At 60.7% G+C, this 45,220-nt stretch carries 58 protein-coding genes; 22 read left to right on the forward strand and 36 right to left on the reverse strand.

The genetic code is table 11. The features are described from left to right. Nucleotides 1–186: 186 nt before the first annotated feature. The 3 genes from BM031_RS22555 (at nucleotide 187) to BM031_RS22565 (ending at nucleotide 2,386) form a co-directional block, all read left to right on the forward strand. The gene (locus BM031_RS22555; RefSeq protein WP_091876800.1) at nucleotides 187–1,329 is read left to right on the forward strand and encodes an ImmA/IrrE family metallo-endopeptidase; all 1,143 of its coding nucleotides are present in this window, start codon (nucleotides 187–189) and stop codon (nucleotides 1,327–1,329) included. Continuing rightward, a complete protein-coding gene (locus tag BM031_RS22560) occupies nucleotides 1,313–1,825 on the forward strand; it encodes a DUF4411 family protein (protein ID WP_091876802.1) in 513 nt (170 codons plus the stop codon). Before BM031_RS22555 ends, BM031_RS22560 begins: the two co-directional genes overlap by 17 nt. Before the next feature lie 219 nt (nucleotides 1,826–2,044). Beyond that, on the forward strand, nucleotides 2,045–2,386 hold the full coding sequence (locus BM031_RS22565; RefSeq protein ID WP_091876804.1) for a hypothetical protein: 342 nt from the start codon (nucleotides 2,045–2,047) through the stop codon (nucleotides 2,384–2,386). A 2-nt stretch (nucleotides 2,387–2,388) separates the two neighbouring features. Here the strand turns inward: BM031_RS22565 and BM031_RS22570 are convergent, their stop codons facing one another. The 34 genes from BM031_RS22570 to BM031_RS22735 all read right to left on the reverse strand — a co-directional run bounded on the left by BM031_RS22570 (nucleotide 2,389) and on the right by BM031_RS22735 (nucleotide 33,976). Beyond that, nucleotides 2,389–2,640: a hypothetical protein gene (locus BM031_RS22570; RefSeq protein WP_091876806.1), complete on the reverse strand. Its 252-nt coding sequence runs from the start codon at nucleotides 2,638–2,640 to the stop codon at nucleotides 2,389–2,391. Between the two features lie 65 nt (nucleotides 2,641–2,705). Next, the gene (locus BM031_RS22575; RefSeq protein WP_177207865.1) at nucleotides 2,706–4,091 is read right to left on the reverse strand and encodes an ISL3 family transposase; all 1,386 of its coding nucleotides are present in this window, start codon (nucleotides 4,089–4,091) and stop codon (nucleotides 2,706–2,708) included. A gap of 402 nt (nucleotides 4,092–4,493) precedes the next feature. Further along, entirely contained in the window at nucleotides 4,494–5,081 is a 588-nt protein-coding gene (locus BM031_RS22580; protein WP_091876812.1) for a DUF551 domain-containing protein, read from the reverse strand. Nucleotides 5,082–5,559: 478 nt separating this feature from the next. After that, entirely contained in the window at nucleotides 5,560–5,931 is a 372-nt protein-coding gene (locus tag BM031_RS22590; protein ID WP_177207866.1) for a DUF1353 domain-containing protein, read from the reverse strand. After that, complete coding sequence (locus BM031_RS26275) at nucleotides 5,928–6,053, reverse strand: hypothetical protein (protein WP_267873336.1); 126 nt, start codon at nucleotides 6,051–6,053, stop codon at nucleotides 5,928–5,930. The genes BM031_RS22590 and BM031_RS26275 overlap by 4 nt, the downstream gene beginning before the upstream one ends. After that, entirely contained in the window at nucleotides 6,050–6,517 is a 468-nt protein-coding gene (locus tag BM031_RS22595) for a glycoside hydrolase family 73 protein (RefSeq protein WP_091876818.1), read from the reverse strand. Before BM031_RS22595 ends, BM031_RS26275 begins: the two co-directional genes overlap by 4 nt. Further along, a complete protein-coding gene (locus BM031_RS22600; protein ID WP_091876820.1) occupies nucleotides 6,517–6,897 on the reverse strand; it encodes a hypothetical protein in 381 nt (126 codons plus the stop codon). Before BM031_RS22600 ends, BM031_RS22595 begins: the two co-directional genes overlap by 1 nt. Nucleotides 6,898–7,037: 140 nt before the next feature. Further along, nucleotides 7,038–7,532: a hypothetical protein gene (locus BM031_RS22605; RefSeq protein WP_091876822.1), complete on the reverse strand. Its 495-nt coding sequence runs from the start codon at nucleotides 7,530–7,532 to the stop codon at nucleotides 7,038–7,040. Continuing rightward, complete coding sequence (locus BM031_RS22610; protein WP_091876824.1) at nucleotides 7,532–8,533, reverse strand: hypothetical protein; 1,002 nt, start codon at nucleotides 8,531–8,533, stop codon at nucleotides 7,532–7,534. Before BM031_RS22610 ends, BM031_RS22605 begins: the two co-directional genes overlap by 1 nt. A 14-nt stretch (nucleotides 8,534–8,547) precedes the next feature. Then, nucleotides 8,548–9,585: a hypothetical protein gene (locus tag BM031_RS22615; protein ID WP_091876827.1), complete on the reverse strand. Its 1,038-nt coding sequence runs from the start codon at nucleotides 9,583–9,585 to the stop codon at nucleotides 8,548–8,550. Continuing rightward, nucleotides 9,582–14,843 (reverse strand): DUF4214 domain-containing protein, encoded by a 5,262-nt coding sequence (locus BM031_RS22620; RefSeq protein WP_091876828.1) that lies wholly within the window; start codon nucleotides 14,841–14,843, stop codon nucleotides 9,582–9,584. Before BM031_RS22620 ends, BM031_RS22615 begins: the two co-directional genes overlap by 4 nt. A gap of 18 nt (nucleotides 14,844–14,861) precedes the next feature. Beyond that, on the reverse strand, nucleotides 14,862–15,230 hold the full coding sequence (locus BM031_RS26155) for a DUF1799 domain-containing protein (protein WP_091876829.1): 369 nt from the start codon (nucleotides 15,228–15,230) through the stop codon (nucleotides 14,862–14,864). Beyond that, nucleotides 15,227–15,565, reverse strand: coding sequence for a hypothetical protein (locus tag BM031_RS22630; protein WP_091876831.1), 339 nt, complete (start codon nucleotides 15,563–15,565; stop codon nucleotides 15,227–15,229). The genes BM031_RS26155 and BM031_RS22630 overlap by 4 nt, the downstream gene beginning before the upstream one ends. Nucleotides 15,566–15,605: 40 nt before the next feature. Next, nucleotides 15,606–16,568 (reverse strand): phage tail tube protein, encoded by a 963-nt coding sequence (locus tag BM031_RS22635; protein WP_091876833.1) that lies wholly within the window; start codon nucleotides 16,566–16,568, stop codon nucleotides 15,606–15,608. 2 nt (nucleotides 16,569–16,570) lie between these two features. Beyond that, nucleotides 16,571–16,771, reverse strand: a complete 201-nt coding sequence (locus BM031_RS22640) for a hypothetical protein (RefSeq protein ID WP_091876835.1) — start codon at nucleotides 16,769–16,771, stop codon at nucleotides 16,571–16,573. A gap of 2 nt (nucleotides 16,772–16,773) precedes the next feature. Next, nucleotides 16,774–17,217, reverse strand: a complete 444-nt coding sequence (locus BM031_RS22645) for a hypothetical protein (protein ID WP_091876836.1) — start codon at nucleotides 17,215–17,217, stop codon at nucleotides 16,774–16,776. Next, a complete protein-coding gene (locus BM031_RS22650; protein WP_091876838.1) occupies nucleotides 17,214–17,510 on the reverse strand; it encodes a head-tail joining protein in 297 nt (98 codons plus the stop codon). The genes BM031_RS22645 and BM031_RS22650 overlap by 4 nt, the downstream gene beginning before the upstream one ends. Before the next feature lie 13 nt (nucleotides 17,511–17,523). Continuing rightward, a complete protein-coding gene (locus tag BM031_RS22655; protein ID WP_091876840.1) occupies nucleotides 17,524–17,856 on the reverse strand; it encodes a DUF2190 family protein in 333 nt (110 codons plus the stop codon). A 43-nt stretch (nucleotides 17,857–17,899) separates the two neighbouring features. Then, a complete protein-coding gene (locus BM031_RS22660) occupies nucleotides 17,900–19,930 on the reverse strand; it encodes a prohead protease/major capsid protein fusion protein (RefSeq protein WP_229409153.1) in 2,031 nt (676 codons plus the stop codon). A gap of 127 nt (nucleotides 19,931–20,057) precedes the next feature. Next, nucleotides 20,058–20,237 (reverse strand): hypothetical protein, encoded by a 180-nt coding sequence (locus BM031_RS22665; protein WP_091876842.1) that lies wholly within the window; start codon nucleotides 20,235–20,237, stop codon nucleotides 20,058–20,060. Next, on the reverse strand, nucleotides 20,237–21,121 hold the full coding sequence (locus BM031_RS22670; protein WP_091876844.1) for a hypothetical protein: 885 nt from the start codon (nucleotides 21,119–21,121) through the stop codon (nucleotides 20,237–20,239). The genes BM031_RS22665 and BM031_RS22670 overlap by 1 nt, the downstream gene beginning before the upstream one ends. Nucleotide 21,122: 1 nt before the next feature. Continuing rightward, a complete protein-coding gene (locus tag BM031_RS22675; protein WP_091876846.1) occupies nucleotides 21,123–22,604 on the reverse strand; it encodes a putative Ig domain-containing protein in 1,482 nt (493 codons plus the stop codon). Further along, nucleotides 22,605–23,612 (reverse strand): hypothetical protein, encoded by a 1,008-nt coding sequence (locus BM031_RS22680; RefSeq protein ID WP_091876848.1) that lies wholly within the window; start codon nucleotides 23,610–23,612, stop codon nucleotides 22,605–22,607. A 105-nt stretch (nucleotides 23,613–23,717) separates the two neighbouring features. Beyond that, nucleotides 23,718–24,212 carry a hypothetical protein gene (locus tag BM031_RS22685; RefSeq protein WP_091876849.1) on the reverse strand — a complete coding sequence of 165 codons (495 nt, stop codon included), beginning with the start codon at nucleotides 24,210–24,212 and terminating at the stop codon, nucleotides 23,718–23,720. Between the two features lie 14 nt (nucleotides 24,213–24,226). After that, nucleotides 24,227–25,693 carry a phage portal protein gene (locus BM031_RS22690; RefSeq protein ID WP_091876851.1) on the reverse strand — a complete coding sequence of 489 codons (1,467 nt, stop codon included), beginning with the start codon at nucleotides 25,691–25,693 and terminating at the stop codon, nucleotides 24,227–24,229. Continuing rightward, complete coding sequence (locus BM031_RS22695; RefSeq protein WP_091876853.1) at nucleotides 25,693–25,905, reverse strand: phage head-tail joining protein; 213 nt, start codon at nucleotides 25,903–25,905, stop codon at nucleotides 25,693–25,695. Before BM031_RS22695 ends, BM031_RS22690 begins: the two co-directional genes overlap by 1 nt. Before the next feature lie 50 nt (nucleotides 25,906–25,955). Beyond that, a complete protein-coding gene (locus BM031_RS22700) occupies nucleotides 25,956–26,249 on the reverse strand; it encodes a Mor transcription activator family protein (RefSeq protein ID WP_229409154.1) in 294 nt (97 codons plus the stop codon). Next, nucleotides 26,246–28,237: a phage terminase large subunit family protein gene (locus tag BM031_RS22705; protein ID WP_091876857.1), complete on the reverse strand. Its 1,992-nt coding sequence runs from the start codon at nucleotides 28,235–28,237 to the stop codon at nucleotides 26,246–26,248. The genes BM031_RS22700 and BM031_RS22705 overlap by 4 nt, the downstream gene beginning before the upstream one ends. Then, nucleotides 28,234–28,800 (reverse strand): type 1 periplasmic-binding domain-containing protein, encoded by a 567-nt coding sequence (locus BM031_RS22710; RefSeq protein ID WP_091876859.1) that lies wholly within the window; start codon nucleotides 28,798–28,800, stop codon nucleotides 28,234–28,236. The genes BM031_RS22705 and BM031_RS22710 overlap by 4 nt, the downstream gene beginning before the upstream one ends. A 126-nt stretch (nucleotides 28,801–28,926) precedes the next feature. Continuing rightward, on the reverse strand, nucleotides 28,927–29,484 hold the full coding sequence (locus tag BM031_RS22715) for an HD domain-containing protein (RefSeq protein WP_229409155.1): 558 nt from the start codon (nucleotides 29,482–29,484) through the stop codon (nucleotides 28,927–28,929). A gap of 56 nt (nucleotides 29,485–29,540) precedes the next feature. Further along, complete coding sequence (locus BM031_RS22720; RefSeq protein ID WP_091876863.1) at nucleotides 29,541–30,290, reverse strand: hypothetical protein; 750 nt, start codon at nucleotides 30,288–30,290, stop codon at nucleotides 29,541–29,543. A 297-nt stretch (nucleotides 30,291–30,587) separates the two neighbouring features. Beyond that, complete coding sequence (locus BM031_RS22725) at nucleotides 30,588–33,335, reverse strand: DUF5906 domain-containing protein (RefSeq protein WP_091876865.1); 2,748 nt, start codon at nucleotides 33,333–33,335, stop codon at nucleotides 30,588–30,590. Next, nucleotides 33,322–33,462 (reverse strand): hypothetical protein, encoded by a 141-nt coding sequence (locus BM031_RS25700; RefSeq protein WP_177207867.1) that lies wholly within the window; start codon nucleotides 33,460–33,462, stop codon nucleotides 33,322–33,324. The genes BM031_RS22725 and BM031_RS25700 overlap by 14 nt, the downstream gene beginning before the upstream one ends. A gap of 25 nt (nucleotides 33,463–33,487) precedes the next feature. Then, on the reverse strand, nucleotides 33,488–33,976 hold the full coding sequence (locus BM031_RS22735; RefSeq protein ID WP_307187520.1) for a YmfL family putative regulatory protein: 489 nt from the start codon (nucleotides 33,974–33,976) through the stop codon (nucleotides 33,488–33,490). A gap of 522 nt (nucleotides 33,977–34,498) precedes the next feature. On the opposite strand from BM031_RS22735, the gene BM031_RS22740 reads away from it, so the two are divergent. From BM031_RS22740 to BM031_RS22835, 19 genes are all read left to right on the forward strand, one after another. After that, nucleotides 34,499–35,251: an XRE family transcriptional regulator gene (locus tag BM031_RS22740; protein ID WP_091876872.1), complete on the forward strand. Its 753-nt coding sequence runs from the start codon at nucleotides 34,499–34,501 to the stop codon at nucleotides 35,249–35,251. Then, nucleotides 35,251–35,541, forward strand: a complete 291-nt coding sequence (locus tag BM031_RS22745) for a hypothetical protein (RefSeq protein WP_091876874.1) — start codon at nucleotides 35,251–35,253, stop codon at nucleotides 35,539–35,541. The genes BM031_RS22740 and BM031_RS22745 overlap by 1 nt, the downstream gene beginning before the upstream one ends. Nucleotides 35,542–36,031: 490 nt before the next feature. Next, nucleotides 36,032–36,184, forward strand: a complete 153-nt coding sequence (locus BM031_RS25705) for a hypothetical protein (RefSeq protein ID WP_177207869.1) — start codon at nucleotides 36,032–36,034, stop codon at nucleotides 36,182–36,184. Next, nucleotides 36,184–36,393, forward strand: coding sequence for a hypothetical protein (locus BM031_RS22755; protein ID WP_091876877.1), 210 nt, complete (start codon nucleotides 36,184–36,186; stop codon nucleotides 36,391–36,393). The genes BM031_RS25705 and BM031_RS22755 overlap by 1 nt, the downstream gene beginning before the upstream one ends. Before the next feature lie 95 nt (nucleotides 36,394–36,488). After that, nucleotides 36,489–36,680 (forward strand): hypothetical protein, encoded by a 192-nt coding sequence (locus BM031_RS22760; protein ID WP_091876879.1) that lies wholly within the window; start codon nucleotides 36,489–36,491, stop codon nucleotides 36,678–36,680. After that, nucleotides 36,680–37,003: a hypothetical protein gene (locus BM031_RS22765; RefSeq protein ID WP_091876881.1), complete on the forward strand. Its 324-nt coding sequence runs from the start codon at nucleotides 36,680–36,682 to the stop codon at nucleotides 37,001–37,003. The genes BM031_RS22760 and BM031_RS22765 overlap by 1 nt, the downstream gene beginning before the upstream one ends. A gap of 20 nt (nucleotides 37,004–37,023) precedes the next feature. Beyond that, nucleotides 37,024–37,857: a ParB/RepB/Spo0J family partition protein gene (locus BM031_RS22770; protein ID WP_177207870.1), complete on the forward strand. Its 834-nt coding sequence runs from the start codon at nucleotides 37,024–37,026 to the stop codon at nucleotides 37,855–37,857. A gap of 21 nt (nucleotides 37,858–37,878) precedes the next feature. Next, nucleotides 37,879–38,076 carry a hypothetical protein gene (locus tag BM031_RS22775; RefSeq protein ID WP_091876885.1) on the forward strand — a complete coding sequence of 66 codons (198 nt, stop codon included), beginning with the start codon at nucleotides 37,879–37,881 and terminating at the stop codon, nucleotides 38,074–38,076. Further along, the gene (locus BM031_RS22780) at nucleotides 38,073–38,423 is read left to right on the forward strand and encodes a YfdP family phage-associated protein (RefSeq protein ID WP_091876887.1); all 351 of its coding nucleotides are present in this window, start codon (nucleotides 38,073–38,075) and stop codon (nucleotides 38,421–38,423) included. Before BM031_RS22775 ends, BM031_RS22780 begins: the two co-directional genes overlap by 4 nt. Continuing rightward, nucleotides 38,420–39,295, forward strand: coding sequence for a DUF2303 family protein (locus tag BM031_RS22785; protein ID WP_091876889.1), 876 nt, complete (start codon nucleotides 38,420–38,422; stop codon nucleotides 39,293–39,295). Before BM031_RS22780 ends, BM031_RS22785 begins: the two co-directional genes overlap by 4 nt. A gap of 14 nt (nucleotides 39,296–39,309) precedes the next feature. After that, complete coding sequence (locus BM031_RS22790; RefSeq protein ID WP_091876891.1) at nucleotides 39,310–39,717, forward strand: hypothetical protein; 408 nt, start codon at nucleotides 39,310–39,312, stop codon at nucleotides 39,715–39,717. Between the two features lie 7 nt (nucleotides 39,718–39,724). Beyond that, complete coding sequence (locus BM031_RS22795; protein ID WP_177207871.1) at nucleotides 39,725–39,955, forward strand: DUF551 domain-containing protein; 231 nt, start codon at nucleotides 39,725–39,727, stop codon at nucleotides 39,953–39,955. Further along, complete coding sequence (locus BM031_RS22800) at nucleotides 39,952–40,140, forward strand: hypothetical protein (protein WP_091876895.1); 189 nt, start codon at nucleotides 39,952–39,954, stop codon at nucleotides 40,138–40,140. Before BM031_RS22795 ends, BM031_RS22800 begins: the two co-directional genes overlap by 4 nt. Further along, nucleotides 40,140–40,991, forward strand: a complete 852-nt coding sequence (locus tag BM031_RS22805; RefSeq protein WP_091876897.1) for a DNA adenine methylase — start codon at nucleotides 40,140–40,142, stop codon at nucleotides 40,989–40,991. Before BM031_RS22800 ends, BM031_RS22805 begins: the two co-directional genes overlap by 1 nt. Beyond that, nucleotides 40,988–41,221, forward strand: a complete 234-nt coding sequence (locus BM031_RS22810; RefSeq protein ID WP_091876900.1) for a hypothetical protein — start codon at nucleotides 40,988–40,990, stop codon at nucleotides 41,219–41,221. Before BM031_RS22805 ends, BM031_RS22810 begins: the two co-directional genes overlap by 4 nt. After that, the gene (locus BM031_RS22815; RefSeq protein ID WP_091876902.1) at nucleotides 41,218–41,505 is read left to right on the forward strand and encodes a hypothetical protein; all 288 of its coding nucleotides are present in this window, start codon (nucleotides 41,218–41,220) and stop codon (nucleotides 41,503–41,505) included. The genes BM031_RS22810 and BM031_RS22815 overlap by 4 nt, the downstream gene beginning before the upstream one ends. A gap of 130 nt (nucleotides 41,506–41,635) precedes the next feature. Continuing rightward, nucleotides 41,636–41,935, forward strand: a complete 300-nt coding sequence (locus BM031_RS22820; protein ID WP_091876905.1) for a hypothetical protein — start codon at nucleotides 41,636–41,638, stop codon at nucleotides 41,933–41,935. After that, on the forward strand, nucleotides 41,935–42,279 hold the full coding sequence (locus BM031_RS25710) for a hypothetical protein (RefSeq protein WP_177207872.1): 345 nt from the start codon (nucleotides 41,935–41,937) through the stop codon (nucleotides 42,277–42,279). Before BM031_RS22820 ends, BM031_RS25710 begins: the two co-directional genes overlap by 1 nt. A 215-nt stretch (nucleotides 42,280–42,494) precedes the next feature. After that, entirely contained in the window at nucleotides 42,495–42,719 is a 225-nt protein-coding gene (locus BM031_RS22835) for a helix-turn-helix transcriptional regulator (protein WP_091876909.1), read from the forward strand. A 7-nt stretch (nucleotides 42,720–42,726) separates the two neighbouring features. On the opposite strand, the gene BM031_RS25310 is transcribed toward BM031_RS22835, so the two are convergent. Beyond that, nucleotides 42,727–43,647 (reverse strand): hypothetical protein, encoded by a 921-nt coding sequence (locus BM031_RS25310; protein WP_143084684.1) that lies wholly within the window; start codon nucleotides 43,645–43,647, stop codon nucleotides 42,727–42,729. Beyond that, entirely contained in the window at nucleotides 43,644–44,957 is a 1,314-nt protein-coding gene (locus BM031_RS22840) for a tyrosine-type recombinase/integrase (protein WP_091876911.1), read from the reverse strand. Before BM031_RS22840 ends, BM031_RS25310 begins: the two co-directional genes overlap by 4 nt. Between the last annotated feature and the right edge of the window lie 263 nt (nucleotides 44,958–45,220).

A 45,220-nucleotide genomic window follows, 5' to 3' on the forward strand; every position in this document is an offset into this window, starting at 1 on the left:
ACCGATATCGGCAAAAGCAAGATTACCCCTATGATGCATCAGTGCCTTCCACTATGACGAAATCAGCATAAGCGTCAAAGCTACGCCAGAACCTACGCCAAGCGACACGTAAATTTTTCGCGATTAAGCTACAAAATTGCTGTCTGTTAAGCCTTCACTGTTGTCATTGTGGTAAATTTCGGTGTCATGGAAACTATTGAACTCTCCCCCGCCGTGCTCAGCTGGGCTGCTTCGCAGGCCGGAGAGGGACTGCATGAACTTGCGGTACGTGTTTCCAAGAAATCCGTCGACAAAATCACCGCAGGGAAATTGACTTACGCTCAGGTCCTTAAGTACGCCAAGCTTGCAGGCGTGCCTCTTGGTTTCTTGTTCCTGCCAGAACCTCCCGAGCAGAGGAAGCCTCCACTGGCGGACTTTCGGACCTTGCCCGATGCCCATCCTCTCAGTAAAGATTTTTTCGATACCTTCGATGATATTGAGTTTAAACATTCCTGGATACGTGAACGTTTGAAAGCAGAGGGTGCGGAACCTCTTGAATTCGTAGGCAAGTACGGAATCAATCGCCCGGCGCCAGAGGCACTCGCTACTGAAATCCGGACTCATCTGGATTTTAACGAAGCCGTCCTGCGGGACGTAAAAAATCCTGATCAGCTATTCTCTTTTTTGGTAGATCAATGTGAAAAGAACGGCTTATTCGTATTCAAAAACGGCGTCGTTGGAAATAATACCAGTCGCCCTCTGTCGATAGCGGAATTTCGTGGCTTTGCGATCGCGGATCCAGTTTGCCCAATTATTTTCATCAATGGTGCCGACGCAGCCGCCGCATGGGTATTCACCCTTGCGCATGAGTTGGCCCATATTTGGATCGGCGACTCCGGGATTTCGGACGCCGCCCCCACTACACACAATAAAACTGAGCGCTATTGCAATGCCGTTGCCGGGGAGTTCCTCGTTCCCAAAAAGCGCTTTCTCGCTGTTTGGGAAGAGCTGCCCGCCGAGTCTTCTGATGTACGGCTTGAGGTCGCTCGAAGGACATTTAAGGTAAGCAAGACCGTAGTCGCACGACGCGCCTATGACTTCGGCCTTATCAGCCATGAGGAGTACTTTGAAGTATATAACCTTGCGCGTAAAGCAGCGAAAGATAAGAAGAGCACTGGCGGAGATTTCTATAGATCTTTAGCAGTGAGGAACAGCAAGGCACTCTCGATGCAAATTTCTGGCCTAGCGGCTTCCGGCACTCTCAACTTAAGTGAGGCCGGGCGTCTGCTAAATACAACCCCAAATAATGTTTTGAAATTGCACGAGAAGCAGAATGCGATACCTATTTGACTCCGATGTACTGATCTCTTCAGCGCGGCTTCATTACCACCCAAACTACTGTGAGGCATTTTGGGAGTGGATTACGGCTGGCCATAAGGCTGGTCTGTTTTTTAGTATTGATAAAGTGAAAAATGAGTTGCTTGATGGCGACGGAGATCCATTGCACGCTTGGGCTGAATCCCCGGCTCTTAGTGGATTCTTTCAGAGTAGCCTTCCATCGTTGCCCGTATGGGCAAAACTAAGCCAAGAAGCGCACGATCCAGCGCGGAAGTTTATGATGGCAGCGAAGACAAAGTTTCTCAATGCAGATAAAGCTGATGCATGGTTGATCGCGCACGCGGCGCACAACAAGGACTTCACAATCATTACGAATGAAGCGTCAGCGCCCAATTCGATACGAGATATAAAACTTCCAGATGCGTCTGCATGGGTTAACGTACCGACCACTAAAATTCATCCAGTCCTGCATAAGTTTGCGAAGTCCAATTTCGCGTTCAAACCCTGAACCTTGCCGTTGAGGGCGGATCCGATATCGTAAGCTTGGGAAGCCGTATAAGGAATCGCTCAACCATGCGGGTGCAGCCACTGTTCTTGCTCCACAAAACGACGAGATAGGTGCGCCTAACAGCCACTATCCATCCGGGACCAATCGGATTTGTGGAGCAGTTCAAGCGCCGCTTCACCCATGGGATAATGCGCAGGCCCCCGCATCTGGAGCGCTCCCGTGTTCATCGAAAGACTGCAGCACCCCGTCATCGAGTACGACCTAACCGCTGACAAGCCGCCCACCCTGGTGCACTACTTTAGCGACCGGGCCGAGCCGCTCAAGACGGCGTTGCCGCTGCTGGTAGCGGGCGGCGATGAAGAGCACGTGCTGGTCGTGGCTTCGCCACTGGCTGAGATCGTAGACGGGGCCATCTGGCTGCACCGGTCCGACGAGTTTGCCGATATGGTCGTGGTCGACCAGCGGCAGCGCGCGATGTTCGCCGCGGTGCGGGCGGCGCTGCTGGAGGCTGTGGCGAAGATCGAAGGCATCCAGTATGCGAACCTGGACGACGAGGAATAGGACTAGCCCTCGGTTACCGCCGACCATTCCTGAATGTACGCCGGCCCGGCATCGCCTTGCGGTCGCTCCTCGCCCTTGAACAGCATCTTGGTGCCGTGCATGGTGGTCAGGCGCGCGTCGTACAGCACCGGCAGCAGTGGTTCGCCAGTCTGCGAATTAGAGGCGGTGACGCTCGCCACAATGGTGCCGCCCAGTCCGTAAACGCGCACCTCGCCCTCGACGTGCGTGGACCGGGCAACGTCCTGATTCGACAACCGCTTGCCGGCCTTGCGAAGGGGTTTAACTGGCTATCCGGAATAATCTGTGGAATCAGTTTCCGTCAAACTTCGAACGATTTGTGGGAACGGCTATTGCAGAGGTTGCAGACCACTAACATCTCCGGGTACTTCAGCGGCAGTGACTTGTCCTTTGGCAGGAAGTGCTCCAGAGAGAAAGTCTCAACCTCCGCCACGTAAAACAGTCCCTTGCAAAGGTCGCAACAACGCATAGTCTCCTGAGCAGCAGTAGGTTGAGCCGCTCGCTGAGCACGCAATTGGCGAGCCGACGGCTTCCGGTCATTGAACAGGATGCGGGCTCGAATGACTTCGAATGAGTAGCCACGCCCCATCCTATTGGCTACCTTCGCCACGCCATTGAGACTCTCGGTGTAGGCGTTGGTGATGGGGTGGTCGAAGTAGTTCAGAATCTCCTTGCGCCAGTTCTTCATTGCCCTGGTGAGCTCGTGGAAGTCCGCCTTCAGGCTAGCCGGCACATCGTTAGCGAAGCTGTCATAGTCCTTGATTGCCTCGGCCTTGGGCTTGTCATAGATGTCGAACAGCCGCTCTTTGAGACGGTAAGCAGCGGCCATGTCCGGCTCGTTGTCGAGCCACATGTCTAGGTTGAAGCGCTGCTTGTCGTTCAGGTCTCGGAGCCGCATCCGGATGAGGGCCTTGCTGCGTTTCCAAGCCAAATTGACCTTCTTGCCCTGCGCCTTGCCGAGCCTGATTCTGCTCCGTTCCACACAGGAGTTCGCCATTTTGACAACGTGGAACTTGTCAATGACAACCGGCAGGTTCGGAAACAATTCGGCAGCGACATCGCGGTATGGCGCCCACATGTCGATTGCCAGGCCCTTGACGTGGCTCCGGTCGCGGAACTGGCCAAACCACCTACGCAGCGTCGACTTGTCCCGGTCGGGCAGCATGTCGATTGGCTTCCTGGCCTTCACATCGGTAATGATGGCCCGCATCACCTTGTTCAGATGCGTCTCGTCCAGCCCAATCCACTCTGGCAGGTATGGACGATACCCATCGTCCTTGCCCTCGATGTATTCGTTGGCCACGTTGCGGACCGTCTTCTCATCGCAGCCAAGGTGCTCAGAGACGCGCTGGAAGGTGTCGCGCATGCTCTGCTGCTGAATGTACTCGAGGGCGCGTATCGTCATCCTGCGGGCCGCGTCAATGGCTTCCAGAGGCTGCAAGAAGGTGCCGCTACAGTCTCGGCACTTGTAGCGTCTTACCTTGGCCAGCAGGCGAACTGGCCGGCCCCACATCGGGCAATCGAGGTAAGTGGTATTCGTGAACCCGTGCTTGTACAGATTGCCAACGACCCCGCACTTCAGGCAGAAGTCGGGGTCGATGGTGTACTCCACATGCAGTTCAGTGCCAGCATCGTCCTGGCGTTTGTCGAGGCAACGCCAGTCAGGCAAGTCGAGGATGTCCGTCATGCAACTATTATCGCATCCCAGCTTACGCCCAGTCTTGTCTGGGTCATGAGCACCTCTCATCCGCGAACAGGTCGGGCCGGTCGGCGCGCAGCCTCTCCTCAATAATCCCTGGGAAAGCAAATAGAACGTCTTCGTCCATGGCCGGCTCATATAAAAGCGGGCCTAGGTAGAGAGGCTTAAACCCATCCAGGCACTTCCCGTAGACGTACTTCGGCTGAATCCAGTGCGGACCGAGGTAAACCGCCACTGCGTTAGGGCATCCTGACTGAGGCTCCGTGTACAGACCCCATATTCGGGCACTGTTCCGGCAAATTTCTTTGGCGAAATGCTCTGGCGTCTCAAAAACATAATCGCCTGGGCACCATTCCAAGCGATAGCCCAACAAGAGCCCGCGAGACTGCTTCATGCCAATCCAATATCAATTGCGGTGTGTGCGGACGGGCTCGGGAATGGCTGCCAGTGCGTCACCCACCCCTCGTCCAAGTAGACAATCTCATCGGAAGAATCGCCGTACTCAGCCCATCCAGGGGCGAACCAGCGCGCCGCTATCACGGTCTTGCCGTCTGTGGCCAGTACGTTCTCACCCTGCACCGGCGCGGCGTCCCATATGCCAAACCAGCCGGGCTCAGCTATTAGTCGACGCTCGGCAGCGGCTCGAAGGATGTCGACTTGCTTACGTGGCATGCCTTCCATGAATCCCAGCCGGTAGCCCTCCGTCTTGCGCAACTCGTCGTCGCTGTGAAGCGCCGGACTGAGTTCTTGCGGCGTGAAGCCCATCGTGGCGTCAATGGCTTTGTCGAAATCCTCGCCGCCGCCATAGCCGATGGCTTCGTAGATGACATTACCCCACGATTGCTGATTGCGCAGAAAGCGGTACCTCGCGGCATCGAGCTCGATGCTTGTCAGTGCATCATGGTCTTCAGCTAGAAGTTGAGCAAGGCGGTTCAGCCCCGCTTTCTCGTGTCCACTCATCGCATCCCCCAATTCCACAAATTAATCCGGAATTTGAGTATACTCCAAACTCATCCATTCCACAAACTAATCCGGAGAGCCGTTTAACTTTTGCGAGCATGGCGCGCAGTGTAGCACCGTTGAGCCGGCTCAAATCGTGCCGACCATGCACCGATATCCTACCGCGATGCATAAACGAACGGACCGCCTGACAGCCTTCTACCTCGACCTGGCCCTGAACTTCGCCGGGACACACGGCGTCGCCCCAGCGGCTCGCGCATTATTCGAGCAAGGTGTCTCGCTCGATCTCGCCAGGCGAGTGCTGCTCAAGCCGTCGAAGCGGCGTCTCGCTGCTCACGCGGTTGCTGACGGCGGGCCAGGTGTGCGGCCATTACCCGCCGGTAGTGTACCAGCGCCTGATCGCTGATCAGCTGGACAGTCCTCGCGCGCGTGTCATCTCCTCGGGTCGTTAGGATCAACGCTTCGCCAACCGAAGTGATGACGTGAAAATCCATGGCTATCCTGCTTTGCTGTACCGGCCGGCGCCGAACGCACGCACAGCCCAGTACATCGGTATCCGCCGCCAGGTCGGAACCCCGCACGCTTCCATCGCCTCCAGGAAGATGTCGTCTGCCACCTTGCGGGGAACAGTGCCGCAGCCGTAGAGCCAATCGTGTATTACCGCGGCGGCTTGGCCAATGCCAGCAAACAACCAGAACGCCAAGGGGATGCGCGGCACGCTGGCAAAGTCCGTTACGGTCCCGGCCGGCACGATCGTCATGCTGTCGTATTTCGCCGAGTAAAACGCCAGCAGCGCGACGAGCTGCCATCGAACAGCGTCGAGCTGCTCGACAGACAGCTTCGTGTGAAACTGCGCTGACGGTTTCATTTTTCCACTGCCTTCAGATCCGCTGCGAGGTTGTCGGTCTTGTAGCTGGCCTTCCATTCGAACTTCAGGTTGGCACAACCAGTGACGGTCAAAAGCACGGCGATAATCAGGATCTTCTTCACGGGGCTTCCAGGTTGTCGAAACGGGTCAGGTTGCGGCCGCGGATCACGGCCATGACCTTCTCGGCGTACTCGGGATCGGTGGCGTAGCCGGCGGCGGCAACAGCGCGCACCCAGCCCTCGCCGGTCTTCTCGGCCCAGCACTTGCTGTAGCGCGGGTTACGGCGGAAGAACTCCGCCCGGTCAAGCATGCAGGCCGACCAGGTCGGGTAGACACGCCACTTCGCCACCACCTTGATGGCCTTGCCGCGCACAACCTCAGTCGTCAGCATGTCGAGCGTCTCGCCCTTCCACGAGCGATCGGCCTTCACGCCAAATAGGTTGCGCGCCTGGCCAGCCAGCTTGGATGCGCCCCAGCCGGATTCGAGCGCAGCCTGCGCCAAGGTGAAGGAAGCTGGGATCCCGGTAATGCGCTGGCACTCGCGGGCCGCCGGCAACAGCAGGTCGAGGAATGCGGTAGGCGGCATCAGATCACCTCCCTTACTTCCTTGACGATATCGGCCAGATCAGCGTCCTTGCGCTTGTCCAGGAACTTGAACCAGGCACGCACGAGCCCCCATGCCGGGAGCCCGCAGGCAAACACAAGGGCCAGCATGGCTACCATGCCGAACACGTCGTTGACCCAGTGCTGGATGCCGAGGTAGCGCACGAGGCACGCACCACCGCCAATCGAGCCCACCAGAGTCGATACAAGGGCGACGCGCCATTCTTGGTCGGACTTCGGCTTCGTCATCGACATCACTACGAACGTCGCCAGGCCGGCACCCAAGGCTCCCATCCCTGCCAGGCCGCCAATAACCTTCCATCCAGCTACGCCTGCAGCTGTGCCTGAAAACGGTTCGCTCATTAATTTTTCTCTCATAGTCGTGACCTGCCCGGAAGTCCACAGTGTCCCGTTGATGCCGTCTCATTTCTAGGAAAGTTGAGACTGTTTAGATGGACGAAAAAAAGCCCGCTGGAGCGGGCTGAGTGGATGGCGGGCCGAGGTCAGGCGGCGAAGGATTCAGGCGGCGGCAAGTCGATCAGCGGCATTTCGGCCAGCAACTGTCCCACGGTCGGCTGCGCGCGCGCACCGGCCTTCACGGCCGCCAGCACCTCGTGGCACTTCGCATAGCACAGCGAGCGCCAGGCGCGCAGCGCTTGACCTTCTAACTGGAAGCGCTGCACTGCCGGCTCCTCGGCGTAGCTGATGGCAGTGAGGATGCTCATGTAGCCGTACGCACGGGCACCGGTGTCAATGTGCTGGTCGACCGCCTGTTCGTACATGGCGACGATCACCGCCTCGGGCAGCGCTGGTGATTCGGCCAGCAGTAGCTCCACGCCGTCGCGCGCCTCGTTGGCCCGGTATTTCACCCATTCAGCGTGCACCTCGGGGGTTACCTCGATCATGCAACCGATGTGCGATTCGTGCGGCGCCTGGATGTACGCGCCGGTCAGCGCGCCGGTCGCAGGGTCATAGGTAACGTAGGTGAGGTTTTCCATTACGCGACTTTCTCAAACATGATTTCGGTGTAGACCTCAATTGCACCTGCCATTCCGGTGTTATAGCCAAGGCTATACACGCCATTGTCACTGCCAGTGATATGCTGCACGGCGATCTGCTTCGTGCTTCCGATCGTGAACTGGCCACGCAGCAGAGACCTCGTTGATGTGGCCGCGCACGATTCATTGGTCCCATAATCGATCGTCGTGTTATCTGTTACGTTTTGCAGCCTGGCTTTATGCACGCCGACCTGGTGGGCTGGGGCTGACCCGGCGTATTTATACGTCCCGGCGGGCAGCGTGACGGCATCGCTTGAGAGGGAAGCTCCTGCGATCGTATTGACCTTGACGGCATTCAGAGTGCGAGCGATCCATTGACTCGTTGCCGCGTTCTGGCCGCCGGGAGTCCCCTGCGGCTTTTCGTCGCGCGCATGCAAAACCGCGTGCTGGTAGACGGGCCCCTGGGGGCCAACGTCACCCGTCCGGTCGAAGAACATCATGACCGCATCGCCTGCGATGAACGGGCTGCTCGAGCTCCCAGCGCCGGAGTTCAAGGTCAGCGTGAAGTATCCCGTCGAATTGGCGACCGCTGTGACGTTGAACGTCATGAATTTGGTCACGTCGCCCATCTTCACGAGCCGCAACCGCCCTTTCGTAGGATTGGTAGATTGGCCGAGGCTGGTCAGCAGCCCCGACACGTCACCGAGCACACCAGCTACCGCGTCCAGGTACAGGGCGGTGGCCAAGTTTTGCGCCGTGTTGTTGAGGCGCAGCTTCCCGCTACCAGGGTCGGCCGCCTCCGTGGCGCCATCGACCACGTACGGCAGTGCGTAGGCCCCGCCAGCGGCGATCGTATTCAGGCCGACAGCGAGCGCGTTCATGGCGGCCGTCTCGGCGTTGACCTGGGCGCCCCAGACCGTCAGGTCGGTCAACACCTGCGCCCAGCGTGCGTCAAACGTCGCCTGATCCTGCGACTGGTTCGGCATCTGGGCCAGGTCCATTAGTTTTGTAATTGTCACGAAAGCACCCCTTCAATTTGCAAAGCCATCTTCGATCGAGGGTAGGACTCGATCACCTTCTTGAAACTGCTGTACCGCCCGACGATGATCGTATCGGGACGATGGGCTGCGCCAATCCAGACCGCCGTCTTCTGCCGCCAGCCGATCAGCTGGTCCTCGACCTGCTCAATGTTTGCGGTATCGACGGTGACGTCGAGAGTCATCAGCTTTCGGTAGCCCCGCTCGATTGTGGAGCTGCTACCGTCGACGTTGAACGCAGTGGTTGAGTAGTCCTTGATTTCAGTCGACAGGCCCATCAGGGTCAGTCCGGCCTCGACAGTCGGGCCAATCATGCACATGCCGCATTTGGCGATCCCGCCCGGGCGCCGGATTGAGATCGTCACTACGCCGTTGAAGTAGATCGGCAACATGAGGGTAAGGAACAAGGTCTTGCGCTTGATCCTGTTAAAACCCCAGCGAAAAAAGCTGCTGCCGGACGATGACACGATCATGTTTCTGGTTTCGCTGTAGACCACCCCGACGTTAGGGACGGTGACCGATATTCCAACTTCGCTCGCGTCGACGTTCCCCAAGAGCAGCCCCTGGGCGATCGCGCGCGGCGACAGCACGACGATGATCTCCTCCGCTGTCGATGTCTGCGTATTGTTACGGTCGTCGAACATCGCGCGCCGGTTGGTGGCTCCCCTGTTGAGCCACTTCGACGCATCCGTGAGCGCGGCAGTGTTGCCATCGGCCAGCGACTCATAGACGATGTGCGCGGCGCTCCTGACCCTCGCCCCCTTGGCATAGCTGCCAGCTGTCCACAGGGGCTCAGTGTCGGCGACATTCGAATAGAGCAGGCCGGCGGCACTGCCGATAATATCGTCCGCCCCAATGATCATGTACGGCGCCTTGCTAAGTTCGGCCGGGTCATACGTCACTGCCGGGACACCAGCAGGAACCTGCACCGATGCGCCCGTCCGGTCGAATACCCACTTTGGCGATGCACGCGAGAAGGCCACATCGCCGATCGTCACAGGGTCAACAACAATCATGCTGGAATCACTTTCGTAGCGAGTGGGACATTGCCGTTGACTGCGGCGTCCAGGTGGTCGGACGTGTTCATCGTATTTCTTGCGATCGCGTACAGCGCAGCGTTCGCTTCCTTCAACTCACCGCGCATGGCCATGTTCTCAGCGATGAGGCGCTCCACTGCAGCGGCCAGCGCTGTGCTGTTCTCTTGCGGTGTGGACAACCTGCGCATGAATTGCTCGTGGCTCACGATCCGGCTCGGGCCTGTGAACTCCACTTCAGGACCGACCTCGCCCACTACCCGCACTCCTCCGGCGAAGTCGCCACCATTGGCAAAGCCAGGCACGGAGTCCAGCTTCTTCTCCTTACTGCCGGCAATCGCTAGCGCGATCTCGGAGAGCGGAACGCCGCTGTTAGCCTTGTCCGTCCAGAAGCTAAGCCCTGTCCCGTCGGCAGCGCGGCCGAGGGTGGACTGGTACAGTTCCGCGATTTTTGCCTCTGGCGAATTCTTGATCGCATCCAAGATCTCCGACTGCGACACGCCCTGGGCGGCCTTGTCCTGCCAGAACTGCAGGCCGGCGGCATCCGGCGTCCGGCCCAGCGCCGACTGGTATGTGCTGGAGATGGCCGCCGTCGACGCCACGATCGGGTTGGACCGCGCCGCGCCCATAGCCAGGGCGAGCGCCTCGACCGCCTGCCGCACCGTGAGGATCGATGTATCAATGCCCTTGAGAACATCGATCTCCTGCTGGGCGGTTTCGAGGATTTCATCCAGTTGATCGGCTTCAGCTTCCAGCGCCTTCAGTGCCTGCTCTTCCACACTGAGGGTGGCGTCGGTCAGGCCGGCCAACTCTGCGATGTCGTTCTGCGTGGTGTAGAAGTCGCGTAGGAAATCCTCTTGCGTGGCGTACAGCGCCGACGCATCCTGCCCCAGCACCGACAGTGCTTTTTTGAGGCCGTCTGCTTCGGGGAGTGCACCGGCGCGGGCCATTACCAACGCGGTCTTGATCTGCGCCTGAGCCTCCTCACGCCGCTCGCGTTCCCGTCCCGGCTCGACCATCGAGTCAAGCGCGCCGCGCAGCGTCGTCGCCAGCGTCAAGTGCTTGTTCACCAAGTCGGTCTGCGTCGTGATCTGAGTCTGGATCAGATTCTTGTCCCGCTGCACCACCCGCTGCAATGCGGAGAAAGCGCTGTCGACGTTGCCGAGTAGGGTTGCAGCACTCAACTTGACGCGCTCGGCTGCTGCGGCAGCGGCCTGCAAATCCCAAAGCCTCAGGGTTGCGGTACGGAGGGCAGGATCAAGTGCGGCAATTGCAGCGACCTGCTGCTGCGCCAACACCGCAGCGGCACCAGCCTTATCGCCAAGGATGTCGTAGATCTGGGCCTGGATGGCAAGCAGCGCGTTCGAACTTTGCAGCGCGGCCGCCTCATCCTCTATAGCGTAGATTCGCTCTTTCAGCGGGTGTAGGATTTCGTTGATGCCCGCCAGCTCGATCGCGCGATTGGCAGCCAGCTCGCCCGCCTTATCGCCCAAAAGGCCCATGATCTGAATTTCCATAGCGCGCGCATCCTGGGCGAGCAGCGTCGCCTGGATCTCGTCGTACAGCGCCTTGTTCCGCTCGTTGATCTTGGCGCCCGCCTTGGTCGCCAGCTGGGTTGACGTCAGGGTCAACTCGTCCAACCGCTCCTGCAGCTCGGCCCGTTCCTCGAACATCGCGGCGTCAACGTCGGCAATCTGCTTGAACGCCGGCGCGATCTGCATCAGCGTCGCGTAGGCCTGGGCCCCTGCGGCAGTCGTCAGGTCGAGCCCGGTCACGACTTTACGGAACTGCTTGAGTGAATCCTCGGCGCCCGTCTCAATCCCGTACTGGTCGAGCGTCGGCTTGAGGCGGCCGCGCAAGGCGTTCACCTGCTCCTCGTCGGTGTAGAAGTTTGCCAGGAAGCTCTCAGCCGCAGACGCGAACTCCTGCATCCCGCCGGACAACGACAGCAGGCGCTCGCGCGCCTCGACCGATTCGAAGCCCACTGCGCTGAAGGTCATGCCAAGAGACTCTGACACCACGGCCACTGTCTGGTAGCCGGTGGCAACCCGGGTCAGTGTCTCGAGGTAGCCCTCGCCCACCTGCTGGAACCGCTCCAGTCCGGCCGCGCCAAAGCGCGCCAGGTCGTCGCCCACCTTAGAGAAGACCGCCTCTAGCTCCTTCTGGATCTCGTCGTCCTTCTTCCCCTTCAGGCTGATCTTGCCGATATCGACCTCGAAGCCATCGAGCTTGCTGGCGAATTCGTCCCCACTCAGACCCACCATCTGGCCGGCTTCGTGCACGGTGGTGTACAGCGATGTCAGCACCTGCTGGATCTGGCGGATGCCGTCGGCGTCAAGGGGGGTGCTCTGGGTATTGGTCTTGTCGCTGCGGAACCAGCCTCCGTCAGTCTTCACGTCGGCATACTGCAGTGCCTTGAGGTGGCCAGTCAGCACTTCGCCATAGGCCACCTTGTCCATGGTAAAGCCGGAATCCTCAACGGTCTGCTTTCCGCCGAAGACCTTGCCCAGCGCCTTGCCGATGAAGGTCTTACCGATGACGGCGCCCAGCACCGAACCGAGGGCCATGCCTAATGGACCGCCCAGCAGCGCGCCGATATAGCTGGTGCCCATACCGACGTACGCTCCGGCAGCAGCGCCGATGACTGCGCCGCCCGCAGCACCACCGATACCGATGGCCTTCGAGTCGAAGACATCCTTCGTCAGGCCGCTGCCATAGTTGCCGGTAATGCCCGAGGTTTGTACCATCAGCGCCGCGAAGCTGCCGATGTTGCTCTCGATGTTGCGCAGCGCGGACAGCATGTCGTTGCTTATGCTCAGCCCCTGGAAGCTGGCGTCCTCGATCATCTCCAGCGAGCGCGAGATCGATTCGGACTTTGCGGTGGGGTTGCCCAGCACCGAGCCGGTGCCCTGAGTCTCTTGCCGTTGCTGTGATACAGGCTTGCCCCCGCCGGAGACGCCGCCAATCGCCACGCCCAGGCCTGCGACAACTGCAGCCATCGCCGCCATGCGCCCAAAGGCAGTGTACGGGTCGCCGCTGCCCTGGCTCAGCACGGCGGAGATTCCCTTGGGCACCAGTTCGGCTAGCGTCATCGCCAGCTCGGCGGCGTGGAATACCTGTGACACCGCCATCAGCGCCTGGTAGCCCTTGCTCTGCTCGCCGAAGAATCCGGCAGCGGCACTGGCCATGTCGCCGTAGCCCGAAAGGCGACTCTTGGTCTCCATCTCGTTGAGGCGCGACACGTTCTGCAGGTATGTTTGTTCGCTGTGCAAGCCACTGCGGTATGCCTCGGCCGCCTGCTCGCGACGTTTGTCAAATTCAGCCTGGCGGCGCGCGAATCCATCCAGGTTACCGGTCAGCTTCGAAATGGCGGTGCCTGCACTGCCGAAAGACTCGCGTAGTGCCTCGCCAAACGACTGAGCCCGGGAAGGATCGAGGAAGTTGCTCAGCTCCTCAGCTGCCTTCTTAGCTGACTCGCCCGCGCTGATCGTCGTGAGCGCGGTCACATTGCGCCTTTTCGCCGCAATGAGCTTTTCGAGATCTGCAATCTCACCGGCGACATTCTCTTTGCCAGCTTTCTGGGCCAGCTCACCCTCAAGTCGAGCGAGCGTCAACTTCTCGACTTCGACCCTGGTCAACCCGAACGTCCGCGCCAGCTCCTCGTTCTTCAAGGCTTCATTGGAGGCATCTTCGATCGTCTGCGCCGTCAAGGCGCCATGCGCCTTGCGGATCTCTTCCCAATCCAGAATGGTCTCGTCGGCGTATTTTTTCGCTTCTTCAGCGGCCTTAGCCTGGTCGTCAATCCATTTCTTGGCGGCCGGCTGTTTGGAAATTAACTCGGTGACAAGCTCAACGTACCTCTCGTCGGACATGTTGGCCGACACGCGCAGCTTCTGCAGCTGCTCCAGCTTTTCCATATAGTCGGAGGTGACGCCAGACAGTTCCGCCAGCAAGGCTGCGTCTTTGCGCGCGCCAGCGGTAGCTGCCTCAGACGCGTCACTGCCTCCGCTGTACTTGAGCGGATCCTTTTTCCCATCGTTCGGGGAGATGCCATTGAGGCCCGCAGCCGCGGCCAAGCTTTTGTTGCCACGATCGGCAATGCGCTTGAGCGTCGCCTGCTCAACTAAGTTGGCAGGTTTGTTCCACAGGTCTTCAAGCTTCCGGTTTGATTCGGCCACGACCTTGTTGCGCTCGTCCAGGGCCTTGCGGATATCGGCGACCGGATTTCCGCCCTGGACGAACTTCGCCGCAACCTTGAACGGGTTCGAATTTTCGGCCGCAACTTGCAGCAGGCCCACATCTGCACCTACGGCCTTGACGCTACCCCATACGGTCGATAGCACTTTCGGGACCAGAAGGGCAACATCAACCACCCGCGCAAGCCCCACGGCAAGGTCATCCGCCCACTGAACACCTTCGCCCGATGTCATTCCCTTCTCGGCATTTGCGACGTCTAGGAGGCCGCCTGCGAGGTCGCTGATCGCAGGAAGCATGGCTTCCGCAACCGAAGTGTAAAGGTCGTCAGTGCGAACGCGCAGGAACCCCATCTGGTCCTGCAGTGCGGCCGCACGCTGGGCCGAGACCGTTGAGGTAGCGGAGAACTTGTCGAAGTGTTCCGACAGGTCGTTCATGTACGGCAAGAGGTCAGCTCCCGACTTGCCGAAGAGATCATTCATCAGGGCGGCCTTGCCTGCCCCGTCCTCGTATCCCTGCAGCTTGTCGGCCACGTCACGCATGACCGACGCTGAATCGCGCAGCTTGCCATCTCCGTCGCGTGCCGATACGCCGATAGCGGCGAGCGCTCGACCGGTCTTGCTGCCCTTCTCATCGACACCCGCCATGCCCTTCGCCAGTTTGGAGAGGGCAGAATCAACGGTGCTCATGTCCACGCCGAAGGCTCGCGCCACCTTCTGCAATACCGAAAGGCTTTCGACACTGGAGCCGGTCTTCTGCGCCATTTCATCGAGATCAGCCAAGCGGTCAACCGCGTCTTTGACGCCCGTAACCAGGGTGGCCAGTGAGAAGCCCGCTACTGCAAACTGCGCAAAGTCTCCAACGGTGGTCTGCAGGCTGGTGAACCTGCCCCCGACGTCCGATATCTGGTCGCTGACGCGTCGAAGCGACGCGTCATTGACACGGCGCAGGGCATCGGAAACGCTTTCAAGATCCCGGCGCGACGCGTCCGCGCCATCCACACCCATGGTGATGGTTGCTGAGCCTTGCCGGGGGGTGAATGCCATTTCGACTTGTTCCTTGAGTTATCGCTTCTTGCGGGCCCACTCTTCGAGGGTGACCTGTTCCATCGCTTGGATCTGTTCAAACACCTGGATACTTTTCTTGCGGCCCAAACCTTTTAGACGCAAGCATGCTTCGACACCTTCGTATGCCAGGCCGGTCGCGCCGCCCATGCTGGCGGTGTTCCACTGCGTCTGTATCGATAGCCAGAGCTTGAAAGGCTCATCGTTTTCCGGCCAGAGCCAGTACTCGTCCTGGTCGATCTTTACGCTTTCAACGGCACGTAGACCAAATGCCGCCAGCGCTTTATTGACATGATCTTCGGGCGGCGGCTCGTCGCCGCCTTGGAACCGAAGCTGGCCACGCGCCAGCAGGCGCGCAGCCCCGGTCAGTTTTTTACGACTGCACCGCTATCACGGAGGTAGGACTGGAAGCAGACCATACCCATGCCGGCGTCCTGGTTGAGCATGCTGTCAAAGTTTTCGGGGGTGAACGGCAGCGGCGCACCTGACACGTCTTGCATGTCGTCCCAGCCGTCGGTGTTCTCTTTCAGGAAGTCCTTGATCGTCTTGCCATCCTTGCCACCGACGACCTTGTTGATCTCTTCCTGAGTCTTCCGTTTGCAGTGCAGATGGAAATCGAACTCGACGGGACTGCCGTCTTCGTCCTTGAGTTCGCCCTTGACGTGGACCTTGATTTTGTTGCGTACGATGAGACGGTGTGCCATGTGTTTGTGTGTTTTAAGAGGTGAGAAAAACCGCCGCCCGTTACAGGGCGACGATCAGCCATTCGTCGTTGCCGTTGACCGGCACCAGGCGCAGATCGAAGCCGATCATGCGCTTTCCGTTCAGCTCGGACTTACGTGGGTTGATCAGCTGTGCGGCCCGGACGAAGACGATGATCTTGTTGCCGGCCGCAGTGCCGATGGTGAAGCCGAGGCTCTGGGTCTCGTTTGCCTTCACCTTCGCCATGAAGGCGACTTCCTGTTCCGCAGTCAGCTCCAGTTCGAGGGTGGCGGTCGATTCGCGGTCGCTGATGTCGACGGTCTCGGTGCTGAGCATCGGGGTGAAGTTCACCACGTTGCCGAAGTTCAGTTCCAGGCCCGTGCTCGAATGCAGTTCGCCGCCAGTCAGCGCGCCGGCCGCGTAGGTTGCACCGAAGGTGATGTCGATGACATTCGCCTTCGTCATGGCCACCGGTTTTTTCCACGGCGTGTAGACAGGAACCGCGTTCGACACGGCTGCGACACCGCCATCCAGGCCGGTCCATTCAAAGCGCAGCACGGGGCGGTCGCCCACCTTTGCCGAGAGGGTGCAGTTGCCCATCGAGCCCAGCAGCTTGTGCACGACGCCGTCGTCGTAGTAGTACTGGGTCAGGCTTTTCAGGCCGGTCGACATCGGCACGTACTCGACACGCGCGGGGCTTGCCAGGGTGCCTTCCGCAACGGCACAGCCCAACAGCAGTTGGCCCCAGGAAGGCGCGGTGCCGGCAGTGCCCGAGCCGGCGAGCTCGACGGTATAGGACAGCTTCACGTTGGCCGGGCCAACCAGCTGCTCGCTGCCACCGAAGTAGCCGCGGATGAGCGGGCGGGAGATGTTCTGGGCTTCCAGCGGGGTGATGCTCACGTCGGAGATCAGGACCGCATTTGCGGCGCCCGTGGGCGCGGCGTCCTGGCCAGTAACGGTTTCGGCTTTGGCAGTAACCACCGTGTTCTTGATGAGGCGCGACATGCTTACTCCTGTGCGGTTGCCGGGGTGCCGGCGGGTTCGTTACCTGCCGCAGCGACTGGGGCTGCGGCAGGGGCTTCGGTAGGTACGGGGTAGGTGGAAACCCATTCCCAGGTCGCTTCGTCGAAGCGGAAGGTGCCACCGCCAGGCATCGGCGGAATGTCGCGCGCAGCGGGCGCGCCGCTCTGGTTCTTTTGGATGTTCATGCTCAGCTCAGGGTGAGGTTATCGGTGCGGTGGGAGGCGAGATACGTCATGCGCACCCATCCAGTTTTCTTGCCTTCGACCGTGTTTTCTGCTTCGATTCCAGCGATCACCAGGTCATCGACCAGGCCGCCCAGCGACGGGTCTGCCGCCAGCCGTTCGTAGACCCGCTGCAGCAACGGGTCTACAACTACGTCACCAGTCGCTCCAACGGCAGCACTACGCGCGAAGCATTCAACCGTGATGCGGGTCTGCCAGTCGATTGGTGCGCCGGTGATCGTGGCCAGCTGGGGCAAGCCCTGCTCCCACTGAACGCTGACGGCTTCGTTGTCCTGGTCAGGCATCTCGACGGCGCGGGCGCGGTAGATCGCCTTGGTCGGGCAGACCGGCGGATTCGCTGCGAGCGCCGCGATGACGCCGCTGACGACCTTGGAGAAGGCGGTGCTCATTGCACACACTCCACGGTCAGCAGCGTCAAGCCAGTGCCATCGGGCGCTGTGGCGACAATGGCGTACGGGACGCCTGCGATTTCGATCAGCTGGTCGACCGGATCAGCCATCACCGCACTTGAGGCGACGGCAACTGTCGGGCTGGTGTCTGCTGCGCCGTGGCCAAGCTGCGCAACACTCGAAGGCTTCCGGAAGATGCCCGGCACCGTGGCGCCCGCGATCGCCACCTGGACATTAGCTAGATGGTTCAACACGGCCGCGTTGGCGGTAGCTTCGAGGTGGGCGAAGATCATGGCCGCGGCGTGCTTAGCGGGCGACGCCGTCGAGCAGAACGCGGGCGGTCGTGTCGCCGTTGGCCTTGGCCTCGGTGACGCAGCCGACCAGCGTGTTGTTGGTCGCGGTGGTGGTCAGCTTGCGGGCGGTGTTATCCCAGTAGATCTTGGCGCCCTGCGCAGCGGTGTCTGCGGTGACGGCCGACACGTCGAACACGTCCTTGCGCACGACTTCGACCGCCGCGCCCTGCGCCGCGGTGTGAGCGGCGATGCCGAACAGCGCGCCGACCAGCACGCCCTGCCCGCTGGTCACAGCGTACGGTGCGATCACGCTAATGGTGTCGCCCTTCTGGATATAGTTTTTCATCGGTTCTGGTTCCTATCGTTCGTGGGGACGTGGGTAGCTGCGATTACGCGCCTGCGCCCTTGTACAGGCCGCGGTGGTCGACGGCCTTGGCAGCGAAGTCGAGGCGGCACTTCCAGGTGACGCCGTCAACTTCGAAGCCGTTCTGGCTGTCGATGACCGGGCCTTCGGCGCCGTCCAGGTAGCAGTACTCGACGGTATCGACCTGGCTGTTGTTGCTAGCCAGGTACCATTCCTTCTGGCTGGCTTCGGTCTTGTCGAGGATCGGTTCAACGATTGGCTCAATCGCGGTACGGCCGCCGCTGCGGAATTCGTTCACATCGCTCTGCTTCGCAGGGACGTAGTTCGCACTGGTCAGCTGGTACGCGTCCTGCTCGAGCGACGCCGGCACGATCAGGAAATTCGGCGCCAGGTTCAGCTCCTCTTTCTGGAGACCCTGCTGCAGGCGCATCGCGGTGCGGCCCGCTTTCAGCGCGGCCAGCTGCAGCGCAGAACCCGCGCCGGTGCCCAGGTTCTTGTGGTCGGCGTGGAACAGCTCTTTGCCGTCGCCCATCATCGGGTTGCCCATCAGCTGGCTGTACACCAGGCGGTTTTCCAGACGGCTGGAACTTGCACCGAATGCCGACACCAGGCGCTCGAACGCGCGCAGGTCGTCATTGACGATGGCTTGGCGGGTCAGCGAAACCATGCGACCGAAGGTGACCAGCGCGTAGGACGTGCCGGCGTCGGCCATGGTGCCGTACTTGAATTCGCCGTGTTCGTTGGTCTGCAGCAGTTCCGGGGCGCCCGACAGCTGTACGATGTTGATGTTCTTGAAATCGGGAGCGTTTGGCGCGCGTCGGGCCCACTGGGTGTAGGTCCCGGCGTTTTCCGCATAGGAGTCGCGCAGGCGCTTGCTCGCCACGTTGGCAAACAGGGCGGCGAAGTCGCTGGTGCCGTGCATGCCCGAGCGGAAGTGCAGCATCTGCTGCGCCAGTTGCATGCGCTCCATCCCGCGGGTGTTCACGCCCTGCGATTCCAGGAAGTCGCGGCCGATCTCCAGCAGGCTCATACCGCGGAACTGGCGCCCGTTGTCGGTCAGCTTCGTGCCGGCGTGGATGCGGTGCATCATCGCTTCTTCGATGCCAGCCATGCGGGTCTGCTGCTCGTCGCTGACGGTCAGGATGCGCACGTTGTTGTGGCCGCCGCGGGCTGCGTCGTTGCGGGCCAGCTCTTCCAGAACGGCGGCGCGCGCCTGGTCGACCGAATTGCCGCTGCGGATCAGGCCGGCGGCGAGGTTGGTGACGCCGTGGCGAACGCACAGTTCGGTGATGTCGGCGGAGCGGGCGGCGGCTTCGTTGGCGGCGCGGGCGGCGGCGTCGTCGGCGGCTGGCGCGGCAGCCGGGGCTGCTGGTGCGGGCGCAGCGGCCGAAGCCGGAGCGGGTGCAGCAGCCGAACGGGCGGCGTCGATAGGCGCAGGGTTCTGGGCGCCCGACTGGGTAGCAGTGGTCATGTTGTCTTCCTGGTTGGATGGAGCGGAATGGGCGGGCGCCCGGGTGATGAATTCGCAGGGGTGGCCAGCGGGCGGCGCGCTGCGCGTACTGGACTCGGCATCGAACGGAATGCCGACAAAGCTGATTTCGTGCGGCGTCCAGGAGATGGCGCGATACAGTGGCATCGTGCCGCCGTCGGCGCGATCGATGGCGCGGGTAATTTCGTACTTGTTGACGACGTAGCCGACGGAGATCGAGCGGATGATGCCGCCCTTGATATCGGCGACGATGTCAGCGATGTCAGCGCGCTTGGACAGGCGGATCGTGGCACGGCCTTCGCCATTCTCGATGCTGCCACGGATTGCAACGCCGAGAATCGCACCGACGCCACCGTAGGTGCGATGGCTATCGAAGACCTGGATCACGCCGGCGTTGAAGCGGGTCATGTCAACTGCTTCGGGCGTGACTACCAGCTCCTCTTCATATTGCGTATCGGTCCAGTAGTCATAGCGACGGCCACGTGCGCCGGTGGTCCAGACCACATCGACAGTGTTGTCATCGTCGTTGAAGGACGCCGGGACCAGCTCAGCCGAGCGGCTGAGCATTGGCAAATTCCGTGGATCGGTCGCGGTCCGGCTCTGGTTAGTCGCAGTGGTAGGCGTGGTCATGCAGCCCATTCTGCTCATTGCACTGTCTCAATTCTCGGAAAACTGAGACAGATTTTCAGGAGGACTATTCCTCCGGGTCGACAGCGCGATACAGCCCGTTTTCCAAAATTAAGTTTTTGGACGGATAGCTGGCAACAGGCCTCGACGCAATGGCTGGGGAGGCGGCATGTTCGACATCAATTCCCTCAACGGCGTCGCGAGCCAGCTGCTCGCGCACCGCAGGCAGATCGTAGACATTGATCATCAGTTGTCCACCCTGTTGAACCACATGGTGCGGTCGAATCGTTCGCCATTCGCACACCTTACGCGGGCGGTCCAGTAGTTCTCGGCGTTTTCCGCCAGGTCTAAACCACCAAGTTTGATCACGACGAACTCCCCCTGTATCTGCTCCGGGATGAGCACCTCGACACCTTCTACGATGGACTCAATCGAGACTGCAGCGGTACCTCGGTCGGTAAGCTCCTTCGTGATGTTCGCCACGTAGAAACTCTCTTCATCAGGGTCCTTATCGACCCACCACCTACCATTCTTAAAATATGGCACCGGTGCGTTTGTCATTGAATCCTCCTTATATGGCCCGGTGAATGGGGTGTCAAAATTGACGACCCGGGAGCCGCCACCGAAAACGACCACACGCGATTTGGGTACTGCAGAAGCATCGATCAAGCTTCCGGAATTGTTCAGAACCTGGTAGCTAAGCGTCAGGTCTGCCGAAACAAGAGCTAGCGGATCGATAGCGTACGAAATTGCCAAATCCGCTGAAACAAGCGTCACCGGATCGATCGCATACGACAGCGCGAGGTCGGCCGAGACCAGCGTGACGCCAGTGACAATCGTTGCCGTCGCGCTGCCCTGATCGACACCTGCACGCACCTTGCGAAATCCGAACGACGTCGACGCGCCTGCATAGGTGAAGCTCGTGTCCTCGTTGAAGAACCCGCCTGCTGGAGGCGTGCCAGTGATCGGGAACCACAGTTCTTCGTTCAGGTCGGCCGGGTCCACGCTTGGATAGCCGTAGCCCGGGCCATTCGCTCCAGCACTCGGGATCGTCGAGCCGAGCACGCCAAGCCCGCGGAAGCCGAAGTGATAGCCGGCAGCGTGCAACGGTGCGTCGAAGCGATAGCTCATATCAGGTGGCCGTAATCAATTCGGCTCCGATGACGGTGCCGGCAGAGTTGATGGTGATGTGCGCGTACTTGGTTCCCGGCACGATCAGTGCGTCGGTGACCGAGTTGAAGCCGCCTGCGTCGGTGGTCTCGCTGGCGAACGACTTCACGAAGGCGCCCGAAGGAACTGCCAAGACGGACACGTTGAGGCCGGTGAGGTTCGCCAGCACCTGGCCCGTGCCGTTCTTGAAGTCCTGCGTGGTCAGCGTGCCAGCCACCGGCGCCGCCGACATCGTCACGCTAAACGCATTCGAATCCACGGTCTGCGACGCCGTGTCGGTCGCCCGCACCTTGAGGCCCGTCGTGGTCGAGGTGCCCACGGTGCCGCTGATTGCCCCGGTGGTCGGGTTGATCGTCAAGCCAGAAGGCCAAGCCGTACCGCCGGGGCTCGCGCTGTAGGTCAGGGCGTCGGTATCTGCAAACGCGCTGGCTACGGTCACGGGCGTGATTGCGGCGCCCCCGGTGCCGGTGATGTTTGCGATGTTGCCCGTGAAGGTCGGCGCGGCGTTCGATGCAGTCGGCGTGAAGCTGGCCGAGCTGACCACGTTGGAGCCGTTCCCGGATGGGTCTTTCTGGTAGAACCAGTTTTTCACAGGGACACCGGTTGTCAGACTCGTGCGCGTCGGCCACGATTGCACGCCTGTCGCGGTGATGCTCTTGGACGTGCCGGATGCCTCGATGGTCGGACCGTCTGGATCACTTGCCGATGCCGCCAGGGTCAAGCACCAAGCCGTGCCTGCGCCCTCGTTTGTCGAGACCGAAGCGGTGCCGGTGGTTGCGCCAGAAGAAGTGCCAGTCGGGCTGGATAGGACGGGGGCAAGGGTATCAGCAGCCATGTCGTCCACGATAATGTCATCCGACGACGCGGCGGCGGAAGTGGTGCCGGTATGGCTGCTGAACCCAGGATAGCCTGCCGCCGCAATCGGACTGGCATCGGTCAGCGTGAACGTTGGCGTGGCTGGGCGGCTTCCCGTGGACTTCCACATGTAAACGCTAATCACTCCGCCGACGATGCGCGCCGCAATGTAGACAAGATCGTTGGTGGCGACGGCAAATGGCGCGCCCGTCATGGCTGTGGAGAATCCACCGGCGCCGAATCGCAGCGTGTGCGCCTGCAAGTTACCGCCTGAGTAAATGAAGTCGATGCGGTATCCGATGGACACATCTGCATTCGCGCGCAGCCAGAGGTAGTTCATGCTGACATCACCACCAGCAATATAGACCTTATGGCTATGCTGGATTTCCATGTTCGCTAGCGCACCAGCAGCGGTGTACAGGGAATTCTTTCCGTCTTCTGCCTGCGTGAAAGTTGCACGGGTGCCTGAAACGGGACGGCCACCGCCTGCGGCATCCTGCACGATGAATGCACCAGAGAGCGCAACCCAACCTGCGGGGGTACTGCCGAGGGTGACGGCATCAAGATTGCTATTGTAGATTTGCGCCATTTATGCCGTCCTCAAGAAGTAAATGTTGTCCGCCGCTTTCGGCAGACAGATGATGCATTTCAGTGCCGGAATGTAGTGAATTCGACCGTTCAGGCCGGAGCCGCCGGCAGGTGAGGCAGGCAGAGTGCCAGCGCCGGCCAGGATCGACATATCCCACACGCCGCCAGAATTCGGGGTGATGACGTAGACCCGCCCCGCAGCCGAGCCAACTCCCGAATACCACAGGAATCGGTCGTTATCTGGGTCGTAGGCCATGCCCGCATATGGCGACTTGTCGGCCAGGAATTGGGTGTAGGCTGCGCTGGCGTTGAATGTGACATGGGTTTGCACGCCTGCTGCTGTCAGCTTCGTGCACACCATCGAATCGACACCGCCGCCCTGCCCATCGCCCCATTGCAGGTTAAAGACGATCTCACGACTAGGGTCATAGACTTGAGGGAAGCGCGAGTAGGTCGTTACCCAGTTCGTCAGGCCCGTGTCGCCGTAAGTGTTGGTGATCGGATCGTAATACGCGCCGCCGCGCAGCCAAATACGTCCGTTCTTGCCCCGCGCCGTTCCATAGCTTCCACGGTCTGCCGGGATATTCGCCCACGTTCCGGCTGCGTCCCACTGGTTCGTGGCAGGATTGAAACCGTCCACGGTCAAGCCCGAATAGGCATTCGGCTCGGTGCCGAAAAATCCATGAATCATCAGGCGATTGCGCTCTGGAACCCAGAAGCCGCCGACATAGGTATGACGCGAACAGGGAAGCCCGTCGGGGTAATAAGCGGAATCGGCGGCGAAGGAAGTCGATGAAGCTTTGCGCAATACCCAGGAAGGCGCGTCGTTCAATAGCGGGAGACTGACGACACGGTTATCGTAGGTCGCGCCATGGCCGCCAGCGAGCATGATGAATAGTTCGCTCGTATCCTGTTTGACAGCAATCCCGGAGAAGGCATCAATGGCTGCGGTTCCTGCGCCGCTGGTATTGGGGATTTGCCCCCACACACCGATCTGCGCGCCTTCCATCCATGCAGGAGACCCTTCTGGCAGTTCCCCACCCCCCCCACCAGGCGCATCCATGCCGCCATAGATGGGCGACGCCCCACTATATGTGACGTTCCTCGCCGTCATTTAGCCAGCCTCGCACTCAACGCGAATGCTGGCGGTGTCCGTGGTCGCGGCCGGCGCGCCACCGCTCACGACGCGCCGCAGCCACACAGCGCGGTGCTGGCCAGGCGGGATATTCCCGAGCGCCAGGCCGGATGCCTTGGTCGCGGAGATCGTGAAGGTCACGCCCGAGGGTGCGGTGTTCTCGTTCGCGACGGTTTGCTCGGTGCCGTTGATTGCGCTGGTGCCCAGGCCAACGTTGATGTCGGTCGAGCCGCTTGGCGTGTTCGCAGTCAGCCACAGCACGGCGTTCGCCATCGCGGTGGTCGTGCTGGCGTTGTGCACGTAGATGCAGCGGTATTCCGTGTCGCCGGCCACTGCCTCGGCACCAGAAACGGAATCGAACAGGGAGGCCGATGCTGGCTGCGACGATTTCGCGCCGCCAAGCGATGCGATCGCAGAGGTATTCCCAGCGCCGCCAGACAGGCGGTATTTGATGTCGGCGGAGGTAACGGCCATGTTCTGTCCTTGTTCTACGAGTTCTTGTCGGTTGTCTGCTGAGTCGGAAGATTTCCGCGTTGCAGGAAAAGCATCACATCAAGGATTCCAAGCGCGCGCAACTTGTCGATGTCGCCTTTCAGCTCAGCGAAAACGACGTCGGGGTCGTAGCCACGCTGACGAAGCTTCTCGCTGATGCTGGCGAGTCCGCCGCTGATCTCGGCCAGGTCGGCTTTCACGTCCTGCTCCGGATTGACGTAGTCCCACTTCGGCGGGCTGAAGTCGACCGCCTTGTCGCGGACTTGGATCTTTCCGGCCAAATAGGCGTGCTCGATGAAGGCGTCGTGAATTGGCACTAGCAGCTTGGGGATCAACGTAAGCCATTGCATCTGGGTGACTGCGCGGCGGAAGTCCAGCAGGCGCACGCGCGCACTACTGAAGTTGACTTCATTCATGTCGCCAGTAAGCAGGTGATACGGCACGCCCATGCCAGCGGCGATCAAGTGCAAATTGAATTTGAGGTAATCGACGTAACCTGGAGCGGCTTTCGGCTCAACAACCGTGAAGTTCATCCCAGCGGGCATGCCTACGATTCCACCACCACCCAGCTCGCCCAGGTCACGCGCGCCCTGCCCTTGCACGCCACCCGCTTCGCCCATTCCAGCCGGGTTGTCCATAGTGGTCAGGTCCCCGCTTGCCAGCACTGACAACCGTGTTTCCAAGTTCTTGCGCGCCAGTTCAGCGTCTTCGTACAGTTGCAGGTCGCGCGTTCGACTGATCACCGGAGCTAGGCGGGTGAAGCCACGGCCTTGACCGGGACGGTCCGGGTTGAACAGGTGGATGAGGTCCTTGCCCGGAACGCGCTGGCTTTGCGCGCGCCCACGCACTACGGCCACTTCGCCGGGATGCTGGTCCCACAGGTAGTAGGCTGCCACGGCCCCGAGCATGTCGTACTCGATGCCGTTGATGATCTGATTGCCATTGAACGTGCCCGAGCGTGCATCGTCGATCCAGTCAATTTCCAGTAGCTGGAGCTGCAGCGGCACCGGCAAACCGTCGGTCGGCCGCCTTGAACGCAAGCGCACGAGCACTTCGCCGTCCCGCTCCATGGCGACGTAGGCTGCTTTCACCAATCCGAAGAAATCGAAGCGGCCGTCAGCGTCGCACACCTTCCACCACTCCTTGAGCAGCAAGTTGATTTTGTCCTTCTCGCGGCCGGTCGCGCGCGGGATGATACCGGCGCCTACGGTGGCCACAGCCAAACCATCCAGCCCGGCCCAGATGTAGGGGACGTTCTGCACCAGGGCGCGAGCCTTGGTGCGCAGGGTCTTGGCGTCGGCGCGGTGGTCCGCGTTGGCACTCGCGCCGGCTCGGCGCGGGCGCCAGCTGTCGCGGGGGCTGGCCGCCTCATAGGCGCGTTCGAGCTGGCGGCGAGCGAAGTGGCGCGCAATGCCTGCGTGAGGGTTGACCCAGCCTACGATGCGATCGATCAGATTCGGCATCAGTCGCCCCGGGACGTGGTAAAGCGGAAATTAAAAAGGCGAGGGCCGCGATTCTGCATGCCGCCGCTCAGCACCTTGGCGGTATGGTCACGCGCGGCGATCAGCTGTGCAGTGTTTTGGTAAGTGAGCTTGCGGCCGTCGAACTCCACCACCAGGGCGCCGGAGGCGATTGCTGCATCGAGCGCGTCGAGGTCTGATTGAGATATGGCCATGCCGCCAAGGGTAGCGACACGGCTGTCTCAATTCTCGGAAAACTGAGACTCTATTTGCTCCGCCCTGAAGTCTTGATGATCCGGTACACCGTCGCCCGGCTCAGGTGCAGGCGACGGCCGACCTCGGCGGCATTGCGGCCGTCGAACATCTTGAGCACGTCTTGCACAACCTTGTCGCGCTCGGCCTGCGATCGGCGGGGGATATAGGTCTCGATGCCCGCGAACTCGCGTCGCGCCATTTGCTTGAGCTCCTCCGCGCGCGCGCGCATGTCTGGGAACTCGAGCACGATGAATTCGAAGATCCGGTCGACCAGGTCAGAGTTATCGAGGATGACGTCGCTCACCACTGTCTCCCGGCGGGCCGGCGCGGTACGCTGGATGTCGGGGAGGGTTTCGCTGTCGGCTGCCATGGGTCGGATCCCGTATTGTTTTGTGGTGTGGGTGATGGAACTGCAGCGGCCGCGAGGACGGTCTCTCCGTCTTCAGCAACCGCCGGCTGGTCGAACATGTCGGGTGTATCCGGGTCCACGACGGCGCGCACGGTTTTCCATTGCGCTGCTGTCTTTTTGTGCAGCCCCAGATACTGTGCGCAGGCGACGGCGTAGACCATCAGGTCACCGGCCTCGTTACGGTCGCTCTTCTTCTTCTCCCAGATCCGAACTTTCCGACCGCGCTTGTAGACGTTCACGCAATACTCGGCGGTCAACTGCTCGTAATATTCTTTCGGCAGGTCACTCGGAAAGTGGATGGCGCCCGGCCCACTAGCGAGGTGGTAGCGGGCGGCCAGGTAGTCCTTCGCCGTATCGGTGCCGATCAGCCACAGCTTGGCGCCGTGGGGCATGACCTTGCCCTGCCAGCTCACGTCTACCAGGGATGGCTTGGCGCTCAGGATCGGCTTGTTCAGGGTGGAGGCACCTTTGATGGCGTACACGTTGCGGTACTGTCGGGTGCGGGTGAAGTTGTATACGTCGTGCGTATTGGCGCCGCCCGAGTCGATAAAGGCTGCAGCGATCGCCAGCATTCGGCCGCCGTGGTGGCGGTATCGAATCTGCAACGCTTCCTCGAGCTTGTCCTGGGTGGCCTGGTCGGAGGGCGAGCCGGCGATCACCTGGTAGTCGACGATCCAAGCTTCCATGCCCTCGCCCCAGGCCACGACCTTGAGCTCGAAGCGGTCGGGCTGGGTGTCAACGGTCGCGGTCAGGATCAAGCCCCCCTTCGGCACGGTGCCGCACTTGTATTCCTCGGCGCGCGCCTGCAGCTCGCCTGCCTTGGTCTGCTCTTTCTTCCGCTCCCAGCACCGCGCCAGGCGCGTGTTGTAGAACGTGATCATCAGTTCCTCGCTGCCCTCGTCCAGCTTTGCCCGGGCGGCCCGGTACTCGCGCAACATGGCGATCCACGGCAACCAGCCATAGGGCGCGAACATGGCGTTGATCGTGAAGCTTACCGTCTCACCGTCGCCGGGAACGCCGTGCGACCAAAGACCGCCAGCGAACATGCGGTTCTTGTCGGTCTCGTACATTGCGGCCCCGCAGTCGACGCAAGGGTAGATGGCGCGTCCCTCGTCGTCCTGCTGCAGGCGCTCGAACACCAGCGGCTGCGCATGGGCGCAGTGCACGCATTCGGCCAGCGCCTCCTGCTGGGTGCCCTGCTGGTACAGGCTCTCGATGATTGACTGACCGGTGATCGTCGGCGAGCTGGGGAAGTAGCTCTTGCGGTTGCGCTCGAACGTTGTCTGGCGGGCCTTGGCCAGGGCAACAGGGTCGCCCTCCCCGTTCACGTTGTTTTCCGCGCGGTCGACCTCGTCGAACAGCACGCGGCGCGCCGGGATCTCGGACAAGTTAGCCGCCGCCCCGGCAGTGACGATGTGCAGCGAGCCGCCGATGTATTCCTTGGTATCGAGCGTATTGACGGAGTCGCGCGATCGCGGAGCGGCAACCCGCTCGCGCACTTCGGGCACCGCGGCGATGGTCTTGCTCACCCGCGCGCTGGTACGCTTGGCCAGTTTGCCGGTCGGGAGAATCCATAGGAAGTTGGCCGGCGACTGGTGCACGCTGGCGCAGAACCAGTTCAGGCCAACCTGGGTCTTGAGCATCTGGGACGCGCCCATCAGCGCGACGGTCTTGCACCAGTGGGAATCGGACAGCGCTTCCATCACGGCGCGCGCGTGCGGCGTACGGCTGGTCCGGTACTTACCTGACTCATTCGCGCCCGACTCCTTCGGGATGATCATGTACTGGTCGGCCCAGGCATCGACCGTCATGTTCGGATCCGGCGCCAGGCCGCGGGCCAGCGCGGGCTGTACGACACCGGCAGCTGATGCGAAGCCAATCATTCGAGCGCGCCCTCTACCTGGGCGCCAAGCTTCTCGCTGAAGCCGTGCGCCAGACTTTCGAGCAGGAGGCGGTGCTCGCGTTCGATCACGGCCTCGCATTCGTCGGCCGTGCCCAGCGCTGCAACGTCGGCGGCAATACGGCGGGCGCAGTTCACCAGACCGTCGCGCAGTGCACGCGCCGCCTCGAACACGGCCGCATCGACCTCGCTCTTGACCAGGAACTGGCCGGCCTGCTCGGCCAGCTTGAGCTCGGCCAGCGTTGCCTCCGCGGCCTCCCGGCGCGCGCGGCTCGAATCATACCCAGGCACCTTCGCTGGAGACTCCGGACCTCCCGTCCCTCCCGCACCCGCCGACGGCCCGGGCTGCGCCCCGTTTGCCAGGGGGTCAGAGCGGTTGCCGTTGGCGCGCTGCCGGGTGTTCTTCTGGTACAGGTGGGTCGCGTACTCGGCGTCGACCTTCCCATCCGTCACGGGAATCCCGCAGCGCTCGACGGCAGCGTACCCGGACTGGCGGGAGATACCCACCAGCTTGGCCCAGTCGGCAATGGTTGTCAGGTTCGGCATGTGTTTCGGTGCGTTGTCAGGATGTTTGTCAGGAAATGTTTTCGGGTTCCGCTAGTGCGCTGACGGGGCCTGAATTACCCTTGCCAGCCATACCCCGGGAAGAACCTAACCCCCGGGGGGGGTGGGTCACGACCCGGGCGCCGATCCGCAGCAAAGTTCGCGGTAACGCGCCAGGAACGCAGCCTTCGCTTTCACCGGCGTCATCGGGACAATGGTTTCCGGCAGAGCGGTCACGCCTTCCAGGATTCCCCAGTCGGTCGCGCGCCTGGTCATCAGGTCGCGCTGCTCGGTCTTGAGCAGGATGATGTCGGCCATCTTGATCTCCGGCGGCAGCTGCGGATCGATGCCGAAGCGGGTCAACACCGCGTGCTCGACGCGCTTCTCGATCACCTTGTAGTCGGGCAGCAGCGCCTTGAGCGGTCGTGATACGTCGCCGATGAATGCTTCGGCAGCGTCGTGCAGCAGGCCAGCTAGGGCATGCCGTGGCGGCACGACCTGGCTCACCAGCACGGAGTGCTGTGCGACCGAGTAGAACGTGTGGACGTGGCCAGTGAAGCGGCAGACGTGCGACAGCGCGTGGGCGATATCGTCGATCCCGAACAGGGACTTCTCAGGCGCCATGAAGTTGAAGTAGTGGCCCGAGTTGGTCAGGATGTCGGGCCGCATTGGGTGGTGACTGCTCATCGTGTTGTCCTTGTCGCTGGGTACCGCCCTCATCGCCGGGCGGCATGGCGTTGTTGTTATCGCAGACGGGTGCTGGCCACTGCCTTCGCCCACTCCGCATCGAAGTGGACCGGGAAGCGGGCCTGTACGGTGGCCTCGCCGACCTCGTGGAACTTGAGCCGTGCCTGGTACTCGACCTTCGACACGAACACGAATACCGGGCGGATGGCACTGCCATGCGCAAAGCGGCGCTTCAGGTACACACCAGGTGGCAGGCCGCGGTTCCCGTTAGGCAGGGCGAAGTAGGTCACGCCCTGGCGCGCGATCGTGCGGTTCGAACGCTGGCTGCCGGTAGCGCGTGACTCGTGGCCAGCACCGCGCTGCACCTTCAGCTGCGACAGGATCTGGGTGATCTGGCTGCGGCGGATGTTGCCGTTGCCGTCCAGCTGGGCGCCCTCGCCCGGCACCAGGAACCAGCCGGCAGGCATCAGCCCGTTGGCCTGCAGCAGGCGCTCAGCACCCTTGTGCCCACGGCCACCGCCAAGGATCTGCGGCAGCAGGAAGCGATCGGCCGGCGTGCCCTTGCCGAATGGGTTGTCCTTGACCCAGACGCGCGCCTCGAGGCTGGTCTTCGTTGCGGCCTTGAGAAACGTACCGTTCAGGGCGTACGCGGTCGGCCGGTCGAAAGCTGTGCGCATTTCGTCCTTGATCGCAGCCTGGACATCCTTCGCGGTACGGGTCAGCGACACGGCAGCAACGAACGGACCTTGCCGGCCCAGCCCGCTGATCCTGTCGGCCATGGCCGGGAAGGTGGTCTTGATGTTCATCCGCATTTCGCGCTCTCTTTCGGTGCTTTTACAGGGGTTATCGGACTGAACAGCAGACCGTGTTACGTCGAAAGCCGCATGGAGACTGGCTCTTAACAGGGTTAACAGGGTTAACGTGGTAGTTGCTACACATGAGAGGATTCGATAGGCCTTGGCGCTTTTGTCTCGAATTCATCATGTGCGCGCGCTCGACCCCTGTTAACCCTGTTAACCCTGTAAGACCCGCATGGATACTGGCTTTCAGCGTTACGCACTTCCGGGACTGGACGTTAACCCCTGTAATCGAATGGACGTGGCTCATGCCGTGCCTTCGATCTCGTCGAGCTTGCGGAAGCGCTCACACTGCTGGCTGAGCGACTTGGGGTCTTCGCCTTCCGGCTGCGGGACATGGAACACCGTGAGCAGCCGCTTGGCCGAGCTGCCGATCGTCACCCACTGCCGATCCTTCTTGATTCGCTGGGCAATGAGCTCGGCGAACCTGGTAAGCGTCATGGCCCGGAAGCCATACCGCTTGCAGTAGCGCGAGTACGCCAGATACAGGTCTTCGGACAGGCAGGAGCAGTACGGCACGTTGAGCTCGCCCGCGGCCCAGGCCAGGAAGAATGCCTCCCAGTCGGGCCGCCCGAAGTTGATCATCCGTTCCTTCGACGCCGTCATGATCGGTTTGGTGTGCGGCGTGAAGTCGCCTATCGGGTAGTCGAGCAGGAAGGCGTAGAAAGCTGCGCTCAGCCCGTCGTCCAGTGCGGCCTGGATGTCCTTCAGCAGCGAGGGGTCGAGGGGATTGCGCGCCTCGACCACTTCAAAGCGCCGGTCTTCCGGCTCGATCGGCACCGCCTGGAACTCGTTCGACAGCATCACCACGTTCATGTGATTCGCCTCGGTGCGGTCATCCTTGAACTTCTGGCTGATCGGCATGTCGCGGCCCGTGATCATGTGCTTGATCAGGCCGAAGTGGCTGTACTTGTCCTGCCTGGACAGGATCTCTTCGAACAGCACAAACAGCTTCTGCGACCGCCAGTGGGTGTACTGCGCCTCGAGCTGATGCTGCCCGCCGGTGGCACCGTGCTCACCGTAGATCGGCTTGATGATCCCTTCGAAGAACAGGCTCTTGCCGGTGCCCTGCTTCTCGCCGAAGAACAGAAGCGCGGTCTGCATCTTGGCGCCCGGGTGCTGCAACGGGTAGGCAAGCCAGGACAGCACCCAGTGGAAGATCTCGTCGCAGTTCGCCTCGCTGCTGCACAGGCTGTACAGGAGGCCCAGGGCGAGATCCGCCTTGGCCTGGTCTTTCTTCGGCGTGAGCGGGAAGCCCTGGAACATGTTGATGTGCGTGTCCAGGTCCACGCGCTGGGTCGGGTCGAATACCAGCTTGTCGAGGTCGACCTCGCGGTGCATCGGGTGACCGATCCAGCGTGACGCCAGGTCTGAACCGCGGGCCAGTGCCATCGCATCGTAGGCGATGACGGTGCGCTTCTCGGCGTCCCACACGGTCTTGGTCCCGTACAGCAGCGTGTACCGGTCCAGCATCATGACGATGTTGTCGGCCCCCGCCCCCCCTTCGTCGACGGCAACGCCGCGGATGGTCTTGGGCAGGTTGCGTGGGCTGATCGCGCGGCGATCGGCATGCGACGACCAGGCCGCCGCGCCCTCTTTGCCCATCATGTCAACGAAGGCAGCGCGCTTCATGCGCAGCTTGTTGAGCGAATCCCAGACGTCTGTCGAGCCGTGCACAAGGGCGCAATGCTCCAGCGCCCATTGAAGCGTGAAGATTCCCTTCATCACAGGCTCCGCCGGTACCGAGGGGGCCGGGGAAGCAGGCAGTGCGCCTGGCGCAGGCGTATCGTCGAAATGGGCCGGTACGTCGTCATCCAGGGCGCCGGCGGGTGCAACGATGAGGGCGCGGGAGCGTGCGGCCCGCACCTGGTCGCGCACCACGTCCAGCGACTCGGCCAGGAACAGGTCGTTGAAATCGGAATCCTTGCTGTCCGGAGCCCGGTCGGTGAACACCGGGCACACCACCGACGCGTTGCCGACGGCGCGGGCCGCGGCGCGGGCGCGCGAGATCCCGGCGTTCTCGAACTTGCGCAGCTGGACCCTGCGGCCGGCGCGGATGTCCGCCTCGATATAGTCGGTGTCGGTCGCATCACGGCGCCAGGTGGCGCGGACCTGGACGATGTCGCCGTTCTTCGCCTCGACCTGGTGATCCGCGCCGTCGACCACCGGATCCCATTCGGCTTCGAAGTCCTTGAGAAGGGCTTCGCGCAGGCGCGCCACAACGCGCATGTCGTCGTCAGCTAAGAGCAGCAGATGCGTGTTCGGGAAGTCGCTGCGCAGCTGCTGCGCGACGGCCAGCAGGTTGCCCGCATTGAAGGCGACCATGGCCGGGGTGTCGAAGCCGGTGGCCATGCGCACCGTTTCGCAGGTGGCATAGCCCTCGCCGATCTCGATCAGAGGGGTGTCCTGGTTGACCTTGCCGAGCAGGCAGCACGCCCCGATCATGTCCATGCCGGAGCTGAAGCGCTTGCCGCCATCGGCGGCGATCTTCTGCAGCCCGGCCAGCACCGCGCCGGTGCCGCTGTATTTGCGCGCCGGGACCAGCAATTGGCCCTTGGCGTCGATGCGCGTGCCTTCGCACGTAATGCGCTTGCGCTCGAGGTAGTCGTGCGGCTCGACGTCGGTCGCGTTACTGGCATCACCCCAGGCCACCCGGGCACGGTTGGCCGCCAGCTCGGCGTCGCGCAGCTTCTGCTCGGCCTCGGCCCGCTGGTGTTCCGCCTGCTTACGTTCGGCTTCCGCACGATCTTCCGCGGTGACGCCATCCCAATCGAGCTTGACCGGAATGGCATTGTTATCGTCGCCGCGCCAAATGCCGAAGCTGCCGGTGACGACACGCTTCCCGCTGCGCAGATCGATCTCGCGCAGCACGTACCACGCCTTCTTATCGCGGCCAAATCGGTGGATCTTGCCGTCGACGACAGGATGGCCGGAAGGAAGCGGCGGCAGGCCCGCGTCGCTCATCTGGTCGATGATCTGCTCAAGCGTCGCCATGGGCCACCTCCCTGCTCGCCTCGAGCAACGCCAGTTGCGTCTGCAGGTGCGCGAGGACGCGGGCCTTGTCGACCGGCGCAGCGGCCGGTGGCGCGTCGCGGTAAGTGCGACGGGATTGTTCGATCACAGCGCGATCCAGTGTCATCGTCGGATTAGCGGCCATGACCATCTGTGCCGTTGATGACGGTCGGCTTATGGCAGTAGATGTGAAACATCAATGCCATGAGCTCCTTCATCGTTTTGTGCATCTGCTGCGCGATGTCTTCGAGTGTCCTTCGCTCACTTGAGCTGATGACGCCGTCTTTGACCGCCTCGGTGTATTCGGCTGACAGCGCGCCAAGCTCGGAATACAACTCGTGGAATTTTTGATGCAGTGCTTCGCCGGTGACACCATCAGCGTCAGGAAGCTCCATGAACACGCCACCGGAGGCGGCGGCCACGGCTTGCGCAAAGTGCGAGGTGCCAGCGTGTGCCTGGATCAGGAGCGCCGTAGAGACGCGCATGCCCGAGCCTTTTACCTCGTACACGCGCGCCTCCAGCTGCGACCTGGTCATGCCGAGCGTCGCCGCAGTGCCGGTCCAGCCGTGCACCTTGATCATGTCTTGGTATGCAGTCAACATTTCCACAGTATTTCCTTCCATCTCTTGGGTATTGCAACCGCCGTCAAATCGTTATCATTTCTGCTCGAAAACCATTCCGAAGACAAATGATTTCCTATGTGCAACTCTTTACGCGGCATAAAGTCACGCTTGCTTCAAAGGCTCATCAGGGAGCGCAAACGGAATGCTCTAATTTTTCAGGTAACCTTGTTTGTTCGATCAGGGCGTTTGCTTACCCTGTCGGCCGCCAAGATCTGCGGCCATACGGTGTGGAGTTATGAACTCGGCTCGGGGGCTGCCGTGTCCCCTGCCGTGTCGGAAGATCGTCGCTTTGGACCTTCGCAGTACTGAACATGAAGCCCCACGATCGCCGAGAGCGTGGTGCTCAGGCATCGTGCTTGACCGTTCAAGATGCGATTCACTGTCGGCTGAGACATCTTGAGTTCAGACGCCAACTTGGTTTCGCTCCACGTTGTCGCGGTCTTGATTTCTCGAAGAAGGGTCGAAGGGTCTTTGTCCATAACCCGTAGCATATACGCGAATGAATAGGAAAGCAATCCACGAATGAATAGCGTGTTGTGTGCGCCCTATACGCCCGCGTATAGTCGCGAGATGACCATCTCATCAAGGCTAGACCAAGCGATGCAGGCAGCAGGAATCCTGTCGCAGAACGCGCTTGCGCGCGCCTCGGGCATTCCGCAGCCGACAATCAACAGAATCTTGAAGGGGACCGGCAAGAAGGGACCCGAGACGAACACGCTCACGGCCCTTGCTCAAGCTTGTAACGTGTCTGTGCAATGGCTGACTGATGGAACTGGCCAGATGGCCAGGACGCCAGGTGAGGCGCCTCAAGAAGCCGAGGTTATGAATATTTCAGTGGACGACGAAGCAGTCAAGTTCGTTGCCATCCGGCTAGTGGCGCGCTTCATTCATGCTGGTCTCAATGGACACGGCGGCGATATTGAGTATGACGATCACTTGGTTCGAAGTGTGCCGCTCGATTGGATCTTAGAAAAGCGTCTGATTCCTTCTAAGCTGGTCGGCATCCGTGTCAAGGGTGACAGCATGTACCCCACCCTCCGCAAGGGAAATGTCGTAATTGTTAATACTGCAGATTGTGACCCTCGTAACCTGGCGGATGGGCAGCTCTATGCAGTGAACCATAACGACCGGCCAGTAGTGAAGCGACTGGAGTTGGTATCAGGCCGCTGGCATCTTTCCTCGGACAATCCCCTACCTGAGTACCGCAGTCGGCCTGTGGACGAGAGCACCGAAATCATCGGGCGCGTGGTTCGTATGGAAGCGGACTTTATCTAATGAAAATTCGAGTCGCAGAGGTCACGCCGTACGGCTCACCCATCCTCGTAGCGGTGGTGCCATCAGAGTACACGACTCCTACGCACGGAGCGGACCTTATTGCCAGGATTCAGCCGTACTTCCCGATCCATCCAATCATGCTCGTCTCTATTCAAGGCAACGGCTTCCAGGCATACGCGCCCTTCGAGACGCATAGGCTACTGGCCCTGATCCAGCTCGAGTACTTAGATTTGAACGAGCTTGACCTCAGTATCCCACCCCCAGAAAAAGAGGAAGAGCTACCGTTTTGAAAGAATCGGTGAGTCTTCCTAGGTTCAGGGCCCCTATACTTGAAGTGCGAAACGGCACGCTGAGATGCCGTCATGATGGTAGGAAGAAATGGAATTTTTCGGTTTTTGGCTCATATGCTCGGTCGCTACTGCGATCGTCGCCAGCTCAAAGGGGCGGTCAACCTTCGGCTGGCTTATCCTCGGCTTCCTTTTCAGCTTCATTGCGCTAATATTAGTTGCCGTCCTCCCCTCGCAAAAAGTTGCACCGCGCGACCCCAACGCTCCGACTCCCGATACCCACGTCCGCTGTCCTGACTGTCGCGAGTTCGTCTACAAAGACGCTCGCAAGTGCAAGCACTGCGGCATCGCGCTCGTACCCAACGCGTAGTCACTAAGTAGATTGCCTCCTCCTGAGTAGACGAGGCGTTTTCACGACACAAACTATTCATTCGCGTATTGCTTAAATTATCCATTCGTGTATAGTTGCCTTCATTAAGTTGATGGAGCTCACATGAAGACCTTCCACGTCACCGTCCAAACCGGCACTGCCCCGTACGTCTACAGCGCGCTCGCCGCTTCGGCTGGCCAGGCTGCCGAAGATGCTGCGTCCCGCTTTGCAGATGTCCCTTGTGGCATCACCGTCACCAGCTGCGAGGTGCAGTGATGACGACCGTAGCCAAGATGCGTAGCACCATCCTCCGGTGCGCTACCGAAGCTGCTAAGGAAGAGCCGCGCAGCGTCGAGTATCGCCTCCACTCCTTCATTGCCAAGCTGTCTGGCTCGATGGAGTCGATGGGCGAAAGCGAGTTGGACAAGGCGCTCTGGAACCTGTTCGCCGCGCCGCAACCACAACCATCTGCAGCAGGAGCCTGACATGGGCTTCTTCGCTCTCTACCGCTACTACCGCTTCATTGGCCTGCCCCGCCTCACGGCGGTCCGCCAGGCCATCAAGCTCCGCATGTACTGACATGCATAGCCTCGTCCCAGACCGGGCAGCACTCGAAGTGGCGCACGCCAAGCTTCAAACGGCTGCCCACCTGGACGAGATGCTGAAGAACCCGAGCCTCAAGATCATCTTGGAGGCCGTCGCCCGCCGGCACATGCAGCGCCGCGCGTGTGTCGACGTGAAGAAGCTGCAGGCCAACGATAACGAAAAATAATGAATCAGCATAACCACGCACATAGCGACTCGGTGCCGCCCCCAAAGGTGGATCAGGAGGACTGCAAGCTTGCCCAGGAGCTGCTCAGCTACCTCGAGGAAAAGCTCAGGATTACCCAGCTTCTTCCGAACATGGCAATGCCTCGATTCAGCGACTTTACGCCCGAGGTAGAACGTCGCGCCCATTCCAACGTGGATCATGGCGACCGGTTATTCGCTCGATTGAAGGCGCTGCCCGCAGAGCGTTTCGCGGTCGCTATGGATCTGCTGATGGTTGCCATCGTCTTGCGCGGCACCAATAGCCTGCATACCAAAGGCAAATAACCATGGCATACGCAAACCACATGGCCTCACTGAAGGCCGCAGCCGAAGACAAGACCAACCCGGCAGTGTCGAAGACGACCCAATTCGCGATCGACCCACGCGCGCTGGAGGTCGAAGAAGGTTTCAATGCCCGCCCGCTGAACGCCGACCACGTAGCCGAGATGTCGCTGGCACTGCGCAACGGCGCAACCTTCCCGCCACTGGACGTGCGCGTCGACGACGGGCGCATCCTGATCGTGGATGGCCACCACCGGCACGCCGCAGCGCTCGACGCGATCGCGAAGGGCTTCGAGATCAAGGTGCTCGACTGCCGCCAGTTCCGCGGGAACGACGCCGATCGCGTCGCCCACATGCTCAACAGCGCCTCCGGCCTGGCACTCACGCCGCTGCAGCTCGGCGTCCAGTACCGCAAGTTGATTGGCTTCGGCTGGACCGAGAAGCAGATCGCCGACCGCCGCGGCAAGTCCGTCCAGCACGTGAAGGACATGGTCCTTCTGGGCGAGGCGAATAGCGACGTGCACCAGGCGGTGAACGCCGGTCAGATCTCGGGCACCGCAGCGCTAAAGATCGTCAAGGAGCACGGGAGCAAGGCGGGTGCCGTCATCAAGGAAGGTGTGGAAGCCGCCCAGGCCGCCGGGAAGACCAAGGTTACGCCCAAGGCTCTCGCGAAGGGAAAAAGCAGCAAGGTAAGCGACAAGCAGTTGCTCGAATGGCTGCTGGCCAACGGCCAAGTTGAACCGTTCGGCGTCGTTACCGATACGCGCGATTTCAGCATCACCATTTCTGTCCCGGCAAGCGCTGGCGACACCACCGACCTGCGCGCCCTGCTCACGGCCGCTGCTGGTCACCAATAACCACAGCCTGAAAGGACCAGCATGAAGAAAGACCCAATCGGCCCCGGCTCCACTGTCAAATTCGACAGCGAAGACGGCCCACAGACCGGCACCGTCCACGAGATCAAGACGGACCTCACCAACGGCGCCAAGGTCGCCCTGGTGCGCGTGGCCGGCACCCTCAGCGGCGCGCCGTGGCGTGTTCCCGTGAATGACTTGACGCACGCGGAGGCGGCATGAGCTCGAAGGCTTTCGCCCTCTTCCTCCAGGAGCTGCGCGATGGACGCACCCACACCGAGCTGACCGCCCAGATGGCAGCGCTCCTGGAAAAGGTCAAGGAAACCGGCAAGGGTGGCGAGATCACCCTGAAGCTCAAGGTCAAGCCTGCCGGCCGCGGCTCGGACGTCGACAAGATCGTCATCGCCGACAGCATCACCGTGACCCTGCCGAAGCCGGAACGCGGCGAGGACTTCTTCTGGCTGACCGAGGAGAACGACCTGTCCCGCAACCACCCGCGTCAGCACTCGCTCCCGCTGCGTGAAGCGACCACCCCTCAACCGACGACGTTTAAGGAAGCCTCGAAGTGAACGATAACAAAAACGAAACCATCGGCCTCGTGGCCGGCACCGCCAGCACGCAGGAACACTTCCACATCGATGCCACCGCGATCGAACAGATCGGCGCTCTGTCGCTGGCGGCCAGCTCCGTGCAGGAGATTGGCGGCACCACCCACCTGGTGATCCCGAACGAGCACAAGCACATCGACCTGACGACCGCCATTGAGCGGGCCGGCACCGCGCCACGCCGCAAGAGCGGCACCGTGCAGCTGGGCGACATCCACAGCTTCAATGTGTTCGTCGCCGACCAGGGCGTCACGTCGGACGTCTACATCTACGCCGATCCAGAAGCGCGCACGCTCACGGCGGTGCTGAACGACCACGTCAAGTCGGGCTCGACCGCTGGCTGGCGTGACCTGCGCGCCGTGTTCAAGGCTGAGCTCAGCCGCGAGTTCGCCACCTGGATGAGCTTCAACAAAAAGCCGATGGAACAGGAAGAGTTCGCCATCTTCCTGGAAGACAACATCGCTGACGTGGTCGAGCCTTCCGGCGAGACGCTGCTGCAGGTCGCATTGACCCTGCAGGCGAAGACCGAGGTCAACTTCGCCAGCCACCGCCGCCTCGACAACGGCCAGGTGCAGTTCACGTACAACGAGACCATCGACGCACGCGCAGGTACCGGCCTTATCGAGATCCCACGCGAGTTCACCATTGGCGCCCGGCTGTTCAAGAACGGCGACGGCTACAAAGTCCGCGCCCGCCTGAAGTATCGCCTCCTCAGCGGCAAGGTCAAATTCTGGTACGAGCTGGACCGCGCCGAGAACGCGATCGAAGACGCCTTCCAGGCGTACATCAACCAGGCCCGCGAGAACGGCTTCTCCGTGCTCATCGGCAAGCCGTAAGCAGCGAGCCCGCCATGCCAAGAGTTCACAAGCGCCCACAGTTCCAGGCCAAGGCCAACGTGCCGATGGCGACAGAGACGCGCGACCGGCTCGCGCTTGAAGTGCGCATGGCGGGTGAATCCCTGATTGCCCGCCCTTCGATCGATGCATACAACACGCTCTCGAAGATCCTGGCCTCACTCAACCGCGCCGGGCTGACCGCCCAGCTGCTGGACCCGGTTACCGACACCATGAACGTTATCTGCGATCGCTATGAGCAGTCGAGCAGCATCACCGTGGAGACCCAGGAGACCGCTCAGCTCCGCCAGGCGCTCGCGAACGTTGACGCCGGACTGCATCGCGTCCCGCTGCAGCGCCTGGCGCGCGCGGTGGCTGAGGTGGAGGCGTTCTTCGTGATCAGCACAGATGGCCCGCAACAGTAGGAACGAAATGACGAATACTAAACAGGCCAGCAGCACATCGGCCGCAATCGAATGGTTCGAAGTGGCCGATGTGCTACCGGATGACGAAACCACCGTGATGATAGTTCTGGACGGCGAAGAGGTCTGGATCGGCTGGCGTTCTGAGGACCTTTGGTACGACGTCAGCGCAAGGCCGGCCGGTGAGCGCGTCACGCATTGGGCCCATCTGCCGGCCGCACCTCTCAGGAGCGCCGCATGAAATTCGGAACCCTCAGCGCCGGAGGCCTCGAGCGCTTCCGCAAGAATACCGCTACCACGACACCGATCAGCCTACGTCGCAAGCAGTGCGCCTGCGGCAAGATCGTCACGGCCAAGCAGCTTGTTCAGCACGGGGCCTGCGGCACGTGCGCGCAGCAGCAAGCCAAGGCGAAAAAGGCAGCCTGATGAAGCTTTCAGAAAAACCATCGCGCCCCGTACTGCGATATCACGGGGGGAAGTTCCGACTGGCGCCGTGGATCCTGTCCTTCTTCCCAGAGCACACCGTCTACGTTGAGCCATTTGGCGGCGCTGCCTCCGTGTTGTTGCAAAAGCCGCGCGTTGGCGCCGAGGTCTACAACGATCTGGACGGGGAAGTGGTCAACCTGTTCCGCATCCTTCGAGATCCCGACCAAGCGCTCGAGTTGCAACGCCGGGTTGCACTCACGCCCTTTGCCCGCGACGAATTCAACTGGGCCTACGAGCAGCCAATCGACGATATGGACCGTGCGCACAAGCTTGTCACGAAGGCATACCTGGGCTTCGGCAGCGACTCGGCGACGCGTCCTCACAGAACTGGGTTCCGGTCAAAGTTGACCGACGGCCGCGTGCTGCCCGCGATCGAGTACTCGTCGTGGCCTGACGCTATTCCGTCCTTCACGCGCAGGCTGCAGGGCGTGCTCATCGAAAACTGCGATGCAGTCACGATCGTCAAGCGGATGGACACTCCCAATACCCTGATCTACGTGGACCCGCCGTACTGCCACAGCACCCGAGCAGCTAGCCGTGGCTACCGACACGAGATGACCGATGACGATCACCGCAACTTAGCAGCGGCCTTGCATGCAGCGACGAGCATGGTCGTGCTATCGGGCTATCCAAGCCCGTTATACGACGATGAGCTTTACGCCGACTGGATCCGTTGCGAGCGACGTCACATGGCTGATCACGGCAAGGCGTCGACCGAAGTGGTTTGGCTAAACCCCGCGTGTGCCGCGGCGCTCGAGCAGCAGACAGTGCAACAGAGGATGTTCGCATGAACGACAGCCAGGACACCCCGCTGGATCCAACGGCCTACAAACACCAGCTGCTGCTGCTCAAGTCCGCGCACTGCGCACGGCCCGTGCTCCACCAGGGCTTGCACCGCTTCATCAACGGCCTGTCGCTCCACCAAGACGGCGGCCGCGTTTCGATGACGGTCTACTTGGCCGGAAGTGCAGCCGGCATCGACAGTGCCGAAGTTCAAATCAAACCAGCAGGAACCACATGATCAAGACGGAAACGATGAGCGACGTGATGCTGCGCGCGCTGCGCAACCTGATCGCCAACGACAGCTACGCTGCGACGTTCCAGTCCACGCAGCAGTACCGCAACGCCCTGCTCGGCCACTTCATGGACCTGGTCGACACGCCGGGCCCTGAAGGCACGGATCTGCCGAGCCAGCGGCAAGCTATTCCGATGTTTCTCAGGCCGCAGGTCAGGATGTGTCCTCTCGATGGCGACCAACAAACCTCCGTGCAAGTGACCGCGCTTGCGAAGCGAGGAGACGCCTGATGCTCACTTACGCTATCACTCGCTCTCCCTGCGTATGTGTGCGCTGCGGCCAGCCCCAAGGCGCCGGACATTTGCCCGCCTGCCCATTAAAACGATTCACCGCCAGTTCAGGCGAGAAAGTAATAGCGTGATGGAAGACCTCTTTGCAGACACCACCTTCGGCAAACTAGCGTTGCAAAAGCTGGCGCCAACCACCACTTACTTCCGCCTTTACAGCGCGGGCTGGCTGGGCAATGGGAACCAACGGGACGTGATGGAGGTAACCGGCGCTGAGTTCCGAGAAGCTAAGCGCGGTCCGCGCAAAGGCGAACTATGCATCCTAATCCCGGGGACTCAGCGCAGGGCGTACATCACCGTCGCCGAAATGGAAGGCTTCGACGCAGCTAAGCCAACTGACATAGGTGCAGCAGGTCAGGAAGGGACCGCGTGATGCGTGAAGTTACCGAACAAGACCTACGTGCACCTCAGTACCGCGAAGGTAAACCCGATGAATACGAGATCCGGGACGACGGCAAAATCGTTCGTAAGGACCGCTTCGTGAGAGGCATGCAGGATATTGCCGCGATTCTCTTTGGCGCACGGCACCAGTACGAGATAGCCGAAGTCGTCGCAGCAGTACATCGAATGCAGGGTGTTCGCGCGAAAGACCTGATTGAGCAGGCGCGGGACGTATTCGAGAGCGAGCCGAAGGCGTTGGAATGCCTGGACTACATGCAAGCAGTGATCGACACCCAGGCCGATAGAGCACCTGCCCAAGGGGCAGCGGGAGTATGAGCGCACAGCCGCTGATGAAGGAGGCCACGCTGTGGGACTATTTCGCAGCGAACGCAGTCGCAGGCGTCACAGGCAATGAGGCCAGCGGCTGTAGCTCGCCGCGGGACTTGGCGCACTGGGCTGCGTCCGTAGCGGATTCGATGATGCTTGAGCGCGAGCGCCGAGCGAACAAACCTGCTTCCGAACAGGCAATCGATCAGAGAAAGAACTAAGTTGTGAAACCACTTTATCTTGAACTTGAGGCGGTCGCAGGGGCTGTTGCCCTTGCCGCGACTACCGTTCAACGCTTAGTGCGGCAAGGCGAATTCCCAAAGCCGCGGCAGCTATCTGGCCGCCGTGTTGCTTGGCTGGTACGCGAGGTCGAAGATTGGGCAGAAGGCCGGCCGGTGTCCGATCTGCCGCCGCCCTCCAATTCTTCTCGCCGATCTACCGGAAGCTGATGCGTGGTCAGCCTCCCAAATCAACATCCTTACTTTCGAGCTCATTTGAGATATACCTATCAGTCAGCCTCGTCAACACAGTATTTTTTCGAACGAGATAAAGACGCTGCTCATTTGCAAAATGGGCGACGCTCAACCGATCATCAGAACTAAACGCCGATAATGCGACTGACGATCTGTAACCTGTGGCGAGAAGAAAATCTTGAATAACACTAGATATGAACTCGCTTGACCATTCTAGTCTCTCCGTCAGTATTTCACGATTACGCACGTGCGCCGCCGAAAAACCTTCCATAAAATCCCTAATAAGAAATTTTAGGTCGACCTTTTTTCGCATTCTAGCAAAGCGCTCACGGATTTCTAAATTAAATTTGCCATCACTTAACTCGTCGGGTGATATGTAAAGATTGACGGTGTAACGATTTCGCTCGATACCATGACTATCCTTAACCCAACGAGATCCATAGGCAGACCCGTGTATAGGAAAACCCTGATGCTGAACATAGTTTCGAATCTTCGGAATCATCCAGTACCCGACCCGGCCATCGAATTCTTGAGAGAGTGAACTCTTCGCTTTGCGCAAGACCTCTCGATCTCGTTGGAAAATTCGATTGAAATGCTGAAGGTGGGTATCGTCATAGGTCTTATATGCGGTAAGCAAGTTCATTATTCGTCGATTGAACAAGGCAGTATTCGCATTGAATTCCTTCCTATCTCGACCGCCAATCAACATATCAACCAAACCACACCTTAGAATACTGTCTTCAAATTCCAGGTAGTTCTCCATGACAAAGTCATATTTCTGTTCGATGTATAGAGACTCGACTTGGATATTGACGGCACATCGAATATCCTCAAACTGCTCGGCTGTGATCTCGACTTTCTTTGGGCGTGATAGCGCGTTAAGCCGTAAATAGTATTCGCTCATAATGTCTTTCTATCTGCTTCGTTCTTAGCCAAGCTTTCGTAGTGTTCGCTAAGCTTGGTTAACCACTGACGCCTCTCGTTGTCGTAGCGGTGTAGGTCGTATACCCCCTTTATTCCTGTCGGCATGTGGCCAATCACTGCCTCAGCAACGTCTGAATCGCAACCCAGCGCGGTTAGTTGCGTACGGCCGGTCCGGCGCAGGTCGTGCACGGACCAGTGCGACACGGGTAGCCGGGTGCGCCGATACTCTGGCCGGGTGGTTGAATACGGCTGGTGCATCCAGACCATCGCACTGATGTTCTTCTGCTCGACATGCCCGCTGCGCCCTGTCGACGGAAATATGTACCCTGCCTTGACCACCTCCATGCGCCGCCTCACGATCGCCTCGGCCCGGCCAACCAAAGGAACGCGCAAGTCAACGGCCTGATCGCGCCATGAGTTTTTCGTCTTCGCTTTCGGGATCGTCCACCAGAGGCCGTCTTTTTCGCGTGTGATTTCATTCACTTCCATTTCCACGATCTCGCTTCCGCGGGTACACGTCCACATGTAGAGCGTGACGACGTCCTCCACTAGCCGCGAAAAGTTAGGCAGCCATGGGATTAGAGTTCCGATCTCCTCCGCGCTGAGCACACGCTTACTGGTTCCGATACGCTCGCCCTCGCGCACGCGCCCCTTGCTGCGCAGCTTCCCGCGCATGAGCTGACGCCACCAGTTCGGCACTTCTGGGTCGAGCCGGCCCGCGTCGTGCCCGTACTCCCATGCGGCGCCGAGCTCCATGCGGATCCGACCGGCCTGGACGGGCGTGTCGACGTAGGCCTGCAGGATGTCGAACGCGACCGCCCTGGTGACCTTCGGCGGGTCCATCTCAGCGAAGGCCGGATGTTCACCGAGCACCTTCTCGATCGTCCGCCGGGTCTCTTCAATGCCCTTCGGCTTGCGGTTCTTCAGCACATGTCCCTCGAAGTACAGCTTCCACAAGCCGCGCACCGATGCGCGGCGCGCCACAGCCTCCCGGGCCGCGTTAACCGCAGCTCGCTCTTGCTCACGGGTGGCCCGCCGCTCGGTAGCTGGGTCTCGTCCTGCCGCCCGTAAGTCGCGCAGCGCCTCCCATTCGACTTGGGCTTTCACTGCCGACATCGCCGGCCAGGTGCCGATCTTCACTTGGCGCATCTTGCTGTCGATCGGGCTCTTGTACCGATATGTCCACGAACGAGTCGTAGTGGTCGCCTCCAGGCGCAGCCCTGGGCACTCGGAAATGGTAAAGTGTTGGCCGGGCTCGAGGAGCTTGGCGGCCTTCGCATCGAATTGCATGTTCCCTCTCGGCGTAACGCCGGCGTAGCTTTCTACTAGCCGACTCTAATGACCGGAGATTGTAGCGTAACCTGCTGATGAGTGAACTCAAAAAGCTACGCTAAAATATGGAGTGTTGTGGTTTGTAGTGGAGTGTCGTGACTAGATTCGACTCCGCGCCCTGATCACCGCACACCCTTATAGAACATGGACTTAGCTGAACAAATGCCGCTAGATCAACAGGTTACCGATATCGGCAAAAGCAAGATTACCCCTATGATGCA

This window comes from Massilia yuzhufengensis (genome assembly GCF_900112225.1).
Classification (GTDB): Bacteria; Pseudomonadota; Gammaproteobacteria; order Burkholderiales; family Burkholderiaceae_D; genus Telluria; species Telluria yuzhufengensis.

What these genes read in the sequence shown, in the direction of transcription:
- BM031_RS22790 (WP_091876891.1), top strand. Translation starts at nt 39,310, where the DNA reads ATGCCAAGAGTTCACAAGCGCCCACAGTTCCAGGCCAAGGCCAACGTG.
- BM031_RS22630 (WP_091876831.1), bottom strand. Translation starts at nt 15,565, where the DNA reads ATGGCACACCGTCTCATCGTACGCAACAAAATCAAGGTCCACGTCAAG.
- BM031_RS22795 (WP_177207871.1), top strand. Translation starts at nt 39,725, where the DNA reads ATGACGAATACTAAACAGGCCAGCAGCACATCGGCCGCAATCGAATGG.
- BM031_RS22765 (WP_091876881.1), top strand. Translation starts at nt 36,680, where the DNA reads ATGAATCAGCATAACCACGCACATAGCGACTCGGTGCCGCCCCCAAAG.
- BM031_RS22560 (WP_091876802.1), top strand. Translation starts at nt 1,313, where the DNA reads ATGCGATACCTATTTGACTCCGATGTACTGATCTCTTCAGCGCGGCTT.
- BM031_RS22740 (WP_091876872.1), top strand. Translation starts at nt 34,499, where the DNA reads ATGAATAGCGTGTTGTGTGCGCCCTATACGCCCGCGTATAGTCGCGAG.
- BM031_RS22650 (WP_091876838.1), bottom strand. Translation starts at nt 17,510, where the DNA reads ATGATCTTCGCCCACCTCGAAGCTACCGCCAACGCGGCCGTGTTGAAC.
- BM031_RS22595 (WP_091876818.1), bottom strand. Translation starts at nt 6,517, where the DNA reads ATGCCGCCTACCGCATTCCTCGACCTGCTGTTGCCGGCGGCCCGCGAG.
- BM031_RS22725 (WP_091876865.1), bottom strand. Translation starts at nt 33,335, where the DNA reads ATGGCGACGCTTGAGCAGATCATCGACCAGATGAGCGACGCGGGCCTG.
- BM031_RS22800 (WP_091876895.1), top strand. Translation starts at nt 39,952, where the DNA reads ATGAAATTCGGAACCCTCAGCGCCGGAGGCCTCGAGCGCTTCCGCAAG.
- BM031_RS22820 (WP_091876905.1), top strand. Translation starts at nt 41,636, where the DNA reads ATGGAAGACCTCTTTGCAGACACCACCTTCGGCAAACTAGCGTTGCAA.
- BM031_RS22695 (WP_091876853.1), bottom strand. Translation starts at nt 25,905, where the DNA reads ATGGCCATATCTCAATCAGACCTCGACGCGCTCGATGCAGCAATCGCC.
- BM031_RS25705 (WP_177207869.1), top strand. Translation starts at nt 36,032, where the DNA reads ATGAAGACCTTCCACGTCACCGTCCAAACCGGCACTGCCCCGTACGTC.
- BM031_RS22815 (WP_091876902.1), top strand. Translation starts at nt 41,218, where the DNA reads ATGATCAAGACGGAAACGATGAGCGACGTGATGCTGCGCGCGCTGCGC.
- BM031_RS22635 (WP_091876833.1), bottom strand. Translation starts at nt 16,568, where the DNA reads ATGTCGCGCCTCATCAAGAACACGGTGGTTACTGCCAAAGCCGAAACC.
- BM031_RS22675 (WP_091876846.1), bottom strand. Translation starts at nt 22,604, where the DNA reads ATGGCGCAAATCTACAATAGCAATCTTGATGCCGTCACCCTCGGCAGT.
- BM031_RS22745 (WP_091876874.1), top strand. Translation starts at nt 35,251, where the DNA reads ATGAAAATTCGAGTCGCAGAGGTCACGCCGTACGGCTCACCCATCCTC.
- BM031_RS25310 (WP_143084684.1), bottom strand. Translation starts at nt 43,647, where the DNA reads ATGAGCGAATACTATTTACGGCTTAACGCGCTATCACGCCCAAAGAAA.
- BM031_RS22770 (WP_177207870.1), top strand. Translation starts at nt 37,024, where the DNA reads ATGGCCTCACTGAAGGCCGCAGCCGAAGACAAGACCAACCCGGCAGTG.
- BM031_RS25710 (WP_177207872.1), top strand. Translation starts at nt 41,935, where the DNA reads ATGCGTGAAGTTACCGAACAAGACCTACGTGCACCTCAGTACCGCGAA.
- BM031_RS22610 (WP_091876824.1), bottom strand. Translation starts at nt 8,533, where the DNA reads ATGGACCTGGCCCAGATGCCGAACCAGTCGCAGGATCAGGCGACGTTT.
- BM031_RS22615 (WP_091876827.1), bottom strand. Translation starts at nt 9,585, where the DNA reads ATGATTGTTGTTGACCCTGTGACGATCGGCGATGTGGCCTTCTCGCGT.
- BM031_RS22840 (WP_091876911.1), bottom strand. Translation starts at nt 44,957, where the DNA reads ATGCAATTCGATGCGAAGGCCGCCAAGCTCCTCGAGCCCGGCCAACAC.
- BM031_RS22590 (WP_177207866.1), bottom strand. Translation starts at nt 5,931, where the DNA reads ATGAAACCGTCAGCGCAGTTTCACACGAAGCTGTCTGTCGAGCAGCTC.
- BM031_RS22660 (WP_229409153.1), bottom strand. Translation starts at nt 19,930, where the DNA reads ATGCTCAGCCGCTCGGCTGAGCTGGTCCCGGCGTCCTTCAACGACGAT.
- BM031_RS22600 (WP_091876820.1), bottom strand. Translation starts at nt 6,897, where the DNA reads ATGAGCGAACCGTTTTCAGGCACAGCTGCAGGCGTAGCTGGATGGAAG.
- BM031_RS22645 (WP_091876836.1), bottom strand. Translation starts at nt 17,217, where the DNA reads ATGAGCACCGCCTTCTCCAAGGTCGTCAGCGGCGTCATCGCGGCGCTC.
- BM031_RS22605 (WP_091876822.1), bottom strand. Translation starts at nt 7,532, where the DNA reads ATGGAAAACCTCACCTACGTTACCTATGACCCTGCGACCGGCGCGCTG.
- BM031_RS22810 (WP_091876900.1), top strand. Translation starts at nt 40,988, where the DNA reads ATGAACGACAGCCAGGACACCCCGCTGGATCCAACGGCCTACAAACAC.
- BM031_RS22555 (WP_091876800.1), top strand. Translation starts at nt 187, where the DNA reads ATGGAAACTATTGAACTCTCCCCCGCCGTGCTCAGCTGGGCTGCTTCG.
- BM031_RS22755 (WP_091876877.1), top strand. Translation starts at nt 36,184, where the DNA reads ATGACGACCGTAGCCAAGATGCGTAGCACCATCCTCCGGTGCGCTACC.
- BM031_RS22805 (WP_091876897.1), top strand. Translation starts at nt 40,140, where the DNA reads ATGAAGCTTTCAGAAAAACCATCGCGCCCCGTACTGCGATATCACGGG.
- BM031_RS22655 (WP_091876840.1), bottom strand. Translation starts at nt 17,856, where the DNA reads ATGAAAAACTATATCCAGAAGGGCGACACCATTAGCGTGATCGCACCG.
- BM031_RS22575 (WP_177207865.1), bottom strand. Translation starts at nt 4,091, where the DNA reads ATGACGGACATCCTCGACTTGCCTGACTGGCGTTGCCTCGACAAACGC.
- BM031_RS22640 (WP_091876835.1), bottom strand. Translation starts at nt 16,771, where the DNA reads ATGAACATCCAAAAGAACCAGAGCGGCGCGCCCGCTGCGCGCGACATT.
- BM031_RS22715 (WP_229409155.1), bottom strand. Translation starts at nt 29,484, where the DNA reads ATGAGCAGTCACCACCCAATGCGGCCCGACATCCTGACCAACTCGGGC.
- BM031_RS22710 (WP_091876859.1), bottom strand. Translation starts at nt 28,800, where the DNA reads ATGCCGAACCTGACAACCATTGCCGACTGGGCCAAGCTGGTGGGTATC.
- BM031_RS22720 (WP_091876863.1), bottom strand. Translation starts at nt 30,290, where the DNA reads ATGAACATCAAGACCACCTTCCCGGCCATGGCCGACAGGATCAGCGGG.
- BM031_RS22685 (WP_091876849.1), bottom strand. Translation starts at nt 24,212, where the DNA reads ATGGCCGTTACCTCCGCCGACATCAAATACCGCCTGTCTGGCGGCGCT.
- BM031_RS22705 (WP_091876857.1), bottom strand. Translation starts at nt 28,237, where the DNA reads ATGATTGGCTTCGCATCAGCTGCCGGTGTCGTACAGCCCGCGCTGGCC.
- BM031_RS22760 (WP_091876879.1), top strand. Translation starts at nt 36,489, where the DNA reads ATGCATAGCCTCGTCCCAGACCGGGCAGCACTCGAAGTGGCGCACGCC.
- BM031_RS22680 (WP_091876848.1), bottom strand. Translation starts at nt 23,612, where the DNA reads ATGGAAGGCGCGCAGATCGGTGTGTGGGGGCAAATCCCCAATACCAGC.
- BM031_RS22665 (WP_091876842.1), bottom strand. Translation starts at nt 20,237, where the DNA reads ATGATCAATGTCTACGATCTGCCTGCGGTGCGCGAGCAGCTGGCTCGC.
- BM031_RS22690 (WP_091876851.1), bottom strand. Translation starts at nt 25,693, where the DNA reads ATGCCGAATCTGATCGATCGCATCGTAGGCTGGGTCAACCCTCACGCA.
- BM031_RS22670 (WP_091876844.1), bottom strand. Translation starts at nt 21,121, where the DNA reads ATGAGCTATCGCTTCGACGCACCGTTGCACGCTGCCGGCTATCACTTC.
- BM031_RS22735 (WP_307187520.1), bottom strand. Translation starts at nt 33,976, where the DNA reads ATGGAAGGAAATACTGTGGAAATGTTGACTGCATACCAAGACATGATC.
- BM031_RS22775 (WP_091876885.1), top strand. Translation starts at nt 37,879, where the DNA reads ATGAAGAAAGACCCAATCGGCCCCGGCTCCACTGTCAAATTCGACAGC.
- BM031_RS22780 (WP_091876887.1), top strand. Translation starts at nt 38,073, where the DNA reads ATGAGCTCGAAGGCTTTCGCCCTCTTCCTCCAGGAGCTGCGCGATGGA.
- BM031_RS22620 (WP_091876828.1), bottom strand. Translation starts at nt 14,843, where the DNA reads ATGGCATTCACCCCCCGGCAAGGCTCAGCAACCATCACCATGGGTGTG.